Origin of the sequence: Microbacterium yannicii (assembly GCF_024055635.1) — a bacterium.
In the GTDB taxonomy this organism is placed as follows: domain Bacteria; phylum Actinomycetota; class Actinomycetes; order Actinomycetales; family Microbacteriaceae; genus Microbacterium; species Microbacterium yannicii.
On the sequence record NZ_JAMXMB010000037.1, the window covers coordinates 1 to 57,671 of the forward strand.

Below are 57,671 nucleotides of genomic sequence, written 5' to 3' on the forward strand. Positions count from 1 at the left end.
GCTTCGTCTCGCTCGTTCCTCGCTCGCTCAGCGACCGGGGTCGGGGCTGCGCTTCGTCTCGCTCGTTCCTCGCTCGCTCAGCGACCGGGGTCGGGGCCGCGCTTCGTCTCGCTCGTTCCTCGCTCGCTCAGCGACCGGGGGTCGGGGCTCCACGCTGCCGAGACCCGCGCAGCGGGATCGGGTCTCCTGATGCACAATCGTGATCTTGCGTATTTCTGTCAAAGACTTGCAGAACGAGCCGCCCCGCAATACATTCGTCGCATCGAGTCCTTCCCCTTCATCGACGACGAGGAGTCACGTGGACACCGAGGTCCTCACCCGCGCGGAGCGAGCCGTTCCCTCGAGCGACAACCCGCTGTGGTGGCGGTCGGCCGTCATCTACCAGGTCTACGTCCGCAGCTTCGCGGACGGGAACGGCGACGGCACGGGCGACCTCGCCGGCGTGCGGGCGCGCCTCGGCTACCTCAAGGACCTCGGCGTGGACGCCCTCTGGTTCAACCCGTGGTACCCGAGTCCGCTGGCCGATGGCGGCTACGACGTGCAGGACTACCGCGACATCGACCCCCGGTTCGGCACGCTCGAGGAAGCGGAGCTGCTGATCCAGGAGGCGCTGGCCCTCGGCATCCGCACCATCATCGACGTCGTGCCGAACCACATCTCGGATCAGCACCCATGGTTCCAGGCGGCGCTGGCCGCCGGTCCGGGCAGCCCCGAGCGTGAGCGCTTCTGGTTCCACCCGGGCAAGGGCGAGAACGGCGACGAGATCCCGACGCACTGGGTCTCGAGCTTCCAGGGCGAGACCTGGACCCGCACGACGAACCCCGACGGCACGCCGGGGGAGTGGTACCTCCACATGTTCACGCCCGAGCAGCCCGACCTCAACTGGAATCACCCCGACGTGCGCCGGGAGCACGAGGAGATCCTGCGGTTCTGGTTCGACCGCGGCGTCGCGGGAGTGCGGATCGACTCGGCGGCCCTGCTGATCAAGGACCCCGAGCTCCCCGAGGTCGGCGAGAAGCAGGGGCCGGGGCAGCACCCCACCGAGGACCGCGACGAGCTGCACGACGTCTACCGGTCCTGGCGAGAGATCGCCGACTCGTACCCGGGCACGCGCGTGCTCGTCGGCGAGATCTGGGTGCCCGACATCGTGCGGTTCACCAACTACCTGCGTCCCGACGAGATGCACACCGCGTTCAACTTCGACTTCCTCGCGCGGCCGTGGGGCGCGGCATCCTTCCGCGAGTCCATCACGGCGACGCTCGAGGCCCACGCACCCGTCGGCGCACCGAGCACGTGGGTGCTGAGCAATCACGACGTCACGCGTCCGGTCACCCGGTACGGGCGCGAGGACTCCGCGTTCGCCTTCCTCAAGAAGCGTTTCGGCGTGCCCACCGACCCCGAGCTGGGCCTGCGCCGGGCGCGCGCGGCGGCGCTGCTGGTGGCGGCGCTTCCCGGCAGCCTCTACATCTATCAGGGCGATGAGCTGGGTCTGCCGGAGGTCGAAGACCTGCCCCTCGAGCTGATCGAGGACCCGATGCACTTCCGGTCGGGCGGGACCGACCCCGGACGAGACGGATGCCGCGTCCCGCTGCCGTGGACCGGTGACCACGCGCCGTTCGGCTTCAGCCCCGACACCACGTCCACCTGGCTGCCGCAGCCGGAGGGCTGGAGCGACCTCACCGTCGCCGCGCAGGAGGCCGACCCCGCGTCCACGCTGAACCTGTACCGCGACCTGCTGCGCCTGCGACGCGAGCTTCCCGAGCTCGGCGACGGTCCCCTCCAGTGGTGGGACGACGCGGTGTCCGCGGCCGCCGAACCCGGGGCGACCCACGGCGGCTCCGAGGTGCTCGCGTTCCGCCGTGGCGACCGCTTCGCGTGCGTCGTCAACACCGGCGAGGTCCCGGTCGCGCTGCCCCCGGGCGCGGCCGTCCTCCTCTCGAGCTGCCCCCTCGACGCCGGGCTGCTGCCGGGCAACGCCGCCGCGTGGCTGCGGCTCGAGCCCGCGGCATCCCTCTCCGATCCCTCACGCAACACCACCACCAACACGGAGCAGTCCGCGCCGAGAGGCTGACGCGGAACTCCCCCCAGAAAGGAAAGACGATGAAGTCACCAGCAAGGGTCCTGCTCGCCGGTGTCGCCACTCTGGCGACCGTCGGCGCCCTCGTCGGCTGCTCGGCAGCCGGTGGCGGCAGCGACGACAGCAGCGGAAAGACCGAGCTGCGCGTCGCGACGTTCCCACCGGGCGCCGACGAGGCCGCCTACGAGGCGTTCGCCGAGCAGGAGAAGCAGTTCGAAGAGAAGCACCCCGACATCGACATCATCGGTGTCGAGTACGAGTGGGAAGGGCCCACGTTCGCGGTGCAGCTCGCGGGCGGCAGCCTTCCCGACGTGTTCACCGTGCCGTTCACCGACGCCAAGACACTGCTCGAGAACGACCAGCTCATGGACGTCACCGATGAGATGGAGGACCTCGGCTACACCGACAGCTTCAACCCGATCATCCTCGACGCGGTCACGGGCGACGACGGGCACTACTACGGCTTCCCGCGCCAGGCCTACGCCAACGCGCTGTCGTACAACCGTCAGCTGTTCGAAGAGGCGGGCCTCGACCCCGACAGCCCGCCGACCACGTGGGACGAGGTGCGCGAGTACGCCCAGCAGATCACCGACGCGACAGGCAAGGCCGGCTATTCGCAGATGGCGACCAACAACACGGGCGGCTGGCAGCTGACCGTGGGCACCGCCGCGCGCGGCGGCCGCACCCAGATCGACAACGGCGACGGCACGGCGGAGTCCACGATCGACAACGACGCCACGAAGGAGGTGCTGCAGTTCCTCCACGACCTGAAGTGGGAGGACGGCTCGTTCGGGTCGAAGGTCGACCTGGACTGGGGCACGATCAACCAGGAGTTCGCGGCCGGGAACGTGGGCATGTACACCACGGGCTCCGACATCTACACCGCGCTCGTGCGGGACTTCGGCCTCGACCCCGACGTGTACGGCATCACCGTGCTGCCGCTCGATGGCGAGGACGCCGGTCCGCTGGGCGGCGGCGACATCGCCGTCATGAGCCCGACGATCGACGACGAGACCAAGGCCGCCGGCGTCGAGTGGATCGACTGGTACTACATGCAGAAGCTGCTGAACGAGGACGCCGCCGTCGCCGACGCGAAGGCGCTGAGCGAGTCCGACCAGGCGGTCGGCACGCCGCTGCTGCCCGTGCTGAGCCGTGAGCTGTACGACGAGTCGCTGACGTGGATCGAGCCCTATATCAACGTCCCGCGCGACCAGATGACGCCGTTCACCGACAACATCTGGGACCAGACACCGGTGGGTGAGGCGAAGGTCAAGACCCAGGAGGTCTACGCTCTCCTCGACGAGGTCGTCCAGACGGTCCTCACCGACGAGAACGCCGACATCGACGCCCTCCTCGCGCAGGCTCAGACCGACGCCCAGGCGCTGCTCGACGAGTAGCGGCACATTCCGGATGCCGCGGCCCTGCCTCGCCGCCGGGCTGCGGCATCCCTCACCCCATGGCCCCTGAGCTTGTCGAAGGGGCCGACCGTTTCATCGGTCCCTGAGCTTGTCGAAGGGTCCGACGGTTTCATCGGTCCCTGAGCTTGTCGAAGGGTCCGACCGTTTCATCGGTCCCTGAGCTTGTCGAAGGGTCCGACCGTTTCATCGGTCCCTGAGCTTGTCGAAGGGCCGCCCGTTTCATCGGTCCCTGAGCTTGTCGAAGGGCCCGACCGTTTCGTCGGTCCCTGAGCTTGTCGAAGGGCCGCCCGTTTCAACGGTCCCTGAGCTTGTCGAAGGGTCCGACGCCGACGACTCGCGACGCTTCGACAAGCTCAGCGACCGGAGACCACGCTCAGTGACCGGAGATCTCACATGACCGCGACCCTCCCCGAGCGCCCGGCGGCCGCCGCGGCGCCTCCACCCGCCGCGCCGCCGGCCCGGCGCAGGACGCGACGCACCCCGCTCACCTGGTACCGCGGGGGCGGGCTGGCGAACCTGCTCTTCGTGCTGCCGATGGTGTTCGTGTTCTTCTTCTTCTCGTGGTCGCCGATCGTGCAGTCGGTGCTGATGAGCCTGCAGAAGACGAACCTCATCGTCTCGGAGTGGGTCGGGCTCGACAACTACCTCGCGGTGATCACCGACCCGGAGCTCGGGCGAGCGGTCATCAACACCGTCTACTTCGCGGTGCTGGCTCTGCTGTTCGGCTTCCCGCTGCCGCTGTTCATGGCGGTGCTGATGAGCGAGGTGCGCCGGGGCAAGGGGCTGTACTCGGCGCTCGCGTACCTGCCGGTGGTCATCCCCCCGGTGGTCGCGGTGCTGCTCTGGAAGTTCTTCTACAGCGCCGATCCCTCGGGCGTCTTCAACACGGTGCTCGGGTGGTTCGGCATCCCTCCGCAGCCCTGGCTCTCATCGGCGGTGCAGGCGATGCCCTCGCTCGTCCTCGAGGCGACCTGGGCGGCTGCCGGCGGATCGATCATCATCTACCTCGCCGCGCTGCTGTCGGTGCCGCCGGAGCTGTACGACGCGGCCGAGGTGGACGGCGCCGGCATCTGGCGCAAGGTCTGGCACGTCGCGCTGCCGCAGCTGCGCGGCATCCTCTTCATCATGCTGATCCTGCAGGTCATCGCGACCGCGCAGGTGTTCCTCGAGCCGTTCCTCTTCACCGGCGGCGGTCCGGCCGGAGCGACCAAGACGATCCTGCTCTACATCTACGACAAGGCGTTCCGCAACAGCCTGGGCGGCGACTACGGCGAGGCCACCGCGGTGTCGGTGCTGCTGGCCGTCGTGCTCGCGATCCTGTCCTGGCTGTACTTCAAGCTTACGAACCGCTGGAGCACCCGATGAGCGCCCCGATGTCGACCTCACCGCTGCGCGAGGGCATGCGCGGCTTCCTGTCACGCCGCAACCGCTTCGGGCGACGCAAGCGCGAATCGATCGACGATCTCGCCGAGCGCACGATCGTGTCGGCGCCGGAGCGACGCCGGCCCGGCACCCGATTCGGGATGTCGGTGACACACGTCTTCCTCTTCATCACGCTCATGATCGCCGGCCTCGGCCCCATCCTGTGGCTCGCGAAGTCCGCCGTCACCCCCACGCAGGACACCCTGCAGCAGCCCTTCGCCCTGTGGCCGAACGGCATCGACTGGCAGAACCTGTCGACCGCGTGGAACGACATCCATATCGACCAGTACTTCTTCAACACCATCGTCATCGCAGCCGGGGCGTGGTTCGTGCAGCTGTTCATCGCGACCACCGCCGGTTACGCGCTGTCGGTGCTTCGCCCGAGGTACGCGCCGGTGCTCAACGCGCTGGTGCTGGCGACGCTGTTCATCCCCGGCATCGTGCTGCTCGTACCGCTGTATCTCACGATCGTGCGGCCGCCGTTCCTCGGTGAGGACGCGAGCCTGCTCAACAACTACCTCGCGGTATGGCTGCCGATGGCGGCGAACGCCTTCAACATCCTGCTCGTCAAGCGGTTCTTCGACAACCTGCCGCGGGAGGTGTTCGAGGCAGCGAAGACCGACGGAGCCGGACCCTTCCGGCTGTTCTGGTCGATCGTGCTGCCGATGTCGAAGCCGATCCTCGGCGTGGTGTCGGTGTTCGCGATCATCGCGGCCTGGAAGGACTACCTCTGGCCGATGCTGGTGCTTCCCGACCCGGCCGTGCAGCCGCTGTCGGTGCGGCTGCCGGCTGTCCAGTCGCAGACCGAGCTGGATGTGTTCCTGGCGGCGCTCGCCATCTCGACGCTCATCCCGATCGCGATGTTCCTGCTGTTCCAGTCCGTGTTCCTGCGGTCTGCGGGTCTGGGCGGAGCCGTCAAGGGCTGAGCGGCGCGGCGCGGTCCGGCGGCGCCGCGGCGCGGCGCGGTCCGGCGACGCGGTCCGGCCGCTCGGGCGCCGCGCGCGACCGCTGCACTTTCCTGCGACCGCGGCGTCGTGCGACCGCGCGGTCGCAGGAAACTGCCGCGCTCGAGCGCGCGGAGCCTACTCAGAGGCCGTCGGTGCTGTGGCCCTTGGGTACCACCACGAGGAGGGCGGCCGGGGCGACGCGGGTCTTGACCGAGAGGGCCTCGCCGAACTCGTCGCCGTCGAGCTGCACCGGCTGGGCGTCGTGCGTCGCCAGCTCGATGCCGGCACCGCGGGAGTAGACCACCGCGTTGTCCTTGGTGCGCAGCGACAGTACGCGGCGACCGGTGCGGAACCGGCGCAGGAAGCTGTTGTCCCACGCCACCCGGCGCCAGACGAACAGCCAGCCGAAGGGCCCCTTGGGCTGGAAGATCACGATGTCGAGCGCGCCGTCCGCGATCGAGGCCTCGGGAATGAGATCGAGGCCGGCGGGCAGCTTGCCGCAGTTCGCGAACAGCACGCTCTGCACGCGTGACGAGTGCAGCCGGTGCCCGGGCAACTCGTAGACGACGCGGAACGGCTTCGCGTAGGGGAGCGCCCGTGCCGCGCCGTCGACGTACGCGACCCACCCGACGGTCTTCTTCAGCTGCGGGTTGGTGTTGGCGATCATCGCCGCATCCAGTCCGATACCGCCCATGACGACGAACGCGTGCTCGACGGTGGTGCCGTCGGGGCGCGCGAGCTCGGTCCAGCCGACGTCCATCGCGAGGGTCTCGCCGTCGAAGACCGCGCGCACCATGGCGTCCGGCTCCGTCAGCGGCAGCCGCAGGTTGCGGGCGAGGAGGTTGCCCGTCCCGCTGGGAACGATGGCGAGCGGCACACCGCTGCCGCTCATCGCCTCCGACACCGCGCGCACCGTGCCGTCGCCGCCGGCCACGAGGACGGTGTCGACGCCCTCTTCGAGCGCCTGGCGAGTCACGTCGTCGCCGAGGTCGTCGACCGTCGTCTCGTAGAAGAGAGGCTCGGCCCATCCGGCGTCCGCCGAGAGGCGGGTGACGGTGTCGCGCAGGGTGTCGGCGTCGACCTTGATCGGGTTGTAGACGAGGGCGGCCTTGGGGGAGGGGCGCTCGCCCGTCGTCTGCAGGGGGCGTGTCCGCCCGGCCGGGTCCACCCGGCGCGCGTGGCCTGTCTCACCGTCCACCGTATCGGGCTCGATGTCGTCGGGCTCGCGGATCACCTGGTCCGGTTCGGCCGCTTCGGCCGGGTCAGGCGCTCCGGGGGCGGAGGGCCCGGAGGGGGTGGCCGCCTCGGCAGCGGGGGCCGTCTCGTCGATCTCCACCTCAGCGAGGTCGAGCTCAGCCGTACTCGGGCCGTCGGCATAGATCGCGTCGGCGGGATGCGGGATGAGGTCGTCCTCTCGGCGTTCATCCTCGGGGCGTGGGTCCTCGGGGCTCGGGTCCTCGGGTCGTGCGTCGTCGCTCGATCCAGATGCCGCCATGTGGTCCAGAGTAGGACCCGAAACGCCGGTCGGGCGCATCCGGGGCCAACGGGTGTGCCCCGGGTGCCTCGGCGCTGAGGCCCAGGATCTGTCACATCCGCCCTCGGGGAGCCGCCGACTAAGCTTGCAGGGTGATCGATCCCGTGCTGCTTCGCGACAATCCCGAGCTGATCAAGCGCTCGCAGGTGGCGCGTGGCGAGTCGCCCGACACCGTCGACGTCGCCGTCGAGGCGGATCGGGCGCGACGCTCCGCCATCACGGCGTTCGAAGAGCTCCGCGCGGCGCAGAACGCGCACGGCAAGCGGGTCGCGCAGGCGCCGAAAGAGGAGAAGGCCGCGCTCGTCGCCGAGGCGAAGCAGTTGAGCGAGCAGGTCAAGCAGGCCCAGCATGCGGTGACCGCCGCCGAGGAGGCATCCACCGAGGCTTTCGCCGCCCTCGAGAACATCGTCATCGAGGGTGTTCCGGCCGGTGGCGAGGACGACTTCATCACGCTGCGCACCCACGGCGAGGTCCCCGCCTTCAGCTTCGAGCCCCGCGACCACCTCGAGATCGGCGAGCGGCTCGGAGCGATCGACATGGAGCGCGGCACCAAGGTGTCGGGCAGCCGGTTCTACTTCCTCACCGGCATCGGCGCGCGCCTCGAGATCGCGCTGATGAACCTGGGCCTCGATCGCGCCCTGCAGGCGGGCTTCACGCCGATCATCCCGCCGACGCTGGTGCGCCCCGAGGTCATGCGCGGCACCGGCTTCCTCGGCAAGCACGCCGCCGAGGTCTACCACCTCGACGACGAAGACCTGTACCTCGTCGGCACCAGCGAGGTGCCGCTCGCCGGCTACCACATGGACGAGATCCTCGATCTCTCGCGCGGCCCGAAGCGCTACGCCGGGTGGTCGACCTGCTATCGCAGCGAAGCCGGGTCGTACGGCAAGGACACCCGCGGCATCATCCGCGTGCACCAGTTCAACAAGCTCGAGATGTTCGTCTACACGACGCCCGAAGCGGCGGAGGCCGAGCACCTGCGCCTCGTCGAGCTGCAGGAGCGGATGCTGCAGGACCTGGGTCTGTCGTACCGCGTCATCGACGTCGCGGCGGGCGACCTCGGATCGAGCGCCGCCCGCAAGTACGACGTCGAGGCGTGGGTGCCCACTCAGAACGCCTACCGCGAACTCACCTCGACGTCGAACTGCACGACCTACCAGGCCCGTCGGCTCGACATCCGCTACCGGCCCGAGGGTGGCAAGACGCAGCCGGTCGCGACGCTGAACGGCACGCTCGCGACCACCCGCTGGATCGTCGCCCTGCTCGAGACGCATCAGCGCGAGGACGGCTCGGTCACGGTGCCGGAGGTGTTGCGACCGTTCCTCGGCGGGCTCGAGGTCATGGAGCCGATCGCGTGACCGACGCCCACCTGCCCGCGACCGGGTCGATCAAGGTCGTCGCGCCGAAGAAGGCTGCGAAGCTCGTCGAGCGGGTGGCGCGCGACACCGAGAACCCCGCGGTCGCGACCGAGCAGCTGCTGATCGCCCTCGACATCGACGGCACGGTGCTGCTCGAAGACGAGTCGCTGAGCCCGGGCGTGGTCGACGCCGTCGAGCACGCCCACCGCGCCGGCCACGAGGTGATGGTCGCGACCGGTCGCAGCTGGGAGGGCACGCGCGGCATCGTCCGTGTGCTGGGCATCGCGCCGGAGTTCGTGGTGTGCTCCAACGGCGCCGTCGTCCTCAAACGGCTGGAGGCCGACGAACTGCAGTACGAGCGCTGGCATGTCGAGACCTTCGATCCGCGCGCCGTGCTCGAGCAGCTGCGCGAACACCTGCCCGACGCCCGCTACCTCGTCGAGCTGCCTGACGGCCGCCGCCTGTACACCGAGTACCTCGAGGACTGGAACCTCACCAACGCGCGCCGGGTGCCGTTCGAGGAGCTCGGCGCTCAGCCCGTGTGCCGCATCGTCGTCGTCTCGCCCGACAAGCGCGAACAGGACTTCGTGGACCTTGTGGCCCGCATCGGGCTCAACCACGTCACCTACGCCGTCGGCTGGACCGCGTGGCTCGACATCGCGCCGCAGGGCGTCGACAAGAGCACCGGCCTCGAGCTGGTGCGCCACGAGCTCGGCATCGACCCGGCCCACGTGCTCGTCATGGGCGACGGCCGCAACGACGTCGGCATGTTCCGCTGGGCGCTGGACAACGGCGGTCGCGCGGTCGCGATGGCGCAGGGTCCGCAGGAGGTGCGGGATGCCGCGGGCGAGACCACCTCGTCGGTGCACGAGGGCGGCGTGGCCGCGGTGCTCCGCGAGCTCTGACGTTTCGCCCCGCTCCGCTCGCTCAACCCCGATGCTCCGGGCTCCGGTCGCTGAGCTGAACCCACCGGTCGCTGAGCTGAACCCACCGGTCGCTGAGCTGAACCCACCGGTCGCTGAGCTGAACCCACCGGTCGCTGAGCGGACCCACCGGTCGCTGAGCTTGTCGAAGCGCCCTCCCACAGCCTCAGGCAAACGGCATCCGTGGCGTCCTTCAGATGATTGCCAGGCGCCCTTGGAACAATGGGGCGACAGTGCTGTCGGCTAGACTCGACGCCTGTTCGACGGATGCCTCCCCCCGGGGTGGCATCGGTCGGGAGGGTTGTCCGAGCGGCCGATGGACCTGGTCTTGAAAACCAGTGGGCAGCAATGTCCCGTGGGTTCGAATCCCACACCCTCCGCAGACGATGTGACGGGGGCGAACCGTGAGAATGCAGCATCCCTGAGAGGAACCGAGTGAGCTCGACGCACAAGCCCACGAAGCGTGGCCGCCGCACGGTGGCGCGCCACGGTGAGCTGTCGTCTCCGAGTCCGTTCGGATTCATCCTCAAGATCGTGGGGATCGTCGCCGCCGTCGTGCTGGTCTCGGGTGTCGGCGTCGCGGCATATGCCGCCACCGACGTCGTCGCCAGCTTCGCTGACGGCGCCGTCGAGCTCGAGGGGCAGGAAGCTGCTCCGCCCGACATCGGGGCGATCGAGGGCGGCGTCGACATCCTCCTCGTCGGCACCGACGAGTGCGAAGAGGAGTACGCCTACCTCTTCGGCGCGCGGTGCACGGGAGCGGATGCCGGCGGTCAGCTCAACGACGTCAACATGCTCGTGCACATCTCCGACAATCCCCGCCGTGTGACGGTGGTGTCGTTCCCGCGCGACCTGATGATCCCCTTCCCGTCGTGCACGCGCGACGACGGTTCGACGACGTCCGCCACGTCGAAGACGCAGATCAACGAGGCGTGGAGTTACGGCGGCCTGTCGTGCGTCGCCAAGACGGTGAGCGACCTCAGCGGTCAGAACATCCCCTTCGCGGCCAAGGTGAGCTTCGGCAACGTCATCAACATCACGGACGCGATCGGCGGTGTCGACGTCTGCATCGGCAACGGCGGCATCAAGGACAAGTACACCGGCATCAACTGGGGCCCAGGCCAGCGCACGATCCAGGGCGTCGAGGCGCTGCAGTTCCTCCGCACCCGGCACGGGCTCGAGAACGGCAGTGACCTGGCCCGCATCTCCAACCAGCAGCAGTACATGTCGAGCCTCGCCCGCAAGCTGGTGAGCAGCGAGGTGCTGTCGGATCCGGCCACCCTCTACAAGCTCGCCACCACGGCTGTCGACAACATCACGCCGAGCGAGTCGCTCGTCAATCCGATGACGCTCGTGCAGATCGCGCTCGCCCTCAAGAACGTGCCCTTCGAAGACATCAACTTCGTCCAGTTCCCGGTGAACGCCGACCCTGCCGACGCGAACCGCGTCGTACCCAATGAACGCCTGGCCGAGAAGCTCTGGGCCGCGCTGGCAGCCAACGAGCCGATCGTGCTGACCAACGACCAGAACAACACCGGAGGCGTGGTCACGGTCGAGCCGCAGCCGACGGAGCCTCCCGTGGAGACCGCTCCGACGCCCGGCGCCACCGATACCCCCGCACCGACGGAGACCGCTGTGCCCCTGGACGACATCCCCGGTCAGTCCGCTGCCGACCAGACCTGCTCGGCCGGAAACGTCAGGGCCACCGGCTGATGGCGGCTCCGAAGCGGTCCTCGTCCGAGGGCCGGACCCCCGTCGCGCGTCACGGTGCGCTGAAGTCGCGGCATCCGTTCGCCACGATCTTCGCCATGCTGGGCGTCGTGCTCGCCGTCTTCGGAGTGAGCGCGGCCGGCATCGCGGCCTACAACCTGTGGGACGCCACGCAGACGGTCACCGCCAACGCGGTCGTGCTCGACGAGGAGAAGCCGCTGCCTCCGTCGCTCGGGGCGATCGAAGGCGGTGTGAACATCCTGCTCGTGGGCACCGACTCGTGCGAGGGCGAGAACGCCAAGCTGTCGGGCGCCTGCATGAACGGTGACACCGAGGGCGAGCGCAACGACGTCACCATGCTCGTGCACATCTCGGATGAGCCACGGCGCGTCACGGTCGTGTCGTTCCCGCGCGACATGCTCGTGCCGATCCCGGCGTGCGACAAGGCGGACGGCAGCGGCAAGAAGATCTCGGCGATGTCGTCGCAGATGATCAACGCGTCGTACTGGTACGGCGGACTCGGCTGCACCGTCGACACCGTCGAAGCGGTGATCGGCAACGAGCAGATCACGATCGACTTCGCGGCCGCGATCCGCTGGACCGGTGTGATCAACGTCTCCAACGCCATCGGCGGCATCGATGTGTGCGTCTCGGGGGACGTCAACGACAACAACACCGGACTGCATCTCACCGCCGGCACGCACACGCTGCAGGGAGTGCAGGCCCTGCAGTTCCTTCGCATCCGGCACGGCATCGGCGACGGGTCCGACCTCGGTCGCATCTCGAACCAGCAGCAGTTCATGAGCTCCATGGTGCGTAAGCTGCAGTCCGACGCGGTGCTCGCGAACCCCGCGACGCTGTTCAACCTCGCAACGACGGCGATCAGCCAGGTGCAGGAGGGTCAGCTCGTGCTGAGCTCGGGCCTCACGAACCCGACGCTGATGGTGCAGATCGCCATGGCCGTGAAGGACGTGCCGTTCGAGGACATCGTGTTCGTGCAGTACCCGACCGTCTATGCGCCCGGGCTGAATGGGAGCGCCTCCAGCCGTGTGCTTCCGGTGAAGGCAGCCGCCGAAGAGCTCTTCAATGCACTCGCCGCCAACCAGCCGCTGACCCTCACCGGCGAGGCCAGCGGAGGCAACGCGATCGAGGTGACCGGTGAGGCCGAGCAGCCTGCCGTGGCACCGACCCCCGCCGCCACCGATGCGGGTGCGACCCCGGCAGCTGGCGAGGGGACGGATGCTGCGGCCGCCCCCACCGACCAGGCCCGCGTCGAGCTGCCCTCGGCCATCACCGGCCAGACGGCGAAGGAAACCACCTGCACCCGCCCGCAGAAGTGACTTCGGTTCGGTGCAGCCGCGCCGACCGGTTATGATTGCTGGGCGCGTCCGGTTCGCTTTCGAGTGCCGGACGCCTGGAGACGTCGCATAGTCAGGCCTAGTGCACCACCCTGCTAAGGTGGAGTCCTCGTAAGGGGACCGAGGGTTCAAATCCCTCCGTCTCCGCCACGAAAAGCCCTGATCAAGGAGATTCCTCCTCCCGGCGTCGGGCCCATCTGCGAACGATTCGCGAAGAAACTTGTTCGTAAGGTCCGCGGGGTTGCCGTTGTGGATGCAGGTCACGCCCGCCGGATCGGCCGACGAGAACGCAGGAGCACCAGAGCTCAGGCGGCGTCGTCGGTGTGGTCGAGGCCTGTGGAGAGGTCGAGGTGGGCGTCGGCCTGGTCGATGAGGGTCTGACCCTTCTGCTTCACGGCTTGTACCGCGTCGGCGCCGGCGACCCAGCGCGCGGGGGGCTCATCCAGGTCGAGGATCTTGACGAGGCTGGCGGCGAGTTTCGCGGGATCTCCGCTCTGCTTCCCGTTCATGGACTTCCACGCCTCGATCGTGCTCGCCGTGTCGGTGTAGTCGTCGATGGACAGGTCGGGCCACAGGGTGGACGACCCCTCCACGAGCAGTTCGGTGCGGAAGAAGCCGGGTTCGACGGCGGTGATATGGATGCCGAACTGCTCCACCTCTTCCCGCAGCGACTCGGTCCACCCCTCCAACGCGAACTTCGAGGCGCCGTAGGCACTGCCGAATCCTCCGGAGACGACTCCCGCGGTCGACGTGATGGTGACGATGTGCCCGGATCGCTGGCGGCGCATGACGGGCAGCACCGCGCGGGTGACGTTGAGCGGTCCGAAGAAGTTCGTCTCCATCTGTGCTCGGAATCGCTCGGGGCTGATCTCCTCGAAGTATCCGGCCTGGAAGTTCCCCGCGTTGTTGACGAGCACGTCGATGCGATCGAAGCGATCGATCGCCGCGTTCGCGGCCGCGTCGATCGAGGCGGTGTCGGTGATGTCGAGCGAGACTGCCAGCAGGTCGGCGTGCTCGCCCACCGCCGCTTCGACGGTTGCGGCATCCCGTGCCGAACCGACGACGCGGTGGCCGGCAGCGAGCGCCGCCCGCGCGATGTCGACGCCCATGCCGCGGCCCGCGCCGGTGATGAGCCAACCTTGCTGTCGTCCATGCTGTGCCTCCGTGTCATGCCTGCGCGAGGATCGCACCGGCTGAACCCGTGACGGACACTACGCCGACGCCGGATGTCGAGGAATGCTCTGGCAGTACACGTTCCGGTGGTACCTCCCGGCCGCGCGGAGACAGGTGTTCGATGGGTGGGACGGAAGGATCATCATGACGGACACTGCAGGAACGGGCTGGACCGGCGGACAGAGGGCGGTCGGCGATATTGCGCCGGCTCTCGCTCACTACACCGACAAAGTGCTGTTCGACGAGGTGTGGGAGCGGTCGGAGCTCTCCAAACGGGACCGCAGTCTGGTGACCGTGGCCGCGTTGACGGTTATGGGGAACACCGATCAGCTCCGGTTCCACCTGGATTTCGCCCGGCAGAACGGCGCAACCGAGACCGAGCTGATCGAGGCGCTCACGCACCTGGCTTTCTATGCCGGGTGGCCCAGGGCCATGGCTGCCGTGGGCGTGGCCAAAGAGGTCTTCGATCCATCACGGACTGAAAGCTGAGAGGTGTGGCGGCAGCGCCTCTGCGAAGCACCTGCGAACACCGGAGCAGCTCTGAGCCTCCGTCGAAGTTGACCAACGCGAACACGGCTGGGACCCCGCGAACCGGCAATTCCCTCAGTCTCCGCGTTGCATGAGCGGAACGTGGATCACCGCGTTGGGCACCAATGGGGCAATGAGGCGCAAGCATCTCCTCTGCAGGATCTCGTGTCCGGGGCTTTAGCTACATGACCGCCTTGGTGAGGGCTTCCTGGTTCTTCCGCAGCCATTCCTGGCGACGGCGGATGGCGTCACCGACGCCCGCGTCCCACATCCGGCGCCATCCGCCGCCGTCACGTTCTGCCCGGAGCCTCATCGAGTACCAGGTGCGCTCCGCCGTGTTCCGCGCGAGCGGTACGAGCATCGACCGCGAGGCCGCGTCCAAGTCGTAGGCGTCGACCAGCATCGCCGCACGGGCGCACGCATCCGCATCCGCCAGGGCTTCGGGTCGGTCTTCGACCGGCTGCCAGGGCGCCCACCACTGAAGCAGATTGCAGACGTCGTCGATGCGGGAGGAGGGGCGGGCGAGGTCGAAGTCGATCAAAGCGCTAGCGATCCCGTCGCGGAACACGACGTTCTCCAACGTCACATCGCGGTGGCCGATCAGTTCGTTCGGCACGGGGAACGGCTCCGGTGAACCCTCCGGCCGGATCGGGGATGCGTCGTCGAACACCTCTGGCATGCCGAAGGAGCCGACCGCGTCGTGATACGCCCGCAGGAGGGAGGCGACGCTCGCGGCACGGTCGTCCGAGGCGACCCACTCGGGGGCGGGGCGCCGGGCTACCTCTCCGTCGACGAAGGTCAGCACATCCCTGCCGCGGTCATCGACTCCGAGATAGCGCGGCGCGCCGGCGAAGCCCACTCGTTCGAGGTGGATGAGCAACGAACGCACCCGCTCGGACGAGGCGCTGTGCGGACGGCGGACCGTGTCACCGGAACGGACCACCCCTTCTGTGACGTCACCGCCCTGGAGTAGTTCCTCGGGAGACACGGAGTCCCACGCATTGACCTGACCTTCCACGGCCGACATCCTTCCGTACATCACGGTCGAGCTGGTCGCCGCGGGTTCGATCGACAGAGTCTCGGAGAGTATCAGCCGCCGCACGCTGCGACACATTCCTACGGCAGCCGATAACGGGGCGGCGTGAAACGCCGGATGGCGAGGAATGCTCCTCGCCATGCCCGGCTGACAAGCTCGAGTGGGCGATGTCTGCGGGATCGACCTGCGGCGCTCGTGCTCGCTGAACGACCGGCGCCGGTCGCATGCGGTTCGGCTGCAACTGCGCCCGGTCGGCGGGCGCACGTACGATCGAGGGGTGACCGAATCCACCCTTGTCCTCGTGGCCAATGCCGGTGACGGCAGCATCAGTACGTTTCGTCTGTCGGACGGCGCACTCGAACGGCTTGCGGTGACGGAAGGGCTGGACGGATGCTCCTGCTTCGCGGTCGACACCTCGCGCGACCTCGTCTACGCCGGCGTCAAGGGCGAGCCCGCCGGGATCGTGACGCTGCGGCTCGATCGCCGTACCGGTCGCCTGGAGCAGTTCTCTCGGCTGGACCTCCCGGACGGCGGGATGAACTACCTCGCCCTGACCCGCGAAGGCACGGGTCTGCTCGGCGTTTCATACGGCGGCGGGTACGGGATCTCTGCACCGGTAGCCGACGGGGTCGTGGGGCAAGCGGTCTCGCGGATCGCGTTCCCCAACCTCCACTCGGTGCGCCCGAGCGCCGACGGCCGGTTCGCATACTTCGTCTCGCTCGGCGCCGACCTCGTGGCGCAGTACGCCATCGACGACGCCTTGGGTCTTGCACCGCTCGACCCGGAGACCGTTGGCGCACCGGAGGGCAGTGGACCGCGGCACCTGGTACTCAGCGCGGCACAGGACGCGGTGTACGTGCTCACGGAGTTCTCGGGCGAGGTACTGCACTACGCGCGCGACGTGCGGACCGGCTTGCTCGAGCTGAAGGACGCCGCTCCGGTGTTCGACCCGTCCAGAGGGTTGACCCATAGCCGGTTCGGTGCGGATCCGCGGGCCGAGCACCTCATCTGGGGCGCCGACCTGCACTTCGGCGCACAGGAGCGCTGGCTCTGGGCAACGGAGCGCACCGAGAGCACGCTGGCGGCAGCATCCGTTGCCGAAGACGGCTCGGTCTCGGCGCCTACGGAGTTCACCGTCACCGAGACGCAGCCCCGAGGCTTCGCGATCAGCCCGGACGGAGCCTATCTCGTCGCGGCAGGTGAGCAGTCGACCGACGTTGCGCTGTACGCGGTGGATGAGAATCGGCTCGAGCTGCTGCAGCGCGCGGAGACGGGGCACGGCGCGAACTGGGTGCGCTTCGCCTGAACCCGATGGCCCGATCGAGCGTGAGCCGAGGTACCGCGGGCCTGGTGCGGGGACATCAGAGCAGCTGCATCGGCGTGAGGTAATTCGGCTCCACGACTCGGGTGCGCGGCGAGATCCGCTTGATGTCCGCCGTGAGCGCAGCCATGCGGAGACGAGTCTTCTCATCGGTCTTCGGCGCCGTGCCGAGCGGGGATTCGAAGTCGTCCCAGTGCACCAGGATGACCGTGCGGGGCTTGTCGAGCGCGCGGAGCAGTCGGCCGGCGTAGTCCGCGGTGAAGCCGTTGCTCGGCACCGGCAGCGCTACGGTGTCGACACCCAGTCCCTGCAGTTCCTGATCGTCGTAGTCGCTTCCGCCGAGCAGGAGCACGCCCGGCCGGCCGGCCGCTGGTCGGATGACGAACCCGATGGTGTCCCCTTCGAGCAGGTCTGCGATCGTCGCAGGCGGCGGGGGAACCTGTGTGCGCACGCCCGGGAACGTCAGACCTCCGGCGCCGTTACGACTGTGCAACGATCGGACCACCCGTACGACGGCATCCCCGATGTTGAGTTCCTCACCACCTTTGACGACGGCGAGCTGGGCGGAGGGGAGCCCCATGGCGATTCCGAGCTGGTAGCCCGTCAGCGTTGTGTAAACCGTCGACTTCCACCTCGCGGCGATGTGGGGAACGTCCGCGAAATGGTCCCAATGGGTATGTGTGACCAGGATGGCCGACACGCCAGGGCGCCCGTCCCCCGGCGAGCCGAGGGCCGAGGCGATCGCTGTGGGGTCGAGCGTCAGCGGAGTGGTCTCTTTGAACGCTCCCGCAGCCAGGCCGGTGTCGAATCGGCTGAGATACGGGTCCAGCAGGAGGGTCGTCGTCGGGGTGGAGATCCTCCACCCCGCGTTGCCGAGCCATTCGAATGCGGCGAATCCGCCCGCCCCCGTGGGCTGCTGCCCGTCAAGACTTTGTGCGGACGCGAGCTGGGGCACGGCCGTCTGCATGACGACACCCGCGAGTGCCGCGGCGCCGGCGCCGGTGAGCACGGCGCGGCGGCCCATCTGCGGACTGATGGCCTTCTTCTTCATCGACTGTGAGGAATCCATTCCCGCAGTTTTCAAGGTCGACCCGGTGAGAGTCAAAGACTCTCATTGACCCGTCTCGATATTGTTTCGATATCGTGGCCCCATGGATCTGCTTCGTCATCTGCACTTCTTCGCCGCGGTGGCCGATGCCCGGCACTTCGGCGATGCCGCCCGTGACCTCGGCATGACCCAACCGCCCCTGTCCCAGGGCATTCAGCGGCTGGAGATGCGTCTCGGCATCCGTCTCTTCGATCGGGACGCGCGGGGGGTCCGCATCACTCCCGCGGGGCAGTCGCTCCTTCCGCACGCGCGTGAGCTCCTGCGCCTGGAAGGCGAGTTCGACGACCTTGCTGCCGGCTTGGCCGTGTCGACGCAGATCAGGCTCGGGCTGGCGGGCGACATCGACGATCTGATCGACGGTGTGGTCGGCGCTCTCGCATCGACGGGACACGAGACCGCGCCGACGGTGGCCGGAAGCGTGGAGCTGGTAGACCTGCTTCGCGACGGAGCGCTCGACGTCGCGGTGTTGCGCCACCCGGGCATCGTCGACGGCCTCGAGGCGGGACCGGTTCTGGTGGTGCACACCCGATGGGAACCTTCTGGCGCGGACGCCAAGAGTTCGCTTCCCGTCGCTGTCCCGCCCCGTCACCACCAGCCCCCCGCGCACGATCAGCTGATCGATGCGCTGCGCCGGGCGGGCCACCGCGGCAGCGTCGTCGAAGCCCACGACATCGCTCAACGCCGCGCCATGACGGCAGCACGCAATACGGTTCGCCTTGCGCCGGTGGCAGCCGCGGCGTCTGCTGACGTCGACGCGCCCCCGCTGCGGCTGCGGATCGCCACCCCGCTTCCCAAGAATCAGCGGTCCGATATCGATTACCCGGTCGCCGTGGCGGTCTTGACCGCGGCGCTCGCCCGATGACGGCCGATCACGCGAGGCACGAGGCCGATCTCGCCGAGATCGCCCGGGACGCGGGGCTGTCCGCGTGGGTGCACGCGAGCCGGCTGGATGGTCCACCGGGCGAGGTCGGGCTTTCTCAGGGGGAGCCTGTTGCCATCGCCTCGGTGTACAAGCTCCCGCTTGCTGTCGCGTGGGCGTCCCTCGTCGACGACGGACGACTCGATCCGCGCGAGAGCGTGCGTGTGCCGGCAGAAGGACGTGTCGGGGGTCCGACCGGAATCGCAATGCTGTTCGACGACGTGGAGATCAGCCAGCGTGACGCCGTCCGGCTCATGCTGGCAGTGTCCGACAACGCCGCCGGCGATGCGATCCTGTCCCTGATCGGCCTCGACCGTGTTCACCGCCTTCTGCAGGATCTCGGCTTGCCGGCCACCCTGGTCCGCCACGGCTCGGCCGAAGAAACAGCGTCCGTCATGCGAGATACCGGCGCGGACAGCTGGGCTGCCGCGCAGGCGGCCCTGGCGGACCCAGATCGTATGGCCGGCACCTCTCAATACGATCCGGCGTACGCGAGCGCAGGATCGGCCGCCGACCTCACCGCCGCGTTGCGCATCCTCTGGCGGCGAACGGGCGATTCCTTCGTACTCGTCCGCGATGCGATGGCCCATCAGGCGTGGCGGCACCGCGTCGGATCCGGCTTTCCGCACGACGACGTCGCCGTGCACGGCAAGACGGGGTCGCTCGGCAGTCTTCGCCACGAGGCAGCTGTCGTGCGATTTCCCGATGAGTACCCTGTCGCCGTGACGGTGCTCACCCGAGCCGTGCGATCGGAGCGTCACCAGCCACGCGCCGACGCGGCGATCGGCGTACTCGCTCGGCGGGCCGTATCGCCGTTGCGGCTCCCGGTGTCCTGAGCTGCCGGTCCCGAGGGTGCGCAACCTCCACTCGCCACGATGCAGGGAGTGCCTCCAGACCCGTCCCAGGTGACGACGCCCATCCGGTCGTGCCGGCCCTTCGAGAACGCTGCGACGCGCCCGGCAGCGCGCTGGGACCGGGAGATCGACGCCCAAGCTGGTCGGGACTCTGTCCGGCCGATGACTCACGCCACGCGCTCCGATGACCCTCAGGCGAAAGTGGCCGCACTCGAGCTTGTCCCCCATATGGGGGACAAGGTATGGTTGCCATGGGTGTGAGCGGAGATCCTGGGATTTGGTCTCCGCTGCGCACCGCTGGGATTTCTGGGGCTGGGGCCGCTGACTTCCCTCGCGCGCGACCCCCCGTGTGCGAACGGTCCCCTCGGACGCTGCAGCTAAAGCCTGTAGCGTCCGAGGGGACCTGGGCTTCGCCCGCACTGTCACTCGCCTGCTGGGGACAGGCCGGCACTGGGGATGCCGCTGTGACATTCGCGTCAGCGTGGCGAGCTCGGCTTGGTCCCCACCCTAGAGTGTCCTGACCACGCACTCAAAAGCATTCATTACTTGGACTCAGTCCACCCATCACGGGTTCGTTCTATGAACGCGGGTGAGCGCGGTCGACGTCGTGGTCCCGAGGCAAGCGACGGCAGCGCTGTCCGCCAAATGATCCCGGTCGACAGGCCGCTCTTGCTGGCGTCGGTGCTGCAGGGCGCGACTACCGCGAGGGGAGCAGGGGCAGCAGGAGCTCTCGGAGGGCGATCTCGGTCTGAGCGGGGTCGAGTCCACCGTCGAACCGGAGGATGCGCCAGGTCGTGGCATCGCAGATCGCGATGATCTGGCCGGTCCGTCGGGCGGCTTCAGACTCTGCGAGCGACGGGTCGAGGGTGAACGCCCGTCGGCACCAGTCCACATGGAAAACGCGCCCCTGTGCGGCGATCTCGGGAAGGCCCGGCACGAGAGGGGCCTCCGCATACGTCTTCAGGATCAGCGCTCCGTAGCGCTCATAGTGCGTGACCAGGGCGCCGATCGTCTCGCCCGGCGATGCGTGCGCCGCGGCCTCGCGAGCAGCGACGATGCGTGCGAGCTCCCGTTCCACCGTCGCGTTCATGAGAGCGGGCTTACTGCCGAATCGACGCAGCACGGTCTGCCCCGTCACGCCCGCATCGGCGGCGATGTCGTCGATGCGGATGTGCTCGTAGGGGGTCGTCTCGAACCGTCCCAGCATGGCATCGACGATCCGTTCGCCCGTGCGCTCGGCATCCTTCGCCCGTGCGGTCATGCGATACGGCCTTGCATTCATGTTAGTTAAGGTAACATCAATCATGAGCACTCTCACGGAACACACCGAACGGATCGACACCCGCCTCGGCGAACTGCACGCTCGCGTCTACGGCGACGGGCGCCTCACGATCCTCTGGTCGTCCATGTTCGTCGACGGTCATACCTGGGATCGCATCCTTCCCCGCCTGAACGAGGGCGGTGCCATCCGCAGGCGGTTCGTCCTGATCGACCCGCCGGGCCTGGGACTGAGTGCCCCGCTGCGTCGTCGCTCCACGATCGCCGAAGCGGCGGATGCTGCGCGCGATGCCCTCGTGGCGCTGGGCGCGACCGAGCCCGTCGATTGGCTGGGGAACGCCTTCGGTGGTCATGTCGGACTGGACCTCGCGACGGATCCTCACACGCTGCGCAGTCTGGTCGCGGTGAGCTCGCCAACCGAGCCCATTGCGCCCGGCCTGCGGCGCAAGATCGGGATCTTGAAGCCCGTCCTCCGGCTCGCGGGCCCGGTGGGACCTGTTCGGCACGCCATCGTCGACGCCATGCTCACGGAGGAATCCGCCTCCACGCCCGCCACGCGCCAGGTCGTGCTCGACAGTCTGCGGCGCCCGACGAAGGCGAGCATGAGCCTCGCGTTGCGCTCGTTCATCATCGACCGGACCGATGTCACCGACAGCCTCGCCGACATCCGTGTGCCGAGTCTCTTCGTCGCCTCCGACGACCGCGGCGACTGGAGCCCGGCAGACGCGCAGCGCGCGGCATCCCGCGCTCCCGGCGCTCAGGCTGTCACGATCCCCGCCGCACGCACCTTGGTCCCCCTCGAACAACCCGAGCGGCTCGCTGCCGTGATCCTCGAGTTCTGGGCCGGTCTCCCGGAATGAAGCCCGTGCGACTGCGTGAGACAGCGATCCGCTCGAGCGTGCAGGCAACCCTGCCGATTCTGGACGAACGTTGTCGCTTGGGAGATGACCCGCGAGTGTGGTCGTCTTTCCCATTATCGGACTAGTATCCCGATAGTTGGACGAAAGGGAGTTCAGTGTATGTACGCGATCGCCGAGGGTCTCACGTGAGTCGCACTGGCACGGCCACCCTGCCCGTCACCGACCCCGCGTTGCTCCGCGAGCTCGAAGCGGCCGGTGTCGCCGTCGGCGTACGAGCGACCGACCGGCTCGCCGCCGCTCACGACGGCTCGCACTATCTCCTCACTCCACAGGCGGTCGTCACCGCTCGCGACGCGGCAGATGTAGCGGCGACAATGCGCGCCGCCCGGCGATCGGGAGTTCCTGTGACCTTCCGATCCGGGGGTACCAGCCTGTCCGGGCAAGCGGGAACGGGCGGGGTCCTCATCGATACGCGCAAGAACTTCCGTGCGGTGCGGGTGCTGGCGGGCGGCGACGTCGTCCGTACCGGCCCGGGTGCGACAGTCCGAGCCGTCAACACCAGGCTTGTTCGCCACGGACGCAAGCTCGGCCCCGACCCCGCGAGCGAGATCGCCTGCACCATCGGGGGCGTCGTGGCTAACAACTCCAGCGGTATGTGCTGCGGCACCCATTCGAACACGTATCGCACCCTGCTCTCGTCGGTCTTCGTGCTGCCGTCCGGATCGGTGCTCGACACCTCCGACCGCGATGCCGACGACCGCCTTCGAGCGGCAGAACCTCTCATCCACGAGGGGCTCGGGCGGTTGCGGGACCGTGTCCGAGACAATCCCGAGTCGGTTGTCGCCATCGAGAGGCTTTACGCGATCAAGAACACGATGGGGTACGGCCTCAACGCGTTCGTCGACTATGACCGTCCCATCGACATCCTCGAGCGTCTGCTCATCGGAAGCGAGGGCACCCTGGCGTTCGTGGCGGAGGCCACCTTCAGCACCGTCGCGCTCAAGGCGCATGTCTCGACCGGTCTGCTGATCTTCCCGACATTGGATGCCGCCACCGCAGCTCTGCCCGCTCTTGTGGACTGCGGCTTCGCGGCCATCGAACTGCTCGACGCCACGAGCCTGCGCGTCGCCCAGCGCGACCAGGACGCGACTGCTGAGCTGCGGGCACTCGCCGTGGACGGGCACGCGGCCCTGCTGGTCGAGCACCAGGGCGAAAGCGCTGACGAACTCGAGCAGCTCGTGTCGCGATCGACCGCGCTCCTGAGTGCGCTGTCACTGAGCGTGCCGGCTGCATTGAGCGCCGACCCGGTGACGCGTGCGCAGCTCTGGCACATCCGAAAGGGCCTGTTCACCGCCGTCGCCGGCGCCAGGCCTTCCGGGACGACAGCATTGCTCGAGGACATCGCCGTCCCGGTGGACCGGCTGCTTCACACCTGCACCCGTCTCATCGAACTCTTCGAGCTTCACGGTTACGAGGAGAGCGTCATCTTCGGCCATGCGAAGGACGGCAACATCCACTTCCTGCTCAACGAGCGCTTCGACGATCCGCCATCGCTCCTGCGCTACCAGGCGTTCACCGACGACATGGTCGAGCTCGTGCTCTCCCAGGGCGGCACGCTCAAGGCCGAGCACGGCACCGGCCGCATCATGGCCCCCTTCGTCCGGCGTCAGTACGGCGACGAGCTCTACGACGTCATGCGCGAGGTCAAGGCGCTCATCGATCCCGAGGGGCTGCTGAATCCGGGCGTCCTCATCACTGACGACCCGACGGCGCACGTGCGCGACCTCAAGATCGTCCACACGGTCGAGGAAGAGGTCGATCGCTGCGTGGAGTGCGGCTACTGCGAGCCGGTGTGCCCGAGCAAAGACATCACCCTCACCCCGCGCGAGCGCATCGTGCTGCGGCGCGAGATGGCGCGCGCCCAGGCGGCCGGAGACACTTCGCTGGCAGAGCAGCTGCGTGCCGAGTACGACTACGACGGCGTGCAGACCTGCGCCGTCGACGGCATGTGCCAGACCGCCTGCCCCGTCCTCATCAACACCGGCGATCTCGTGCGGCGCCTGCGAACCGAGAACCAGAATGCTGTGGCCGAGGCGGGGTGGAAGCTCGCGGCCACGCAGTGGAAGACGGTCAGTCGCGTGGGCGGCCTGGCCCTGACAGTGGCGGATGCCGTCCCCGCGGCGCTCCCCAGTGCCGCGACGGCTGTCGCACGCGCGGTGATAGGCGACGATGTCGTCCCGCAGTACACGGGCGACCTTCCTGCGGGAGGAGCGCGCCGCCGCGTCTTCGCCGAGCCTGACGCGGTCGCGGTGTACTTCGCGAGCTGCACCACGACCATGTTCGGGCCTGCCGAACCTGGCACCCGCGGCGTCTCCGAGTCGTTCCTCGAGCTGTGCCGGCGAGCGGGATTGCCGCTGGCGACGCCCGACGACCTGCCCTCGCTGTGCTGCGGGACGCCGTGGAAATCCAAGGGACTCGCGGACGGCTACCGCGTCATGAAGGACCGCGTGACGGCATCCCTGCGTCAAGCCACCAGGGATGGCGCGCTGCCCGTCGTCTGCGACGCTTCGTCGTGCACCGAAGGGCTGCACCTGCTGGTCGAGGCCGCGGGTGAGGCGGGCATCCGGGTCGTCGACGCCGTGCGATTCGTCGACGAGGTCGTGCTCGACCGCCTTCCGGTGGGGGAGCGGGTCGCCTCACTCGTGCTGCATCCGACCTGTTCGTCCAACCGCCTGGGCATCGACGACTCGCTGACGCGGGTCGCCGGAGCCGCCGCGCACGACGTGGTCGTTCCCGAGGACTGGGGATGCTGTGCCTTCGCCGGAGACCGAGGGATGCTGCATCCCGAACTCACCGCCTCGGCCACCGGCCGCGAGGCGGCCGGCGTCGCAGCTGCGGGCGCCGCCGAGCACGCATCGCTCAACCGCACCTGCGAGCTCGGGATGGCCCGTGCCACCGGCCGGCCGTACCGGCACGTTCTCGAAGTGCTGGCCGACACCCTCGTGCCGAGCAGCTGAGGAGATCCGTGGCCGAGAACCTGAAGAACGCCGCAACGGTCGCGGGCGGCGCGAGGAACCCGGTGCTGCCGCTGGAGCACCACATTCCCGATGGCGAGGCGCGCGTGATGCCGGACGGGCGCCTCTACGTCTACGGCAGCTATGACATGCTCGCCGACTGGTACTGCTCGGATCGGTACCGGGTCGCGTCCACGGCGGATCTTCGCGAGTGGACGGTGCACGACGTCTCGTTCCAGGGGCGCGACGTGCCCTGGTTTCCGGACCCCCGAGGCTATGCCTCGTCGCTGCCCGCCGATGCACGCAGCGGCGTCGACGAAGAGGGGATGCCGCCGCCTCAGTATGCGTCCGAGCCGCTGCTGTACGCGCCCGACGCCATCGAGCACCGGGGCGAGTACTTCCTGTACTTCTGCATGTCGGACGGCAGTGAGGGTGTCGCGAAGTCCACGTCGCCGTTCGGCCCGTTCTCACAGCCCCGGCAGCTGTCCTGCACGGGGATCGACCCCTCGGTGTTCATCGACGATGACGGCCAGGTCTACTACTACTGGGGTCAGCTCAGTGCGAAAGGCGTCCGCCTGGACCACACCATGACCTCGTTCGATCCCGACGAAGTCGTCGACGGACTGCTCACCGAGAGCACACATGGATTCCACGAGGGGTCGTCGGTGCGCAAGATCGGCGAGACGTACTACTTCGTGTTCGCCGACGGCCACCGCGGTTCGGCCACGTGTCTCGGCTACGCGACGTCGGACTCACCGCTGGGCCCGTTCCGATACCGCGGGGTGATCATCGACAACGCCGGCTGCGACCCTGAGACACTCAACAACCACGGCTCCATCGCTTGCGTCGGTGGTCAGTGGTACGTCTTCTACCACCGCAGCAGCCGGGGGAGCCGCTACTTCCGCCGGTTGTGCATCGAGCCGATCCAGATCCAGGCCGACGGCAGCATCCGTGAGGTGCCGATGACCTCACAGGGCGTGGGCGAGCCTTTCGGCGCCGGTGAGTACGTCGAGGGCTTCCGGGCGTGCGAGCTGCGGGGACGGATCCGCATCGACGTCAGCAGTGCCGGCGACGAACGGCTCTGCGGCGCCGCGGAGGGCGACCAGGCGATCTTCCGCTACGTCAGTTCGTCCCAGGGCTTCTCGTCGATCTCGCTCGACGTCGAGGGTTCCGGCGAGATCGCGGCCTACCTCGGAGGCGAGCTCGTCGGTCACGTCTCCGCCGACGGACACCGCCAGACCATCAGTATGGAGTTCGACCGGCACCCGGCCGAGAACGCCGAGCTCATGCTGCGCCTGGGCCGCGCCGGTGACCTGTCGATCTGGGGGTGGACTCTCGGCGCGGGCTGACGGAGCCGCGCGTCGGCGGGATGCTGTCAGCCCAGCACTCTCGACAACGCCGCAACGACCGACTGGCCGCGCTCCCAATCGCCGATCTGGTTGGTCAGGTATGCGAACCCGATCTTGTGGTGGGGGTCGGCGAACGAGACCTGGCCGTTCGCGCCGTCATGCCCGAACGAGTACTCGGTCAGGTACCACTCCCAGTGCGACGGGATCATCACTCCGGCGCCCCAGGCCTGGTAGGGCGGTGGCCCGGCGAATTGAGGTCGTCCAATTGAGCGCGGCGCGCGCAGCGCGTCGGCGGTCTCTGCAGAGATCAGTCGCGTACCGTCGGTGGGGGTGACCGCCGCCGACCAGATCTTCGCGATCGCCGGTGCCGAGGCGATGCCGTTGACGCCCGGCAGCTCGGCGCGTCGCCCGCGCTCGCTGAACACCAGGCCGACGACGTCGATTCCGGCGCCGAGGTCCATCGCGCGCTGCGGCCACGGGTCGGCTTCGTCCGGCGCGGAGGCGGGAGCCGGGCGCGGGTCGGCAACGAGCGGCGCCACGCGTCCGTCGAACTCGGCAGGCAGTCCGACCCACGCTTCCGCCCCGAGTGGACCGGCGATCTCTTCGGCGAAGACGGTCCCGAGCGATCGCGAACCGGCCAGCGAGACGAGCTTCGAGGTGAGCGCCCCGTGTGTAAACGCGTGGTACTGGTGACTGGCGCCCGCCTTCCACAGGGGCTCCTGCGCAGCGAGCACATCGGCTGTCGCAAGCGAGTCGAGGAACACCTCTTCCGTCAGGGCCTCGCGCGGGGCCGACAGACCGGCTCGATGGGCGAGGAGGTCCCCGATCGACACGTCGCCCTTTCCGTACGCGGCGAACTGGGGCCACACCTCTCCGACAGGCGTGTCGTATGAGGGCAGGTCGCCGCGCTCGATGAGTCTCGCGATCACCAGTGAGGCGAGGCCCTTCGTCACGGACGCGATGGGGATGAGCGTGTCGAGCGCGAACGCGGTGCCGGCCGGCCGGTCGGCGGTGCCCGCCGCGAGCTGAACGACGGGCAGCCCGTCCTTCCAGATCGCCAGGCTCGCCCCCGAGGCGCGGCCGTCCGCGATCGTTGCGAAGAATGCCTCCGCCACCGGCTCGTATCCTGGCGCGACGACCGTGCGGTCGGCCTTCTTCGGCGACTCCTGGGTCATGTCGTCGTCTCTCCATCCATGGGTCATCGAATCCTCGAGCCGTGGGGTCACTGCTCGATGGGCGTTGGCAGAAAGCTGCTTGCCCGCACTACGAGCGAGGGCGTCACGAGTTCGTGCCGGGAATCGTCCCGGCCCGCGATCCGCTCCAGCAGCATCTCGGCGGCGATCGAGCCCATGTCGAGGCCGGACTGATCCACGGTCGTGAGCGAGATGGGGCCGATCGCCGACGTCGGCGAGTTGTCGTAGCCGGCAAGGGCGAAGGAGTTCGGCGGGACGACCGCGCGCTCCCAGATCTCGCTCATCATGCCGAACGCGGCGATGTCGGCGCCGGCGTGGACGGCGGTGGGCTGCGGGGTGAGCGTGGCCAGGTGGCGTGCTGCGGCACGGCCTCCCTCCAGGCTCCAAGCCGCGGGAATGATTGTGGCCGGCAGTCCGTGCGCGGCCATCGCCGAACGGAACCCGTTCATCCGTATGGTCTCGGGAAAAGATGAGTGCTCGGCCTCATTGTGGTGCGTGACGAACGCGATCCGCTCATGGCCGAGTTCGACGAAATGATCGACGACCAGCTTCGCGCCGAGCTCGTCGTCGCCCGAGATCGAGTCGAGTGCCGCGCTGGAACTGTGCCGACCGACCAGCACCATGGGGATCTCGCCGGCGATCCTGTCGAGCTCGTCGTCGCTCGCGCGGGGCGACACGAGGATGACGCCGTCCATCTGGTGATCGATCAGGGCGTTCATCACCGCACGCTGGCTCGAGGAGGTCACCCCTCCCGGGGCGATCAGAATCTCGTAGTTGTGCTGAGCGATGACTTTCGAGATGCCGCGCTGCAACAGGCTGAAGAACGGGTTCTCGATGTCGGAGACGATCATCCCCACCGTGTAGGTGCGTCCGCGCATCCCGCGCGCGGGACGGTGCGGGCGGTACGAGAGCGCCGTCATCGACGCCCGGACGCGCGTGCGCATCGCGTCGCTCACGCCCGGCGCGTTCCGCAGCACCTTTGACGCGGTCGCGACGGAGACGCCCGCGTGGTGCGCGACATCGACGATGGTCACGCGGCCGGCACGTCTTCCCGCCCTGGCGGAGGATTCGACACTCTCGGCCATCACCGTGCACCCCGTTGTCTCGCGCGATCGTTGAGGTCGGCGGATTGCTTCGAACGGCAGTCGGCTCCGACTGTCCGAATATAACGTTCTCTTCCTCGCCGCGACGCAGCAGTGATGAACGATCGAGTGCGTTGCGCAAAAGGAACAGACGAGATTGCGGGATGCGCTGGCTCGGCCATAGCGTGTGCTGCGGATGGAGAACGTTCTCTTTCCGGCGGACCACACCATGCGAAGGAGCACGGGGCTGACAGATGTCGACCTTCAGAACAACAACGGCAGCGACCTTCGGCAGCACCACAGCGGCGCCCGGTCTGGAACGCGTTCGTGCGACGCGGGGACGCCGCCCGCGCAGCCATTCCGTCGGCCGGAGCCTGTGGTGGTTCGTGCTTCCCGCGCTGGCCGTGTACCTCTACGTCGTGCTGGTCCCCACCGTGCAGGGCGCTGCGTACTCCTTCACGGACTGGTCCTCGTCGTCACTCGACAAGACCTTCATCGGGTGGGAGAACTACATCGAGATCTTCAAAGGCGATGCCGGGCCCGCCACGATCCGCACGCTCTTCATCGCGTTCGTGACCGTCGTCGCGCAGAACGTCATCGGGTTGGGCCTCGCGCTGCTCCTGAACGGCGCCATCCGGGGTCGCAACGTGCTGCGGACCATCATCTTCGCGCCGCTCGTCGTCTCTGCGCTGGTGGTCGGCTACCTGTTCAAGTACATCTTCGGGCCGCCCGACATCGGCGGGATCAACACGGTCCTGGCTGCTCTCGGCATGGAGCAGGTCGACTTCCTGGGCAACCCGACAATCGCGCTCTGGATCATCATCGTGACGATCATCTGGCAGTTCACCGGCTCGACGATGGTCATCTATCTCGCAGGTCTCCAGGGCGTGCCTGCCGAGCTCCTCGAGGCCGCGTCGCTCGACGGCGCCGGCTTCTGGCAGCGGTTCTGGTTCATCATGCGGCCGCTGCTCGCTCCGGCGATCACGATCAACCTCATGCTCGGCCTCATCGGCGGGCTGAAGATCTTCGACCAGATCTTCTCGCTGACCGGCGGCGGGCCGGCCGGTCAGACCCAGACGATCTCCACGCTGATCTATCAGCTGTTCTCGCAGTTCGGTCAGTACGGCAAATCTGCCGCTCTGGCGATGGTGCTCGCCGTCGCGGTGGCCATCCTCGCGTTCGTCCAGTTCTCGGTCCTTCGTCGGCAGGAGCAGTACTCATGAAGCCGTCCCGCGGGGTGAGCGTCGCCACCCACACCATCTCGTACGGAACGACACTGGTATTCCTCATCCCGGTGTACATCCTCATCAACCTGTCGATCCGTCCCGCCGATGATCTGACACCTGCGCTGATCCCGAGTTCGCGGGCGACGCTCGACAACTTCGTGAACGCCTGGACGCAGTCGTCGCTGCCGAGCGCGATCGTCACGAGTGTCATCGTCACCGGCGTCTCGTGCCTGACGGTCGTGATCCTCGCCACGATGGCCGCGTATCCGCTGGCACGCTCGACCTCGCGGCTGTCGAACCGGACCTTCTTCGTCTTCTTGACGGGCCTGCTCCTCCCCTTCCAGCTCGCGTTGCTGCCTCTCTATATGCAGATGCGCGACATCGGCCTGCTCGGAAGCATCTGGTCGCTCGTGATCGTCTACACCGGCGTGCAGATGCCGTTCTCGATCTTCCTCATCACGACCTTCCTGCGTTCCAGCGTGCCCCTGGACTTCGAAGAAGCGGCCCGCATCGATGGATGCGGCAACATCCGGGTCTGGTGGCACGTGGTCGTCCCGATGCTGCGCCCGGTGCTCGGCACCTGCATCATCCTCAACGGTGTCGGGATCTGGAACGACTTCTTCACCCCGCTGATCTACCTCGCCGGCAGCAACCAGAAGACCATCCCGATGGCGATCTTCGAGTTCGTCGGGCAGTACACCGCCAACTGGCCGCTGATCTTCGCCGGCCTCATCATCTCGATGGTTCCGATCCTCGTGCTCTACCTCGTCTTCCAGCGCTACGTCATCCAGGGCTTCGCGGGGGGATTGAAGGGCTGACCGCAACGGGCAGCAGCCCGTCCCAACACGTCCCGGCACGCACCCTCGTCGGGCCTACCAAGATGCAATCACTCACACAGAATGGACAAGGATCGATGAAGATCAGATACGGCCTCGGCGTCGCGACGGTGCTCGTCGCCACGATCGCCCTCGCGGGCTGCTCCGGTTCCCCGGCCCCCGCCGCCTCGGACGGCTCGGTCAGCGGAACGCTGACCGGCGTCTTCGACGTCAACTTCAAGGACACGATGGAAGAGATCGTCGCGAACTTCGAGAAGAAGTATCCCGACGTCAAGGTCGAGTTCAATTACCAGGGCGGTGATGTCGGCGGGCTCATCTCCACCCAGCTGCAGGCGAACACGGCCCCGGACATCCTGCTGACCTTTCCCGGCGGCGACGCCGGTTCGGGTGCGAACGTGAACGTCGTGACGCTCGCTTCGCAGGGCAAGCTCATGGACCTCTCCGACCAGGCGTGGACCAACGAGGTGCCCGAGATCTGGCAGTCGGAGGTCGCGTACAAAGACAAGACGTATGCGTACCCGGGCGCAGCTCAGCCGCTCGCGGCGATCTACAACCAGGACGCTCTCGACGACGCCGGCCTCACCGTCCCCGAGACCCTCAGCGACGTCTACGAGCTCTGCGAAGCCGCGGCGGCGGACGGCATGTACGCCTACGCACAGGGGCTCGGCGAGACGCTCGCGGGGCCGCAGATGCTTTCGTTCGGGCAGACGGCATCCCTCGTCTACGGACCCGACCCCGACTTCAAGTCGAAGCTCGACGACGGCAGCGCGACCTACCAGGACTCGGCGTGGGTCGATCAGTTCGAGATCTACCAGAAGATGTTCGACGAGGGCTGCTTCGGCGAAGGCGCGCTCGGCCGCGACCGCAAACAGGGTGGCGACGCGGTCGCTGCAGGCAAGGCCTTCGGGATCGTCGACGTGGGTGCCGCCAAGTCCGCCATGGTTGCGACCAGCCCCGACACGCAGTACGTCGTGGCCGGCATCCCCGCGTCCGATGACGGCGATCTCTACGTGACCGCGCTGCCGGGGTACACGGTTGCGGCCAACGCCGCGGCCAAGAACCCGACCGCCGCCGCCGCGTTCATGGAGTTCCTCGCCGAGCCCGCCCAGTCCGTCATCTACGCGAACGGATTCTCGTCCGTGCCGATCATCCCGAACGACGAGTACACCGCTCCGGCCGACCTCGAGCCGTTCGCCGCACTGCTCGCGTCCGGCCAGTACGCGAAGCTGCCCAACCTCGGTGCTCCCGAAGTGCAGGTGGCTCTGAACGAAGGCGTACAGTCCCTGCTGCTCGGCGACGACACACCCGAGAGCGTGGCCGAGAAGATGCAGGACGCGTTCGACGCCGCCAACAAGTAGGGCCCGAACAGCGAGGGGATGTCGTCGTGTGATCGGCGGCATCCCCTCTGCTCTCCACATCGACAATGACGTTGAAGGAAATCTCTTGAGAATCAGCACATCACTGCGCCGCGGCGCGCCCGCCGCCATCCTTGCGCTGGCCCTGGTCGCCACCATGGCGACCGGATCGCCCGCCTCCGCCGCCCCGCCCGTCGACTGTGTGACCGCTCCCGGTGGCGCCGTCCTGGTCACGCCCGACTGCAACGATCCCCTGTACGCCGCGCCCGTCATCGACAGCGAGTCCGACGAGACGGAGCCGGTCGCCCATCACAAGGTGTCAGGGCACTTCGAGGGAACGCAGATGCAGTTCAACATCTACCTTCCGCCGGCCGACACGTTCCAGGGGCGGTTCTTCCAATACACCTACCCGCTGACGGATGCGAACGCTACAGCGCGCGCAATCGGCTTCGGCGCCGAGAACGGCGGCTATACCGTCCAGGCCGGATCCTCCACCGGCAACTCGCTCGGCTACCGGCACGACGCGGCCGCGGCGAAGTTCGCCGAGACTGTGGCGTCCGCCTACTACGGTGTTCCGCCCACCGGCATCAACGGCTACCTCTACGGCGCGAGCGGAGGCTCGTTCCAGACGATCGGTGCGGCCGAGAGTACCACCGGGGTGTGGCAAGGATTCGTCCCGATGGTCATGGGCACCCCGATGTCGACGCCCTATACATTCTTCATCCGGGCGATGGCACGCCTGGTGCTGGCCGACAAGGCCCAGCAGATCTCCGACGCCGTCCTGCCCGGTGGCAGCGGTGATCCATATGCGGGCCTGGATGCCGCCGAGAGCGCCATGCTGCGGGAGCTGACCGCCTTCGGGGTTCCGCTGCGAGGCTGGGAGGATCCGGACTACCTGCTCGGGCTGTCGGCGCCCGACGGCCTGCTCGGCTTCGGTTCGGTCGTCCAGGCGATCGACCCGAGCTACGCCGACGACTTCTGGTCGAAGCCGGGCTACCTCGGCACCGAGCAGTCCCCGCTCGGCGACGAAGTGCGCGCTGCGCTCGCCGCCGGCGGCGACCGCTGGGACATCGCGCTGCGGTCGTACTACCGGCACCAGCTGCCGCCCGCCGACAGTGGGTACTACGGGTTCGACCAGTTCAGAGACGCGGCCGGCTCTCCCCTCTATCCGCAACGCAGTCTGGTCGTGGGTCCGCTCGTACTCCGGGGCAGCAGCGGCAACGCGTCCTACTCCGGTCAGATCCACGGCAAGATGATCGTCGTCGACAACCTCCTCGATGTCGATGCGATGCCCTGGCACGCCGACTGGTACGCGAAGCGCGTCGCAGCCTCGCTCGGTCAGTCGGAGTTCCGCAACAACTTCCGGCTGTACTACAACGACAACGCGGATCACCTCGGCGGCGACGGCGACGAGGGCCACGGCGCCAACCGGCTCATCAGCTACTGGGGTGTCCCCGAGCAGGCGCTGCGAGATCTGAGCGCATGGGTAGAAAAGGGCACACCGGCGCCCGCCTCGACGAAGTACACCGCGACGAACGCGCAGATCGAGGTGCCGAGGCTCGCCCTGGCGCGCAAGGGTGTCCAGCCCGTGGTGGATGTCACCGCCAACCTCCACAGCGACGTCGTGCACACCCGTGTGGGAAGGACTGTCGCGTTTGCCGCTGTGATCCAGCTGCCCGGCACCGCTGGGCGGGTCGTGACCACGGAGTGGGACTTCCCCGGCACGGGAGACTTCGTCGAGCGCCGGTTCGTCGGATCCAAGCTCGGCGCGGTGGGAGCGACCTCGTACACGTTCACACAGCCGGGCACATACTATGTGGGCGTCCGAGTCACGGCGCAGCGGGGCAATCCGTCGAGCGCCTTCGGCCGCGTGCAGAACATCGACCGCATACGCATCGTCGTCGAGTAGACGATCCGGGTGAGGCCATGGCGCATGGCCTCACCCGGAGGTCCAGCCCCGGGAGGCTCCGCGGGGCTTCGCGTCGTCGCGTCTTTTCAGGCTCGCGCGTCGTCATGAGTGTCAGAATTCGCTCTCGGCGCTTCCGATCGCACGCTGCAACGTCATCCAGCTCTCGCCGCTGAGGCGGCGGACCGCGTCAGCCAGCAGCTTTCCGCCGTCGGCCTCGGGATCGTTGGCGAAGACGGTGACGAGCCCCTCCCACAGCGCGATGGTCTGCCGGGCGAGATCGACCGAGTCGACATCGGGATGCGCGAGCCCATCGTGCTTGCGCTGGTCGAACATGCGCGCGAAGATCTCGACCTGACGGGTGGTGCGACGGCCGACGTAGTCCGCTGCGGATGTGCCGGGCGTGGCCGCAAGGCCACGCACGAGCCCGGCCAGGCGGAACCGCGGATCGTCAGGGGAGCCTGCGCGGTACTGGCGTGCCAGCTCATCGGGATCCAGCCGGAGCTCGGGATCGTCGACGTGACCCGCCGCAGCGCCCTGCTCGTCGGCGAGTTCGAGGGCGGCCACGAGCAGATCGTCCCTGGTCGGGAAGTGATAGAGCACAGTCGTCTCAGGCGTATTCGATCGCTCGGCGACCTGACTCGTCGTTAGCGACTCGGGGCCGACCTCATCCACCAACTGCAGCACGACGGCTGCGATGTGCCGGCGGCGCACCAAAGTGCGCGCGTACGGTCCTCGCTTCTGGGTCACGGTCTCGGCTCTCGCCATCGTCTGCTCCCACCCCGTGCGGACGAAATGACCGCTTGGCCCAAGTTTAGATGCGCCCTGTTTTTGCGCAACCTATTACTCCGAGTAGAAGCGCCTTGAATGCTGTGGTTTACTCGGGATTGACTTAGGGAAGCACCTTTGCCACTACTCAGAGAAGAGCAGCTGATGGCATCATCACTCGACGAGGCTCCGCCCATGGCGGACTCCGGCAAGCACGAGAGCTCGCGCGAGCGGGCCGAGGCCCGGAAGGACCGCGTCTCCATCTGGCGGATCATCCCGTGGTCGACACACTCGTTCTCGATGAACGCGCTGATCGTCATGGTGGGCTACTTCACGATCTACGCCACGGACACGCTCCGCCTGAATCCCGCGATCGTGGGTGGACTGCTCGTCGCTGCCAAGATCGTCGACGCCATAGGCGCGCTCGTGGCCGGATACCTCGTCGATATCGCACCGGAGACCCGGCTCGGCAAGGCGCGTCCTTTCGACCTGGTGATCATCCTCTGCTGGGCTGCCACAGCGTGCCTGTTCTCGACGCCGGGCGGGCTGGGCGACGTTGCCAAGTACGCGTGGATCTTCACGTCCTATGTGCTGCTCACGGCGATCTTCATGCCGTTGTACAACGCGAACAATCCGCTGTACACGGCGCGGGTGTTCCCCAAGCGCGAGCACTACAGCGACGTGGCGGCCAAGACGGGAGTGGTGACCATTCTCGCTGCCATCGTCATCACGATCGTGATGCCGATCGCGGTCGGCAACGCGGGCAAGGATCCGGGTGCCTGGTCGCTGGTCGCCGTCTCTGCCGCCGTCGTCTTCACCTTGATCGGCCTCGTGCGCTTCTGGGTCTTCCGCGAGTCTCCTGAGGCCGCCGCGATCGAAGCCGAGCGCGTGCGCATGAAGGACATCCTGTTGGTCCTGCGCACCAACCCGCACATGTGGATCCTGTCGATCATGTCGCTGGTCGTCGGCATCTACGCGAGTTTCACGGCGGGCGCCTACTACTTCCGCTACATCGTGGGCGACCTCGCCCTGCAGGGAGTGGTCTCGATCTCGTTCGTCGCGCTGATCCCGCTGATGTTCTTCTTCCCCGCCCTCATCCGCAAGCTGTCGGTCTCACGCATGATCGCCTTCTCGAGCTTCATCGGAGCGATCGGCTATCTCGTGATGACGCTGGCCGGGGGGAACATCGCCATCATCATGGTCGCCTCCGTGCTCACCGCGCTCGCCGCGCTGCCGGTCAGCTTTCTCGCGCCCATCCTCATCATCGACAACTCGACGTACAACGAGTGGAAGGGCCACCGACGCCTCGAGAGCGTCGGCGGAGCGCTGTTCTCCTTCGCAGGCACCGTCGGACAAGCAATCGCCGCCGGTCTCACGGGTGTGGTGCTCGTGATGACCGGCTATGTCGGTGCAGCCGACACTCAGTCCCCGAGCGCGATCGCGGGCATCGTCGCGGTGAACAGCTGGATCCCCGCCATCTTCGCGGTGATCGTGGGCTTTATCGCGCTCTCCTACCACCGCCTGGAGAAGCGCATCAAGGTGATCAGCGCCGAAGTGCTGGCCCGCCGGGAGATCTCGGCCGAAGCGGAGATCATCCCCGGTGCGCCGCACAGCGGAACGGAGGCGCTGCGCGTCGTGCGCGAGGAAGGGCGGGCACCCCTGCTGCGCCGCGGATCGGCGGCCCCCCACGACGACGCCCCGGGCCGCGTCAGCCCCCAGCGAGAGGAAAGCGAATGAACAGCCCCGACACCGTGCTCGACCTCGTGACCGGATTCACGGCAGATGACGCGCTCTATACCCGCCCATACATCGACATCGACGAGGAGCGTGACGGCCCGTCGACGCATCGCTACATCCATGGCGGCTTCGCCGGCACCGACAACCGCTTCTCGATGTATCTGCCTCCGGCGAACGAGTACGAAGGACGCTTCTTCCAGCACATCACTCCGGTGCCGGAAAGCGAGCACCTGGCGACTGGACTGACGGGAGCCGACGACAAGATCGGCTTCGCGTTCGCGTCAGGAGCCTTCTTCGTGGAGACGAACGGCGGCGGAGCGGTCGATCTGTCGAAGCCGCAGACCGACATCGACCCGACGATCGGTGCCTACCGCGCCGGCGCCGCCGTCGCGGGGCTCGCCAAGGTGATCGCACAGGGCGTCTACGGGTCGCACCGTACCTACGGGTACGCCTACGGCGGCTCGGGCGGCGGCTTCCGGACCATCGCCTGCGCAGAGAACACCCGCGGGGTCTGGGACGGTTTCGTGCCGCACGTCATCGGCAGCCCCGTCGCGATCCCCAACGTCTTCACGGTCCGGATGCATGCGATGAGAGTCCTTCGCGACGTGCTCGACGACATCGTCGACCAGATCGAGCCGGGGTCCGAGCAACGCCTGGGCGAGGGGCTCAGCGAGGAGGAGACGGCGGCGTTCAACGAGGTGACCCGCATGGGCTTCCCTCCGGCCGCATGGGTCGGCCACCGCACCATGGGCACCCAGGCATTCGGCGTGCTTTACAGAACGCTGAAGGCAATCGATCCCACGTACTTCGATGACTTCTGGACGCAGCCCGGATACCTCGGCGCGGAGCCGAGCTCGTCGATCCACCGTGACCGTGTGCGCTTCTCCACGACGGTCGCAGCCGTCATCACGCGGCGGGAGGCCGTCGCATCCGGGCTCATCGCGCTTCCCGCGGGACCGTCGGGCGGCGTGGATGAGGCGTTCAAAGGCCCAGAGCAAGGGGGAGATGTCGTGGTCGCCCTGCGCCTCGGTGAGTCCTCAGCCACCGAGCCGATGAACGCCGAGCTCCACATCGCGTCCGGTTCTACGCAGGGTGCGGTCGCCCTGCTTCAGAACGTCGTCGGCGATCTCGCTCTCGTCGACTTCCCCGAGCTGAGCCCCTTCCTGCAGCAGGTGCGGCCGGGCGACCGGGTAGACGTCGACAACAGCAACTTCCTGGCGGCTCAGACCTATCACCGGCACCAGGTTCCGGCACCGGAGTTCACGGTCTGGGATCAATTCCGCGACGAGTCCGGCGATCCGCTGTACCCGCAGCGGGACCTCCTGCTGGGTCCGCTCATGGCGCGAGGGGCCTCGGGCGCCCTGCAGTCGGGCGACATCGGGGGCAAGATGATCGTCGTCGAGGCGCGGTACGACCGCGAGGCGTTCGCGTGGCAGGCCGACTGGTATGCCGGCAAGGTGCGCGAGCACCTGGGCGATGCTGCCGATCAGCACCTCCGCATCTGGATGGTGGACCGTGCGCTGCACGCTGACATCTCGGATCAGGAGCTGCCGTTGCACACCGTCTCATACCTCGGCGTGGTGCACCAGGCGCTCCGCCAGGTGGCTGCCTGGGCCGAAGACGGCATCGAGCCGTCGCCCTCGACGCGGTACGAGGTGGTCGACGGTCAGATCCGGCTCACCGACCCGAGCAACCCCGGCGGGGTTCAGCCCGTTGTCGCACTGACCGTCTCGGGAGGCGCACGCGCGGCGGTCGCCATCGGTGAGGAGGTCGAGTTGCCTGTGACGGGTTCTGCCGTGGACCCCCGATCTCGCGTCGTGGAGGTTCGTTGGGACCTCGACGGCAGCGGCGAGTATGCCGTCGGTGGTGTTGTGCCCCCGGCATCCGTCGTTGATCAGTCGATCCGGCATGCCTTCCAGGAGGCTGGCACCTACTTCGTCACCGCGAAGGTCACGGCTCAGCAGCACGGCGACCCAGAGACCCCCTTCGCGCGCGTCGACAACCTCGCCCGCGTCCGCATCGTGGTCGCATGAGACGTGACGCCGCACGTTCCATGTTCCCGCCCCGGGAGGTTTCATGAACGACCCGCACCGCAGATTCGTCGATGGCCGATTCGTGCTGCGCGGACGCCCCTACCTGATCGTCGGAGGCGAACTCCACAACTCCGGATCCAGCACGCCGCGCGCGATCGAACAGTCCTTGGACGTCGCCGCCGAGATCGGCGTCAACACGGTCTTGGCGCCTGTGGCCTGGGAACTGATCGAACCGCAAGAGGGTGTCTTCGACTTCCACACGGTGGACGCGCTCATCGAAGGCGCGCGCACTCGCGGGCTTCACATCGTCCCGTTGTGGTTCGGCACCTGGAAGAACGGGATGTCGACGTACGTGCCGGGCTGGGTCAAGCAGGACCCCGAGCGGTTCCCGCGCATCCGGAACGCGTCAGGCGAATCGATCGAGGCGATCTCGCCGTTCTGCCGGGCCGCGCGAGACGCGGATGCGCTCGCCTTCGCCGCACTCATGCGCCATCTCGCTGCGCACGACGACGGTGAGACGGTGCTGATGGTGCAGGTCGAGAACGAGGTCGGGGTGCTCGGCGATTCCCGGGATCGCAGCCCGCTCGCCGAAGAGCGATGGGGGGATGCTGTCCCGGCCGCCGTGCGTGAGGCCGTGGGTCGATCCCGCCCCGGCCGTCTGCGCAGTACCATGCAGCGGTCGGGTGGCGGCGAGAACGCCGACTGGCAGACCCTCTTCGGCGACGAGGCGGACGAGGCGTTCATGGCGTCGGCGTACGCGTCGTACATCGACGCCGTTGCTCGCGCGGGGCGCGAGGCGTTCGACGTTCCGCTGTATGTGAACGCCTGGGTCGACGCCAATCTCGAGAGCGACGGCGGCGACTCGGAGTTCGCCCTCGGCGGCGGGACTTCGCCGGGCGTGTACCCGAGCGGTGGGCCGCTGCGGCATACGTCCAGCATCTGGCGTGCGCTCGCGCCGACCCTCGACTTTCTCGCGCCGGATCTGTACTTCGGGTCGTTCGACCTGATCGCCGGCGAGTACGCAGCGATCGACGGCATCCTCTTCATTCCAGAGATGCAATGCAATCGCGTCGGAGTAGAGCAGATGTTCCGTGCCGTCGGTCAGCTCGGAGCATCCGGGGTCGCGCCGTTCGCCTTCGACCTGATGACGAAAGACGATCCTCACTACGCGGATGTGAAGGATGCGTTCGCCCTGCTGTCTGCGATCGGCCGTGTGGTCGAACAGCACCCCGGCGCTGAACTCACCGGCTTCACACTGACCGACACCGATCCCACGCGGCGGCTGTTCCCGGACGGCGCACTGGAAGTGACGCGCAGCCACATGGCCGAGATCTTTCCGACACCCCGAAACGGGGTAGGTGTCGTCGCCAGACTGGACGACGACGCATATGTGATCGTCGGGCGGGGGTTCGCGGTGAGGGCCCTGAGAGCCGATGGCGCGAGGGCCGGGTGGCTCAGTGTCGAAGAACTCGAGCACGAGGACGATCAGTGGGTGGTTCGTCGGCGTCTGAACGGCGATGAGATCGGCGGCGGGGAGTGGATACGCCTGCCGGCGATCGAGCAAGTTCAATCCGAGCTGTTCCCGATCCGCCAGAGCACGGTGTCCTCAGGGGCGCTGCGAGTGAGAACGTACTCCTACTGACTCGGTGCCCCCGGTGCGGACTCGACGTCGTCGCCGGTTCCGAAGCCGGTGGAGCCTCGCGCCACGAGTGCCGAGGGAAGCTCGACGCGCTCGAAATGGTCCGCATCCCGGTGACGCAGGTCTCTGACCAGCTCGACGGCTCGAGCAGCCATCTCGCGCAGCGGCTGCTGCACGGAGGTCAGCGGCGGGCTGGCGGTCGCGGCTCGCGGCTCGTCGTTGAACCCCACGACGCGGATGTCGTCGGGAATGCGGCGACCCAAACGGCCGGCAGCGCGGTACACCGCGAAGGCCATCTCGTCGTTGCAGGCGAAGACGGCGGTCGGCGTGGGGGCCGACACGAGCGTCTTCAGCAGCTCTTCGGTGACGACCGCGTCGGTCCAGCGCCCGTTCACGTGGTGAACCGGCGACTCCGGGCGGTGATCGGCGATCGCCTGGCGGAAGCCCTCCTCGCGGGCCCGCCCGAAGCGATAGGGCGGCGTTCCCGTCACCACGACGAACCCTGCGGCACCCGACTCGATCAGATGGATGCCGGCGTCATAGCCTCCCTGCCAGTCGGTCGTGCCGACGCTGGCGAGCTCGCCCTGGGGGTCGGATCGAGGCTCGAGAAGCACGATCGGGATCCGCAGTCCTCGGAGCTGGTCGAGTTGGCGCTGAGTGGGCCGGATGATGCCGATGATGACACCGGACGGCCGTCGCGTCGCGACGCGTGTCGGCCAGTCATCGGCAGGATCGTCGCGCTCGAGCGTCAGGACGAGATCGAACCCCAGCCGGAACGCCGCCTCGCGAGCTCCCGTCGTGACGGCGTCCGTCCACGCGTCGTCGAAGCTGCCCAGCACGAGCTCGATAAGGCGCGGGTCCAGCACGGTCGGGCGACCCCGATGAGGCCCCGAGGCGTCGTACTCGAGCGCGCGCGCGGCTTCGAGAACCCTCTCCCGCGTCTCGCGCTTGAGGTCGCCTCGCCCCGAGAGCACGCGGGACACGGACGACACCGACACCCCTGCCGCCGCTGCGATCGTGCGCAGCGTGACGGTGCGATCAGGGGAGCCGTCCATGGAGGCCCTTCCTCTCCGCTTATTTGCGCAACGACCGTGGGGCGGATCCAATGTACTGCGAGGATCGCCTGGCGGAGGACCGACGAGGTTCCGTTCGAGAGGAGAACCGGTGATCGAGGCTGCAGTCAGTGAGCCCACGCGCGCGATGAGCGCGGAGGTCCAGCCGATCATCCCCGGGTTCTTCCCCGACCCCACGGTCTGCCGTGTGGGCGGGGACTACTACATCGCGAACTCCAGCTTCGAGTACTTTCCGGGTGCGCCGATCTTCCACAGCCGCGACCTCGTGAGCTGGACCCAGATCGGCAACATCCTGACGCGTCGGTCGCAGTTCCGAGTCGGCATCCCGGGTCCCTCGACCGGCATCTATGGTTCGACGCTGCGTCACCACGACGGACGCTTCTGGTTCATCACGACGAACATCAGCGACTTCGAGTCCGGGCAGCTCATCGTTCATGCGACCGATCCGGCGGGTCCGTGGAGTGACCCCGTCTTCGTGCCCGAGGCGATCGGCATCGATCCGGACCTGTGCTGGGACGATGACGGCACCTGCTACCTCACCTGGCACGTGCTCGACTTCACCGTCGGTGGCCAGGGCATCCGCCAGGCGCCGATCGACCTCGCCACGGGCCGCCTCCGCGAGCCGCATTATCCGGTCTGGCAGGGGAGCGGGATGCCGATGGCCGAGGGTCCCCACCTCTACCGCATCGGCGAAAGCTGGTACATCGTGCTCGCCGAGGGCGGCACCGAGCGCGGGCATTGCGTGACAGTCGCGCGCGGACCGAGCCCCCGTGGCCCCTTCGAATCATGCCCTCACAACCCCGTCTTCACTCACCGCAGCAGTTCGCACCCCGTGCAGAACGTCGGCCATGCCGACCTCGTCCAGACGCCGGACGGCGCCTGGGCCGCCGTCTATCTCGGTGCTCGCCCGCGCGGGTCGACACCCGGCTTTCACGTGCTCGGCCGCGAGTCGTTCCTCGCCGGCGTGGACTGGGTCGACGGGTGGCCCGTGTTCGACGAGGCGCGCTTCGAGATCCTGCGGGGCGGTTCCGGCTTCGTGGAGGACTTCACGGGTGCGGTACTCGATCCGCGTTGGGTCACCGCGGGCAGTGAGCCCGACGCCGTGGTCGAACGGGCGCTGGAGGGCGGCATCCGGTTCCGTGCGTGGGGGTCGGCCGGTGACGTGCTCTGCACGCGGGTGACGGAGTTCGCGTGGCAGGCCGATGCCGTCGTGGATCGGTCCGGCGTCCTCGGACTGCGCCTCGACGACCGGCACTGGTGCGGCGTCGTCTTCGAGCACGGCCACGCGTACGCGATCGTGCAGATCGGCGATATCCGTCAGCGGATCGGCGCGGTCGACATCGCCGGCGAGACTGCGACCCTGCGCATCTCGACGACCCCTCCACAGACGCCCCCGGTGCCGTTCGGCTACGCCGGCCCCGACGATGTGGTGCTCTCGGTCGTCCGTGGCGGTGAAGCGACCGAGCTCGCCCGCCTCGACGGCCGCTACTTCTCCACCGAGGTCGCCGCCGGCTTCACCGGCCGGATGCTCGCTCTCGGTGCTCCGTCCCGCGATGGGCGTGTCCTCTCGGTCGCCTATCGACCGCTTCCTGACTGAATCCCCGAGGACACCATGCGCTGCATCGACCGACAGACTCCGGCATCCGCAGTTCTTCAGCACCCTGATGCGAGCAAGGCGATCGCCGCCATCGCGCCTGATCTGCTGGCATCGCCGATGCTCGCGCAACTCGGCGACTTCCCGTTCGGCTCGCTGCTGGGCTTGTCCTCGGCGAGGCGGATCCCCGTCGGGCGGAGGTGCTCGATGCCGTGTCGGTGTTCGAGGACCTCAGCCCGCTTCCGCCGCAGGACCCACCGATCACCACTTCGCTCGACTACGAAGGCGATGACGTCGCACCGGGCTCTGCGAGTGCGGAGATCCCGGATGCCGCAGCCTGCCGCGAACGGACCGATGTAATTCTGCGGGGCCCGTCGCACGGCAATCCGTTCGTCGACGTCGAGCTCACCGCGACGTTCACGCTCGGCGACACGACGATCCGCGTCGGCGGCTTCTACGACGGCGGCGGTGTGTACCGGCTGCGCTTCCTTCCCCCGACGACCGGCCGCTGGGCCTTCACGACGGCATCCACCGCGCGTTCGCTCGACGGCGTGCGGGGCGCCGTCGATGTCGGCGAGTCCGACGCGCCGGGACCGGTGCGGGTGGACGGGCGCGGCTTCGTGCGCAGCGACGGTACCCCGTTCGTTCCACTCGGCACCACGTCGTACGCCTGGACCCATCAGCCCGAGGAGTTGCAGCAGGAGACCCTCCGTTCGCTCGCCGGTGCGCCGTTCAACAAGCTGCGGATGGCGCTTTTCCCCAAGTCCTTCCTCTTCAATTCGACCGAGCCCGAGCGGTTCGTCTTCGAGCGCGACGCGGAGGGCGCGTGGGACACTACGCGTTTCGACGTGGAGTACTTCGCCCGGCTCGAGCGTCGCATCGACGATCTTGCCGCGTCGGGCATCGAGGCGGATGTGATCCTGTTCCACCCGTATGACCGGTGGGGGTTCGGCGCGCTCGGCGCGGCCGCCGACGACCGCTACGTCTCTTATGTGGTGCGTCGCCTGTCAGCGTTTCCGAATGTGTGGTGGTCGATGGCGAACGAATACGACCTCCTCACCTCCAAGCGCCGCGAGGATTGGGACCGGCTCGCCGGCCTGGTGGTCGCGAACGATCCGGTGCGGCATCCGCTGTCGATCCACAACTGGGTGGAGATCTTCGACTACTCGGCGGACTGGGCCACGCACGCGAGCATCCAAGGCGGCGGGCGCGAGATGGCGCAGTCGGTCGCGAAATGGCGAACGCGGTGGAACAAGCCGATCGTGGTCGACGAATTCGGCTACGAGGGCGACATCGATCAGGGCTGGGGCAATCTGACGGCGGAGGAGGTCGTCCGACGCTTCTGGGAGGGGACTCTGCAGGGCGCCTTCCTGACGCACGGCGAGACGTTCTGGCGCGACGACGAGGTGATCTTCTGGGCGAAGGGCGGCACCCTGCGTGGCGAGAGCCTGCCGCGGCTCGCGTTCCTGCGCGAGCTCGTCGAGGGCGTTCCGGGCGGCCGGATCGAGCCTCTGCCCAGCGACTGGGACTTCGTGACAGGCGGACGAGACGGCTACGCGCTCACGTACTTCAGGGACGCCCGCCCGAGGTTCCGCACCGTTCGGGTGCCCCAGAACATGCGGGCCAAGATCGACATGATCGACACCTGGGCGATGACCGTCGAGGAGCTGCCCGGCATCCACGAAGGCGACGTGCGGGTGGATCTGCCCGCTCGTCCCTACATCGCGGTGCGGGTGCGCGCAGTCGACTGAGCGGTCACACGCCTTGCGCGGTGACGACGGCCTGCGCATCGGCCATGCCCGCCGAACGCACCGTGATGGTGATCCTGCCTTCGCCGGTCGGCCGCACGAACGCCAGTGCGCGCCCATCGAAGGTGGTGCAGCTGGTCGAATCGAAACGCGCCTCCGTCGCCGGCCGCGCCGAGCCGAGCGCGACGAGGTCGTCCGGGCCGCCGGCGCCCGACTCCACACGCCTCGGTTTCAAGGGATGGAGGCGTTGATCCAAATGAGTGATCAGGAGTTCAAGATGGGGTAGCCGGCGGCGCTTGCGTGGTTCCTCCGGAAGCCTCGCAATCGATGAGCAGCAGGCGACGCAGCTCTCCGTTGAACCACGCGGTGGCATCCCGCGCGCGGGATACCGTCTGCAAGGGATAGAAGCCGTGGGCGAGTCCGGGGAAGTTGCGATACACGGTAGGCGTGCCCGCGAGCGCGAGTGCGCGCGCGTATGCGGCGCCCTGGTCGCGGAGCGGATCGCAGTCGGCGGTGGCGATCACCGCGGGGCACAGGTGGGACAGAGATTGTGCTGTGAGCGGGTTCAGACCGGGATCGCAAAGAAGCGGTGCTGCAGCGGCGTCGTCGATCGCGACACCGGTGTAGTGAGCGAAGAACCACTCGATGTCGCGGCGTGTGAGAAACGGGGCGGTGGCGTGTTCGCGCATTGAGCCGTCCCGAGCACTGAAGTCAACGTTCGGATACATGAGTGCCTGCGCCGCCAGTCCCCAGCCCTCGGCGACGCCTCGCTGGGCCACTACGGCTGCCAGATTGCCACCCGCGCTATCGCCTGCAACTGCGACGCTGGGTGTCTCCGCTCCTAGACGTGCCACATTGGCGATGATCCATTCGACCGCGGTTGCGGCGTCGTCACTCGCTGCCGGATAGCGATGTTCTGGGGCCCGGCGGTAATCGACGCTGATCACGACCGCGCCCACCTCGACACAGAGCAGTCGGGCAGACAGGTCATGTGTATCCAAGTCTCCGACCACGTAGCCGCCGCCATGGAAGTACGCTACGACCCCCACCGCGGCTGATTCGGGTCGATAGATGCGGGCGGGGATACCGCGGATCACGATGTCCCTGATATCCACTGGCTGCGGGGACCCGGCTGTGCTCTCCCGCGAGGTTGCGATGCAGCGGTACGCGGCGCGAGCGTCCTCGGGACTGCCCGCGGAAAAGCCGCGGAATCCGTTCGCGATCAGAGCCGCCCACACCTGCGCGACTTGAGGATCTACCGTCATGTCGTTCAGTGTCGGCGATCAGGTCCGGTCGGAGAGCGCGTTACGCGCCTCGTCGACGATGGGGGAGCAGTTTGCAGCGGTGATGAGCCTCACCGGTGTACGCCAGCACCGCCGCCAGGCAGCAGGGCCGGGTCCGTTCGCAACGCCAGAGCCGCCAGGTACACGGGCATCAACGACTCGAGGTCACCGAGATCCGATCCGCAAAGCTCGCGGATGCGACGCGCCCGCTTCACGACTGTGTTGCGGTGGCAGAACAGTCGCTCGGCCGCACTTCGGGCAGATCCCCCGCATTCGACGATCGCCAAGATCGTCTCCAAGAAGATATCCCGATCCCTCGGGCGTAGGTCCAGGATGCCGCCGAGCCGGCTGGTGATCAACAATCGCGAGACCTCGGGACTGCCAACCAGGAGCGACTCCAAGGCACGATCCCGTGCACGGGCTACGCCTGGCCGATCCGTTGGCAGCGTGCGCAGCGCAAGAGTTGCTTGGCGGTACGCGTCAGCAACGAGGTTGAGATCATCAAACTCTTCAGAGATGGCGACCGCAGCGTCCGGCAGGGAATTTCGAAGGATCTCGATGATCTCCTCCAGTCCTCCTGAAGTCTGCAGGTCGATGAGCCCGGTCAACCGTGTGCCCTGCGTCGTCCAGGCGGACTTCACGCGTGCATCGGCCAGTCTTTCCTCAGGGTGTGGCATCGTGCCGCGTAGCGCGTCGAGAGCCACTGTCACCGCCACCACGTGGCGACCATGCACGGCCAGTCCAAGCGCCTCGGCAGAGTCGGCGATCCCTGTCGCACTCCTGGTCCGCCCGTCGATCAAAGCTGAGAGGACGGCCTCGCGGCGGTGCTGCCCGCGGCGCAGAATCCGAGCCTGTTCGTCGCGATAGCCGCGCGCAACCGCGGTCGATGTCGCATCCGTCAGTTCCCAGACCACGACCGCCTCTTCGAGCAGGCGTTGACGCTCTCGGTGATCCCCATTCTGGTTCACTTCTCGCACCAAGGATTGCCAGAGCACCCTGCCGCCGATGCGAAAGCTGTACAACACCGATTCGAGCGGCACCCTTTGCTGGGCTCGGCGGACCCCTGTGTCGTAGAAGCTGGGGGATAGCTCGTCGTTGGAAGCATCGTCTTCAGCCAGCAGTCGTGTCAGGACGTGCTCGAGGTTGCGGATGGAGTTCTCCAGCAGCATTGCTGGTGTGAGTGAACCATCGACGAGGTAGTCCGGCATGAGTTCCAGCACCATTGCGACGGTGTCCTCGCCCATGCGGACGAGTTCACGCTCTCGCAAGTGATTGACGTGCGCTCGAAGGTCTCCCCTCATCGCATGCCTGCTCACGGATTGATCTTAGGCGGGAGTGTGCAGAATGCTCCCTTCGCTCGGTAAGAGCGCGCCGCGGCGACCCCGATTCCGTCGTGCACGACCGATCTCTTGCAGCTGCGCTTGCCTCGGGGAGCGGCCCTCGTGAAGATCGGAGCGGTGGGCCGATCACAACGGCCACGGCCGGTGACAGAGCAGCTATCGCAGAGCACCCGAAGGCGGCATTATGAATCCGACATTCACCGACACCGACTCGACAGCCGCAGCGGGGGTGGCGGGTTACGCTGATCCGCGCTTCGAGCCTGTTCGCGCCCGCTTCACCGATTTTCTCAACACCGGCGACGAAATCGGCGCGTCGATCGCTGTAGACATCGACGGCGAGATGGTGGTCGACCTGTGGGGCGGGCATCTCGACCGGACCCACCAGGATCCCTGGCGGGAGGACACCATCGTCAACGTCTGGTCGAGCACCAAGACGGTCAGCTCGCTTGCCATTCTGCTCTTGCACGAACGAGGTCTGCTGGATGTGTTCGCGCCGGTAGCCCGGTACTGGCCGGAGTTCGCCGAGAACGGCAAGGAACTCATCGAGGTCCGCCATGTTCTCGCGCACACTTCTGGGATCCCCGGTTGGGATCAGCCGGTGAGTATCGAGGACCTCTACGACACAGGGGAGGCGGCGCGGCGCCTCGCCGCACAGGCACCCTGGTGGGAACCCGGCACGGCTTCCGGCTACCACGTGCTGAGCCACGGCGCGCTGATAGGCGAACTCGTGCGCAGAGTCACAGGAATCTCCCTCACCGAGTTTGTGCGAACCGAACTTTCCGAGCCGCTGGACGCGGACTTTCAGATCGGAGTTCGGCAGCAGGACGATCCGCGTGTAGCGGAGATAATCCCGGCGCCTCCTTACGATTTCGAACTCGGCGATCCCGACATGTCCAGCATCATGATGCGAGCGCTCACCGGGCCGGCGACGGACGCCGAAATGGCAAACACGCAGGCGTGGAGGCGCGCCGAGCTCGGTGCGGCCAATGGCCACGGGAACGCACGCGCGCTGACCCGGATCATGTCTCCCATCGCCCGAGGAGGAACAGTCGCCGGACGCTCCTATCTGAGCGGCGAGACCATCGACCTCATCTTCCGTGAACAGGCCAATGGCATGGATCTCGTCTTGCCGCTACCTCTTCGCTTCGGGATCGGGTTCGCTCTGCCGCATCCGGAGTCGACCCCGTATCTGCCAACTGACGGCGTCTGCTTCTGGGGAGGCAAAGGGGGATCGCTGGTTGTCATGGATGTCAAGCGGCGGACCACGATCTCGTACGTGATGAACGCACTCGACAATGACATCATCGGTTCTCCCCGCGCTGCGGCGTACCTCTCGGCAATCTACGAGGCTCTCGCGTGACTGTCGTCGGGGTCGTCGGGCTGGGCACGATGGGCCGTGCGTTGGCCGAGCTGTTCGCATCCCGCGGATGTGAAGTGCGCGGCTTCGACGTGCGTCAATACGAGGTGTCCTATGAAGAGCACACAGAGGTCGGCAGGGAGGGCGTTGCGATCACTTCGAGCATCGCCGAGTGTGTGGCAGAGGTGGACTTCGCGATAGAAGCGGTTGCCGAAGACATCGACGTGAAGCGAGCCGTACTGGCTGAAATCTCGGCCCACACCGCCGGCGTCGTCGCCTCCAACACTTCCACTTTCGTACCGAGTGTGCTCGCCGACGCAGTCTCAACGCCAGAGCGGTTCCTTGTTGCACACTTCTTCAACCCGCCCCACGTCGTCCCCTTGGTCGAGATTGTGCCTGGCCCCCGCACCGCACCCACGGCGACTGCGGGCATCGTGGACCTGCTCAACCGCATGGGCCGACACCCAGTCCTCCTAGCGTCAGAATGCCCGGGCTTCGTTGCGAACAGGCTTCAAGCGGCGATTCTTCGCGAGGCCCTGGCACTGATAGAGGCCGGCATCGCTTCACCATCCACTGTCGATCAGATCGTCGTGAACGGCCTCGCACCGCGTTGGGCTGCCGCCGGTCCGATCGGTATCGCGGACCTGGGCGGACTCGATATCTGGGAAAGAGTCTCCGTCGAACTCTTCCCGCTCTTGAGCGCCGCCAGCCAGCCAAGCCCGCTACTCACAGCATTGGTGGAAACCGGCCACCTCGGCGCGAAGAGCGGCCGGGGCTTCTACGAGCATGTCGCCGAGATCGACGCACGCACATTCGACACCATGAAGCGTCACTTCGAACTCGGGGCACCTCGATCCGGCGAGGCGCTGAACGCGACGCAGTGAGACGCGCCAGCTGATGGCGTTCGTGCGGGTGGATCTGCCTGCTCGTCCCTCCATCGCGGTGCGGGTGTGGGCAGCCGACCGAGCGGTCACACGCCTCGCGCAGTGACCACTGCCTGCGCATCTGTCATGCCGGTCGAGCGCACGGTGACGGTGATCCTGCCTTCGCCGGTCGGCCGCACGATCGCCAGCGCCCGGCCATCGAACGTGGTGCAGTGGGTCGAGTCGAAGCGCTCCGTCGTCGCCGGTCGTCCGGAGCCGAGGGCCGCGAGCTCGCCCGGGCCGTCCACCGACACGTGGACGACGGCATCCTCAATGCTGTTCAACGCCCCGCTCGCATCTTGGAATTCGATGCTGAGGTAGGCGAGGTCGCCGTCATCGGCACGGATGTCGGACCGGTCCGCAGTAACCACGAGGAGTCGGTCGGATGCCGTCACCAGTGATGTGCGCTCGCTCGGGATGCCGTCACGGTAGGCGATCGCGACGAGCGCGCCCGGTTCGTACGAGACATCGAAGCGGGCGCGGAACTCCGCCGCCGGCCCCGCAGCGGCCCGTCCGAGGGAACGGCCGTTCAACAGGAGCTCGACCTCATCCGCGTCGCTGTACACCTCGACCTCCGTGCGCGCCCCGTCCGGAAGATCCCAGGTCCAACTGGCCACAGCATCGCTCCATGCCCATTGCATCTCGAGCCTCCGGCGGCCGTAGTGCTGTGGTCTCAGCACCGCGAGGTAAGGCTCGCGGCGCAGCCCGTAGACGATCTCGCGGTAGTAGGACTGGGGGCGCCGGTGGCCCGTGATGTCGAGATCACCGGCCCAGGCGGTGAGCCAGGGGAAGTCCGGGTCGCCGCCACCGCGAACCTCGGGGTCGTCGGTGTAGTCCGTGCGCCCGAGCCCGACCTCGCCGAGGTAGTCCCACCCCGTCCAGGTGAACCCGCCGATGACGTGATCGTTCGCCATCGTCTCGGCCCACGACTGCGCGGTGACGCGCGGGTTGGTCTCCGTGCCCAGCACCACTCGGTTCGGAAAGACCTGGGCATCCGCCGCGTAGCGCGTCTCCGCGTAGTTCAGCCCGGCGATGTCTGCCGCGGCGTGGGCTTCAGCGGTTCGCACGGTGACGACATCCGACACCGTGACTTCGTCGAAGAACTCCGTCATCTCGTTCATGACGTCGTTGACGCCGCGGGCCGTCGCGTCCGCGAGGCGGTTCTTCAGGTCGTCGATGACCTCACCGGCCACAGCCCAGAAGCTGCTCACGGCGGTGGTGATGAAGCGGGTCTCATCGCTGCGGCGGATCCGCTCGGCGATGTCGCGCGCGAGCGAGCCTCCGAAACCGGACCCGTACTCGTGGATCTCATTGCCGATGCAGTACAGGATGACGCTGGGGTGGTTGAAGTCCTTCTTGATCATCGCGTCGACGTCGCGTTCCCACCACTCGGGGAAATCGAGTGTGTAGTCGTAGGGCTTGTTCATCTCGGTCCACGCATCGAACGTCTCGTCGAACACGAGGATGCCGAGCCGGTCGCACGCCTCGAGCATCGCTGGACTCGCGGGGCAGTGCGAGCTGCGGACGGCGTTGAAACCGGCCGCCTTCAGCAGTTCGATACGACGCTCCTCGGCCCGCCGGATGGTGGCGGCGCCCAGCGGGCCGTTGTCGTGATGGATGCACGCGCCGCGGAGCTTGATCGGCTCATCGTTGATCCGGAGTCCATGGCGCGGGTCGATACGGATCGTGCGGATGCCGAACGACGTGTTCACGTCCTGCGCGTCGTCGCTTTCTTCATCTCGCAGCCGCGCGCGGAAGTCGTAGAGGTGCGGATGATCGACGCCCCACCGCTGGGGCGCGTCGATATAGAGCCGACTGCGAATCGTCGTCGTCGCGTGCGGGCGGATGGTGACAGGTCCGCGGTCATGCGCCACGATCGACCCGGTGTCGTCGCGCACCTCGACCTCGAGCGACAGTCGGCGCGTCACCACGCTCTCGTTGCGCACCAGGATGGCGGATTCGACGACGGCACGCTCTTCGTCGACATCCGGCGTGGTGATGCGGATCTCGTCATCGACGATGTGGGCCAGCGGCGTGACCACGAGATGGACGTCGCGGTAGATGCCGAGACCGGTGTACCACCGGGAGTCCTGGTTCGCTCGCGCCTCGACCCGCACAACGTTCTCCTGCCCATAGCGGAGGTGGGCGTCGAGGGAGACTCGGAAGACGCTGTACCCGTACTTCCATTGGCCCGCGAACTCGTCGTTCACGTAGACCATGGCATCGCGGTACACGCCTTCGAATTCGATGGCCACGCGTCGCTCGCGCCACTCGACCGGAACGTCAAAGCGCTTTGCGTATTCGACCTCGCCGCCGGGAAAGAACGCCGACGAGGTGCCGCCGGAGACATCGGAAGACCGGGTGAGTCCGATCATGGCGTCGTGGGGGAGTGTGACCCTCTCAGAAGCGGCACCGCCCATGAGGTCTACGAAGCCGCTCACCTTCCGACGGACCGACCAGTCGTTGTTGAACAGGTACTTGTTCATGCTGCTCCGTTCGCGCGTCACGTGCGGGAGCGACCGCTGCCGCACGCTACAACTGCCAGGATCGGCGGCAGACGCGGCCGTGCGTCTGCATCGATCGTCACGTCCTGCCTACTGCGTGCCCGCCGGACCGGCAACATCAGCGCCGCCAGGTTGCGCAATAGTCGCCACGAGCACGGTGTGGTCGATCGTCACCTCGTAGGCTCGAGATCCCCACCGTTCGCGGCGTTGGTGCGCCTGGGACATCCGGCAGCGCGCAAGGGTCTGAGAAGGCATCAGCCATGTCGCACGACAGTCGTGTCACGAGACGTGCTTCGAGCCGCCGATTTCGCCGTCACCCCGCACCCCGCGCGACACACAGAACTCCTGGCTCGCCGTTTCCGCGGCTCGGGCTCCTGGTTCTCGCCGCCGCGATCTTCGTCTCGATGTCGACCGAGTTCCTGCCTGGCGGACTTCTGCCGAACATCGCCGAGACGTTCGATCGTCCCATCACAGCTGTCGGGCAGCTGGTGACCGTGTTCGCCGGTGCCGTGATCCTCACGACGACCCCGCTCGCGGTCCTCACCCGCCGGATGCCGCGCAAGGCGCTCGCGATCGTCGCCCTCGTCGGAATCGCGGCGGCGACGACACTCACGGCCATCGCGCCCACGTTCGAAGTGCTGCTCATCGCCCGTGCCGCAGGCGGCGTCGCGCACGGGGTGTTCTGGGCGGTCGCCGCGGCATACGCAGCCGACCTCGTCCCCGCCTCTCAGCTCGGCCGCGCGACGGCGATCACTGCGGCGGGCGGGTCGCTCGCCGGAGTGCTCGGAGTGCCGCTCGGCAATGCACTGGGCCAGGCATTCGGGTGGCGGATGGCCTTCGGAACCCTTGCAGCGGTCGCGGTGGTCGTCGTGCTCCTCGTCGTGCTGCTGCTTCCGGCCGTCACGCCGATCCCACCTGCGCCGCGCGAACCGGCACCCCGTCGCGTCGCGACGCCGTCCGCACTCGGCGGCATCCTGCTCGTGTGCGCGATCATCCTGCTCGTCGTGATCGGGCAGACCGCCTACGGCACCTACTCGGTCGTGTGGCTGGGCGAGGTCGCGACGATCCCGTCGGCCGCGATCCCCGCGTTGCTCTTCGGCACCGGCCTTGCCGCGTTGGTGGCGGCTGCCACTGTCGGGCGCATCGCCGACCGCTTCCCGACCCTCACGCTGTCTGCGGCGGTCGGCCTCGTCGCCATTCTCAGCGGCTTGTTCCCCCTGGCTGCGGCGTGGGGGATCGGCGCCCTCGTCATCGCCGCGCTCCTGCAGGCGATGGCGTTCGCTGTCGTCCCGATCATGCTGCAGGCACGGATGATGCGCATCGCTGCGCCTCACCAGCGTTCAACAGCGGCCGCATTGCAGACCACCGCGTTCAACATCGCGATCGGTGGCGGCGCCGTGATCGGCGCGCTCGTGGTCGGTGCCTGGGGGCTTGGAGCCCTGCCCTGCGTGGCAGCTCTGCTCCCGACCGCCGGACTGATCGTGCTGCTCGTCACTTCCCGCGCCGCGACAGCGCGCGCGGGCACCGACCTCGTCCCGTCCCCGACCCCTGCGGAGGTTCACCGTGTCCCCTGAGTCCGTCCACCTCGACACCGCACTCGGCGCCCCGGAGCGCGCCGACCTCCTGCTCGCGCAGATGACGGTGCGTGAGAAGGCGCATCAGCTCGTCTCGGTGCCGCCGTGGTACTTGGTGCTCGCTGACGGGTCTGCCCCAGTGGTCCGCGACGAGTGGCTCGAGAAGGCGCCGGGCCACATCTGCAACTTCGGCGTCGATGACCCCGCGACGATGGCTCGGATCGTCGGCGACTTGCAGCGGACGGCCATCGAGGGCACGCGGCTCGGCATCCCGTTGCTCGTGCACATCGAAGCTCTCAACGGTGTGCTTGCCGGCGGGCATATGGTTTTCCCTACCTCGATCGGTCTCGCGGCGACGTGGAGTCCCGAACTCGTCCAGGAGATGGCCGACACGATCAGGCGACAGCTCACACGCGTCGGGGTTCGGCAGGCGCTGTCGCCCAACATGGACATCGCGCTGGATCCGCGGTGGGGACGGGTGCACGAGACCTACGGCGAGGATCCGTACCTCGTGGCAGCACTGAGCGTCGCGTACACCCGTGGCCTGCAAGGCGTCGACCTTCGTGAGGGCGCGATCGCCACGGCGAAGCACTTCATCGGCTACGGCTTGCCGACCGGCGGAATGAACCTGTCGTCGTACGAGGGCGGCCCGCGGCGCACGCGTGACCTGTTCGCGTTCCCGTTCGAAGCGGCGATCCAGCTGGCCGGTCTCGGATCGGTGATGAACTCCTACTCCGACGTGGACGGTGTCCCGGCCGCGGCGAACCCCTACGTGCTGACGACGTTGTTGCGTGACACGCTCGGTTTCGACGGCTTCGTCTCGAGCGACTACATGACGCTCGAACACATCCACACTCGCCAGCGCGCGGCAGCCTCGCCTGCCGAAGCCGGTCGACTGACGATCGCTGCGGGACTCGACACCGAGTTCCCCGTCCCCTATGGGTACGGTGACGCTCTGGTCGACGAGGTGGAGGCCGGGCGCGTCGACATCGCCCACGTGGACCGGTCGGTTCGACGCATCCTCACCGCGAAATTCCGCCTCGGGCTCTTCGAGAATCCGTACCCGGCGGAACGCATCGAGATCGCGGAGGTGGCCCTCGAAGGACGGGAGCTCTCGCGCGAACTCGCCCGCCGCTCCGTCGTGCTCGTCAAGAACGATGGGCTGCTTCCACTGGCACCCGGTACGAGCAGCGTGGCAGTGATCGGGCCTCACGCCGACGCCGTGAAGCTGCAGTTCCCCACCTACAGCTACCCCGCCTTCCGCGACATGACCACCTTCATGTCGGGCGGCGGCATGGGCAACATGGTCGGGATAGATCCCGGTATGGCCGCGTGGAACAACAGCCTCTTCCCGTCGATGCCCATCGAGGATTTCCTGCGCGACAGGCTCGACGCGACCTCGCTCGCCGACGAGATCGACAGGCATGCGCGCGCCACACATGTCGCGGCCGGCAGCACGCTGACGACGGACCTCGGCGAGGATGCGATCGCCGATGCCGTGGCCGCTGCAACGGCATCCGATGTGGTGGTGCTCACGCTCGGCGGTGCGAGTCTGTGGTTCAACGGCGAGCGCACCGAGGGCGAGGCGAGCGACTCCGCCGACATCGCGCTGCCTGCGGCACAGGTGCGCCTCGCCGAAGCAGTCGCCGCAACGGGAAAGCCCATCCTGGTCGTCCTCGTGCAAGGTCGCGCCTACACGCTGCCTCCGGTGATCCAAGATGCCGCCGCGATCGTGGTGTCGTCGTACGGAGGCCCTTTCGGGCCGGCCGCTGTCGCCGACGTCCTGTTCGGAGAGGTGAACCCGAGCGGAAAGCTGCCGTACAGCATTCCTCGCCATACCGGTCAGATCCCTGTCTATCACCACCAGCGCGCCGGCACCGGCTACCGCAACCCGCTCCCGCCCGATGTCGACCGCCACTACCTCGATCTGCCGGCAACGCCGCTCTACACGTTCGGGCACGGGCTCAGCTACACCGAGTTCGTGTTGTCGGACCTCGAAGCGGATTCCGAGATGACGACGGACGGATCCGTGCGGATCGCGGCGACCGTGCGCAACGCGGGCGAGCGTGCCGGCGACACCGTCGTGCAGCTCTACGTACGGGTCGATACGAGCGGAGCCACCCGCCCGGCCCAGCAGCTCGCCGGCTTCTCACGCGTCTCGCTCGAGCCGGGGGAGTCGTGTCGTGTCGCGTTCACCCTCGCTGCTGCCCAGCTGGGCTACACCGACATCGCAGGAGAATTCGTCGTCGAGCCCTCCTCGGTCGACGCATGGGTCAGCCTGGACGCTGAATCGCGTCCGCTCGAGACCAGGATCGCCGTCACCGGAGAGAGGCGACCTCTGAAGAGTTCCGCGAGGGTGTTCCTCTCCGGATCGACGATCACCGCTGCGTGAACACAACGAGGCCGCGTGTATGCGGGGGCGGGTCCGGGGAGCCCGTCCCCGCGCCATGACCGCCAGACTGTGAACATGGCGGTGATCGATGATGTCCGCGCACTGGGAACGGAACTGGAGCGCTCCTACCCGGTGTACGTCCGCGGGCGGTTGAAATTCCGTGTCGGACAGATCGTGTACGTCGCGTTCTCGCTCGACGAGCGCGTGATGGGGTTCGCCTTCCCGAAGGAGGAGCGGGCAGCGCTCGTGGGCGGTGATCCTCTCAAATTCCGGATGCCGGCGGCATCTGATCTGCGCTTCAACTGGGTCGACGCGGATCTCGGGTCACTGGAGCCCGCCGAGGCTCGTGAGCTCGTCGTCGACGCGTGGCGCATGGTCGTCCCCCAGAAGCTCTCGCGCGCCTACGATCTCGCGCACCCCGGCGGCCCCGGCTAGTCAGCCGCTCCGTGGTTGCGGAACATGCGCCGGGCCGGGCGGCGAATTCCGGTGGGCGCTGTCCGATTGCGTCCGTCGTGTTCGTAGTAGGGGTGAGGCTGCGTGCAAGGCGCCACCAGAGAGGATCTTCATGCAGTACCTGATCTCCGTCATAGACGACAAGAGCAATCCGGGCAGCACCGACCGGCGGTCCGCCATCAGCACGTTCAACGAACGACTGGTGGCCGAGGGCTATTGGGTCTTCGCGGGCGGACTCGCCGACCCCGACTCGGCGACAGTCGTCGACAACAGGGGCCAGGAGGCGATCTTCAGCGACGGCCCCTTCATCGAGTCGAAGGAGCACCTCGCCGGCGTCTGGGTGTGGGAAGCCCCCGACCTGGACGTGGCGCTCACGCTCGCCGCCGAGGCGTCGAAGGTCTGCGACCGGAAGATCGAGGTGCGGCCCTTCGCGTGACGGGCGTCGAGGGCGCGACCACCCATGCGCGCTCCGAGGAGCGGGCATGGGTGGTCGCGCTTCGCGCTCACCGCATCACCAGGTCCGCCCGCCGCACGCGAACCTCTGAAACCAGATCCCGCGTGATCGGCAGGTCGGTCACCCCACCAGCTGGTCGCGGCGGCGGGTGAGGTACGCCCGCTCGGCCGGGTTGCCGGCGAGCTCGATCGCTCTGCCGTACGCGGTCCGCGCCTCGGCGCTCCGCCCGACCCGCCGTAGGAGGTCGGCTCGCACCGCGTGATACGCGTGGTACCCATCGAGGGCATCACCGAGTCGGTCTATGTCGGCGAGGGCGACCGCGGGACCATCCAGTTCGGCCACCGCGATGGCGCGGTTGAGGCGCACGATCGGCGAAGGATCCAGCCGCATCAGGCGGTCATAGAGCACGACGATCTGCGACCAGTCGGTGTCACGTGAGGACGGGGCATCCGTATGCACCGCGTTGATCGCGGCCAGGAGCTGGTAGCGGCCCGGCGGCTCGGCGCCTGCCGCGACGGCTGCGATCCGTTCGCGGACGAGGGTGTGGCCCTCGTCGATCAGGTTCCGGTTCCACGCGCTGCGGTCCTGCTCGTCGAGGGTCACCAGTTCACCGGCGTGCGAGACGCGCGCCGTGCGTCGCGCATCCGCGAGAAGCATGAGGGCGAGGAGACCGATCACCTCGCCGTCATCGGGAAGGAGCACGCGCAGCAAGCGGCCCAGGCGTATCGCCTCGTCGGTCAGATCGGCCCGCACGGGGTCGTCGCCGGCGGTGGCCAGGTAGCCCTCGTTGAAGATGAGGTAGATCACCGCGAGAACACCGGCGACCCGTTGGCGGATGTCGGTCGTCGACGGCACCCGGTACGGAATGCGGGCTGCCGCGATCTTCGCCTTCGCGCGGGTGATCCGTCGCGCCATGGTGGTCTCCGGCACCAGGAAGGCGCGGGCGATCTCTGCGACGGTGAGCCCCCCGAGCAGGCGCAGGGTCAGGGCGATCCTGGCCTCCATCGCAAGGGC

44 protein-coding genes and 2 tRNA genes (1 of these 46 running past the window's edge) are annotated in these 57,671 nt (G+C 67.7%); 32 read left to right on the forward strand and 14 right to left on the reverse strand.

Annotation, left to right across the window (positions count from 1 at the left end; translation table 11 throughout):
- Positions 1 to 298 precede the first annotated feature (298 nt).
- The 4 genes from NCG93_RS16285 to NCG93_RS16300 all read left to right on the forward strand — a co-directional run bounded on the left by NCG93_RS16285 (position 299) and on the right by NCG93_RS16300 (position 5,843).
- Positions 299 to 2,071 (forward strand): glycoside hydrolase family 13 protein, encoded by a 1,773-nt coding sequence (locus NCG93_RS16285; RefSeq protein WP_194412805.1) that lies wholly within the window; start codon positions 299 to 301, stop codon positions 2,069 to 2,071.
- Positions 2,072 to 2,100: 29 nt separating this feature from the next.
- Positions 2,101 to 3,474, forward strand: coding sequence for an ABC transporter substrate-binding protein (locus NCG93_RS16290; RefSeq protein ID WP_194412806.1), 1,374 nt, complete (start codon positions 2,101 to 2,103; stop codon positions 3,472 to 3,474).
- Positions 3,475 to 3,888: 414 nt separating this feature from the next.
- Positions 3,889 to 4,860, forward strand: a complete 972-nt coding sequence (locus NCG93_RS16295; RefSeq protein WP_194412807.1) for a carbohydrate ABC transporter permease — start codon at positions 3,889 to 3,891, stop codon at positions 4,858 to 4,860.
- 8 nt (positions 4,861 to 4,868) lie between these two features.
- Positions 4,869 to 5,843, forward strand: a complete 975-nt coding sequence (locus NCG93_RS16300; RefSeq protein WP_241741579.1) for a carbohydrate ABC transporter permease — start codon at positions 4,869 to 4,871, stop codon at positions 5,841 to 5,843.
- 160 nt (positions 5,844 to 6,003) lie between these two features.
- On the opposite strand, the gene NCG93_RS16305 is transcribed toward NCG93_RS16300, so the two are convergent.
- Positions 6,004 to 7,359 (reverse strand): diacylglycerol/lipid kinase family protein, encoded by a 1,356-nt coding sequence (locus tag NCG93_RS16305; RefSeq protein WP_194412809.1) that lies wholly within the window; start codon positions 7,357 to 7,359, stop codon positions 6,004 to 6,006.
- 131 nt (positions 7,360 to 7,490) lie between these two features.
- On the opposite strand from NCG93_RS16305, the gene serS reads away from it, so the two are divergent.
- The 6 genes from serS to NCG93_RS16335 all read left to right on the forward strand — a co-directional run bounded on the left by serS (position 7,491) and on the right by NCG93_RS16335 (position 12,897).
- A complete protein-coding gene (gene serS / locus NCG93_RS16310) occupies positions 7,491 to 8,756 on the forward strand; it encodes a serine--tRNA ligase (RefSeq protein WP_194412810.1) in 1,266 nt (421 codons plus the stop codon).
- On the forward strand, positions 8,753 to 9,661 hold the full coding sequence (locus tag NCG93_RS16315) for an HAD family hydrolase (RefSeq protein WP_194412811.1): 909 nt from the start codon (positions 8,753 to 8,755) through the stop codon (positions 9,659 to 9,661). Before serS ends, NCG93_RS16315 begins: the two co-directional genes overlap by 4 nt.
- Positions 9,662 to 9,974: 313 nt before the next feature.
- Positions 9,975 to 10,059, forward strand: a tRNA-Ser gene (locus tag NCG93_RS16320).
- Between the two features lie 55 nt (positions 10,060 to 10,114).
- Positions 10,115 to 11,392: an LCP family protein gene (locus NCG93_RS16325; RefSeq protein WP_194412812.1), complete on the forward strand. Its 1,278-nt coding sequence runs from the start codon at positions 10,115 to 10,117 to the stop codon at positions 11,390 to 11,392.
- Positions 11,392 to 12,729 (forward strand): LCP family protein, encoded by a 1,338-nt coding sequence (locus NCG93_RS16330; protein ID WP_194412813.1) that lies wholly within the window; start codon positions 11,392 to 11,394, stop codon positions 12,727 to 12,729. Before NCG93_RS16325 ends, NCG93_RS16330 begins: the two co-directional genes overlap by 1 nt.
- A gap of 76 nt (positions 12,730 to 12,805) precedes the next feature.
- A tRNA-Ser gene (locus NCG93_RS16335) sits at positions 12,806 to 12,897 on the forward strand.
- 155 nt (positions 12,898 to 13,052) lie between these two features.
- Here the strand turns inward: NCG93_RS16335 and NCG93_RS16340 are convergent.
- Positions 13,053 to 13,937: an SDR family oxidoreductase gene (locus NCG93_RS16340; RefSeq protein WP_308212189.1), complete on the reverse strand. Its 885-nt coding sequence runs from the start codon at positions 13,935 to 13,937 to the stop codon at positions 13,053 to 13,055.
- A gap of 127 nt (positions 13,938 to 14,064) precedes the next feature.
- Between NCG93_RS16340 and NCG93_RS16345 the strand changes: the two genes are divergently transcribed.
- A complete protein-coding gene (locus tag NCG93_RS16345) occupies positions 14,065 to 14,409 on the forward strand; it encodes a carboxymuconolactone decarboxylase family protein (protein ID WP_194412815.1) in 345 nt (114 codons plus the stop codon).
- A 220-nt stretch (positions 14,410 to 14,629) separates the two neighbouring features.
- Here the strand turns inward: NCG93_RS16345 and NCG93_RS20400 are convergent, their stop codons facing one another.
- Positions 14,630 to 15,466: a phosphotransferase gene (locus NCG93_RS20400; RefSeq protein ID WP_194412816.1), complete on the reverse strand. Its 837-nt coding sequence runs from the start codon at positions 15,464 to 15,466 to the stop codon at positions 14,630 to 14,632.
- 295 nt (positions 15,467 to 15,761) lie between these two features.
- Here NCG93_RS20400 and NCG93_RS16355 point away from each other — a divergent pair, with 295 nt between their 5' ends.
- The gene (locus NCG93_RS16355; RefSeq protein WP_194412817.1) at positions 15,762 to 16,790 is read left to right on the forward strand and encodes a lactonase family protein; all 1,029 of its coding nucleotides are present in this window, start codon (positions 15,762 to 15,764) and stop codon (positions 16,788 to 16,790) included.
- Positions 16,791 to 16,845: 55 nt separating this feature from the next.
- On the opposite strand, the gene NCG93_RS16360 is transcribed toward NCG93_RS16355, so the two are convergent.
- Positions 16,846 to 17,874: an MBL fold metallo-hydrolase gene (locus tag NCG93_RS16360; protein WP_241741580.1), complete on the reverse strand. Its 1,029-nt coding sequence runs from the start codon at positions 17,872 to 17,874 to the stop codon at positions 16,846 to 16,848.
- An 82-nt stretch (positions 17,875 to 17,956) separates the two neighbouring features.
- Between NCG93_RS16360 and NCG93_RS16365 the strand changes: the two genes are divergently transcribed.
- Positions 17,957 to 18,775, forward strand: coding sequence for a LysR family transcriptional regulator (locus NCG93_RS16365; RefSeq protein ID WP_194412818.1), 819 nt, complete (start codon positions 17,957 to 17,959; stop codon positions 18,773 to 18,775).
- On the forward strand, positions 18,772 to 19,668 hold the full coding sequence (locus NCG93_RS16370; RefSeq protein WP_194412819.1) for a serine hydrolase: 897 nt from the start codon (positions 18,772 to 18,774) through the stop codon (positions 19,666 to 19,668). Before NCG93_RS16365 ends, NCG93_RS16370 begins: the two co-directional genes overlap by 4 nt.
- A 715-nt stretch (positions 19,669 to 20,383) precedes the next feature.
- Here the strand turns inward: NCG93_RS16370 and NCG93_RS16375 are convergent.
- Positions 20,384 to 20,947 carry a TetR/AcrR family transcriptional regulator gene (locus NCG93_RS16375; protein WP_194412820.1) on the reverse strand — a complete coding sequence of 188 codons (564 nt, stop codon included), beginning with the start codon at positions 20,945 to 20,947 and terminating at the stop codon, positions 20,384 to 20,386.
- 43 nt (positions 20,948 to 20,990) lie between these two features.
- Here NCG93_RS16375 and NCG93_RS16380 point away from each other — a divergent pair, with 43 nt between their 5' ends.
- The 3 genes from NCG93_RS16380 to NCG93_RS16390 all read left to right on the forward strand — a co-directional run bounded on the left by NCG93_RS16380 (position 20,991) and on the right by NCG93_RS16390 (position 26,187).
- Positions 20,991 to 21,824, forward strand: a complete 834-nt coding sequence (locus NCG93_RS16380; protein WP_194412821.1) for an alpha/beta fold hydrolase — start codon at positions 20,991 to 20,993, stop codon at positions 21,822 to 21,824.
- A 185-nt stretch (positions 21,825 to 22,009) separates the two neighbouring features.
- Complete coding sequence (locus tag NCG93_RS16385) at positions 22,010 to 24,841, forward strand: FAD-binding and (Fe-S)-binding domain-containing protein (RefSeq protein ID WP_194412822.1); 2,832 nt, start codon at positions 22,010 to 22,012, stop codon at positions 24,839 to 24,841.
- A gap of 8 nt (positions 24,842 to 24,849) precedes the next feature.
- The gene (locus NCG93_RS16390; protein ID WP_194412823.1) at positions 24,850 to 26,187 is read left to right on the forward strand and encodes a family 43 glycosylhydrolase; all 1,338 of its coding nucleotides are present in this window, start codon (positions 24,850 to 24,852) and stop codon (positions 26,185 to 26,187) included.
- A gap of 26 nt (positions 26,188 to 26,213) precedes the next feature.
- On the opposite strand, the gene NCG93_RS16395 is transcribed toward NCG93_RS16390, so the two are convergent.
- Positions 26,214 to 27,362, reverse strand: a complete 1,149-nt coding sequence (locus NCG93_RS16395; RefSeq protein ID WP_194412824.1) for a serine hydrolase domain-containing protein — start codon at positions 27,360 to 27,362, stop codon at positions 26,214 to 26,216.
- A gap of 47 nt (positions 27,363 to 27,409) precedes the next feature.
- Entirely contained in the window at positions 27,410 to 28,693 is a 1,284-nt protein-coding gene (locus NCG93_RS16400; protein WP_252787583.1) for a LacI family DNA-binding transcriptional regulator, read from the reverse strand.
- A 23-nt stretch (positions 28,694 to 28,716) separates the two neighbouring features.
- Between NCG93_RS16400 and NCG93_RS16405 the strand changes: the two genes are divergently transcribed.
- The 4 genes from NCG93_RS16405 to NCG93_RS16420 all read left to right on the forward strand — a co-directional run bounded on the left by NCG93_RS16405 (position 28,717) and on the right by NCG93_RS16420 (position 33,788).
- On the forward strand, positions 28,717 to 29,685 hold the full coding sequence (locus NCG93_RS16405) for a carbohydrate ABC transporter permease (protein WP_194412826.1): 969 nt from the start codon (positions 28,717 to 28,719) through the stop codon (positions 29,683 to 29,685).
- Positions 29,682 to 30,506 carry a carbohydrate ABC transporter permease gene (locus NCG93_RS16410; protein WP_194412827.1) on the forward strand — a complete coding sequence of 275 codons (825 nt, stop codon included), beginning with the start codon at positions 29,682 to 29,684 and terminating at the stop codon, positions 30,504 to 30,506. The genes NCG93_RS16405 and NCG93_RS16410 overlap by 4 nt, the downstream gene beginning before the upstream one ends.
- Before the next feature lie 95 nt (positions 30,507 to 30,601).
- On the forward strand, positions 30,602 to 31,882 hold the full coding sequence (locus NCG93_RS16415) for an ABC transporter substrate-binding protein (RefSeq protein ID WP_194412828.1): 1,281 nt from the start codon (positions 30,602 to 30,604) through the stop codon (positions 31,880 to 31,882).
- Positions 31,883 to 31,967: 85 nt separating this feature from the next.
- Positions 31,968 to 33,788: a PKD domain-containing protein gene (locus NCG93_RS16420; RefSeq protein WP_194412829.1), complete on the forward strand. Its 1,821-nt coding sequence runs from the start codon at positions 31,968 to 31,970 to the stop codon at positions 33,786 to 33,788.
- A gap of 111 nt (positions 33,789 to 33,899) precedes the next feature.
- Here the strand turns inward: NCG93_RS16420 and NCG93_RS16425 are convergent, their stop codons facing one another.
- Positions 33,900 to 34,553 (reverse strand): TetR/AcrR family transcriptional regulator, encoded by a 654-nt coding sequence (locus NCG93_RS16425; protein WP_194412830.1) that lies wholly within the window; start codon positions 34,551 to 34,553, stop codon positions 33,900 to 33,902.
- 165 nt (positions 34,554 to 34,718) lie between these two features.
- Between NCG93_RS16425 and NCG93_RS16430 the strand changes: the two genes are divergently transcribed.
- The 3 genes from NCG93_RS16430 to NCG93_RS16440 are packed head-to-tail and all read left to right on the forward strand — an operon-like array spanning position 34,719 to position 39,965.
- On the forward strand, positions 34,719 to 36,290 hold the full coding sequence (locus NCG93_RS16430; protein ID WP_194412831.1) for an MFS transporter: 1,572 nt from the start codon (positions 34,719 to 34,721) through the stop codon (positions 36,288 to 36,290).
- A complete protein-coding gene (locus tag NCG93_RS16435) occupies positions 36,287 to 38,323 on the forward strand; it encodes a hypothetical protein (protein WP_206687295.1) in 2,037 nt (678 codons plus the stop codon). The genes NCG93_RS16430 and NCG93_RS16435 overlap by 4 nt, the downstream gene beginning before the upstream one ends.
- Positions 38,324 to 38,366: 43 nt before the next feature.
- Positions 38,367 to 39,965, forward strand: a complete 1,599-nt coding sequence (locus NCG93_RS16440; RefSeq protein WP_194412832.1) for a DUF5597 domain-containing protein — start codon at positions 38,367 to 38,369, stop codon at positions 39,963 to 39,965.
- Here the strand turns inward: NCG93_RS16440 and NCG93_RS16445 are convergent.
- The gene (locus tag NCG93_RS16445; RefSeq protein ID WP_194412833.1) at positions 39,959 to 41,017 is read right to left on the reverse strand and encodes a substrate-binding domain-containing protein; all 1,059 of its coding nucleotides are present in this window, start codon (positions 41,015 to 41,017) and stop codon (positions 39,959 to 39,961) included. The genes NCG93_RS16440 and NCG93_RS16445 overlap by 7 nt on opposite strands.
- Positions 41,018 to 41,126: 109 nt before the next feature.
- Here NCG93_RS16445 and NCG93_RS16450 point away from each other — a divergent pair, with 109 nt between their 5' ends.
- Entirely contained in the window at positions 41,127 to 42,632 is a 1,506-nt protein-coding gene (locus NCG93_RS16450; RefSeq protein ID WP_252787584.1) for a glycoside hydrolase family 43 protein, read from the forward strand.
- A gap of 209 nt (positions 42,633 to 42,841) precedes the next feature.
- Positions 42,842 to 44,380 carry a DUF5605 domain-containing protein gene (locus tag NCG93_RS16455; protein WP_252787585.1) on the forward strand — a complete coding sequence of 513 codons (1,539 nt, stop codon included), beginning with the start codon at positions 42,842 to 42,844 and terminating at the stop codon, positions 44,378 to 44,380.
- Between the two features lie 4 nt (positions 44,381 to 44,384).
- Here the strand turns inward: NCG93_RS16455 and NCG93_RS20210 are convergent, their stop codons facing one another.
- From NCG93_RS20210 to NCG93_RS16470, 3 genes are all read right to left on the reverse strand, one after another.
- Positions 44,385 to 44,750: a hypothetical protein gene (locus tag NCG93_RS20210; protein WP_194412834.1), complete on the reverse strand. Its 366-nt coding sequence runs from the start codon at positions 44,748 to 44,750 to the stop codon at positions 44,385 to 44,387.
- Positions 44,650 to 45,642 carry an alpha/beta hydrolase gene (locus NCG93_RS16465; protein ID WP_194412835.1) on the reverse strand — a complete coding sequence of 331 codons (993 nt, stop codon included), beginning with the start codon at positions 45,640 to 45,642 and terminating at the stop codon, positions 44,650 to 44,652. The genes NCG93_RS20210 and NCG93_RS16465 overlap by 101 nt, the downstream gene beginning before the upstream one ends.
- Positions 45,643 to 45,731: 89 nt before the next feature.
- A complete protein-coding gene (locus NCG93_RS16470; RefSeq protein WP_486348269.1) occupies positions 45,732 to 46,961 on the reverse strand; it encodes a PucR family transcriptional regulator in 1,230 nt (409 codons plus the stop codon).
- Between the two features lie 223 nt (positions 46,962 to 47,184).
- On the opposite strand from NCG93_RS16470, the gene NCG93_RS16475 reads away from it, so the two are divergent.
- Positions 47,185 to 48,360: a serine hydrolase domain-containing protein gene (locus tag NCG93_RS16475; RefSeq protein WP_194412837.1), complete on the forward strand. Its 1,176-nt coding sequence runs from the start codon at positions 47,185 to 47,187 to the stop codon at positions 48,358 to 48,360.
- The gene (locus NCG93_RS20405; RefSeq protein WP_194412838.1) at positions 48,357 to 49,241 is read left to right on the forward strand and encodes a 3-hydroxyacyl-CoA dehydrogenase family protein; all 885 of its coding nucleotides are present in this window, start codon (positions 48,357 to 48,359) and stop codon (positions 49,239 to 49,241) included. The genes NCG93_RS16475 and NCG93_RS20405 overlap by 4 nt, the downstream gene beginning before the upstream one ends.
- An 86-nt stretch (positions 49,242 to 49,327) precedes the next feature.
- On the opposite strand, the gene NCG93_RS16485 is transcribed toward NCG93_RS20405, so the two are convergent.
- Positions 49,328 to 51,766, reverse strand: a complete 2,439-nt coding sequence (locus NCG93_RS16485; RefSeq protein WP_194412839.1) for a glycoside hydrolase family 2 TIM barrel-domain containing protein — start codon at positions 51,764 to 51,766, stop codon at positions 49,328 to 49,330.
- Positions 51,767 to 52,044: 278 nt separating this feature from the next.
- Between NCG93_RS16485 and NCG93_RS16490 the strand changes: the two genes are divergently transcribed.
- From NCG93_RS16490 to NCG93_RS16505, 4 genes are all read left to right on the forward strand, one after another.
- The gene (locus tag NCG93_RS16490) at positions 52,045 to 53,358 is read left to right on the forward strand and encodes an MFS transporter (protein WP_284444964.1); all 1,314 of its coding nucleotides are present in this window, start codon (positions 52,045 to 52,047) and stop codon (positions 53,356 to 53,358) included.
- Complete coding sequence (locus tag NCG93_RS16495; protein ID WP_194412841.1) at positions 53,348 to 55,750, forward strand: glycoside hydrolase family 3 N-terminal domain-containing protein; 2,403 nt, start codon at positions 53,348 to 53,350, stop codon at positions 55,748 to 55,750. The genes NCG93_RS16490 and NCG93_RS16495 overlap by 11 nt, the downstream gene beginning before the upstream one ends.
- Before the next feature lie 75 nt (positions 55,751 to 55,825).
- Positions 55,826 to 56,185 carry an MmcQ/YjbR family DNA-binding protein gene (locus NCG93_RS16500; protein WP_194412842.1) on the forward strand — a complete coding sequence of 120 codons (360 nt, stop codon included), beginning with the start codon at positions 55,826 to 55,828 and terminating at the stop codon, positions 56,183 to 56,185.
- A 130-nt stretch (positions 56,186 to 56,315) separates the two neighbouring features.
- Complete coding sequence (locus tag NCG93_RS16505; protein WP_194412843.1) at positions 56,316 to 56,639, forward strand: YciI family protein; 324 nt, start codon at positions 56,316 to 56,318, stop codon at positions 56,637 to 56,639.
- 138 nt (positions 56,640 to 56,777) lie between these two features.
- Here the strand turns inward: NCG93_RS16505 and NCG93_RS16510 are convergent, their stop codons facing one another.
- A protein-coding gene (locus NCG93_RS16510; protein WP_194412844.1) for an RNA polymerase sigma factor crosses the window boundary here: on the reverse strand, positions 56,778 to 57,671 show its 3' portion. It continues 351 nt past the right edge of the window; only the last 894 of its 1,245 coding nucleotides appear in the window; its start codon lies beyond the right edge, outside the window — the gene reads right to left on this strand; its stop codon occupies positions 56,778 to 56,780.

Coding starts and splice junctions, on each gene's coding strand:
- NCG93_RS16290 (WP_194412806.1), top strand. CDS start 2,101: ATGAAGTCACCAGCAAGGGTCCTGCTCGCCGGTGTCGCCACTCTGGCG.
- NCG93_RS16295 (WP_194412807.1), top strand. CDS start 3,889: ATGACCGCGACCCTCCCCGAGCGCCCGGCGGCCGCCGCGGCGCCTCCA.
- NCG93_RS16300 (WP_241741579.1), top strand. CDS start 4,869: ATGTCGACCTCACCGCTGCGCGAGGGCATGCGCGGCTTCCTGTCACGC.
- NCG93_RS16305 (WP_194412809.1), bottom strand. CDS start 7,359: ATGGCGGCATCTGGATCGAGCGACGACGCACGACCCGAGGACCCGAGC.
- NCG93_RS16330 (WP_194412813.1), top strand. CDS start 11,392: ATGGCGGCTCCGAAGCGGTCCTCGTCCGAGGGCCGGACCCCCGTCGCG.
- NCG93_RS16345 (WP_194412815.1), top strand. CDS start 14,065: ATGACGGACACTGCAGGAACGGGCTGGACCGGCGGACAGAGGGCGGTC.
- NCG93_RS16360 (WP_241741580.1), bottom strand. CDS start 17,874: ATGGATTCCTCACAGTCGATGAAGAAGAAGGCCATCAGTCCGCAGATG.
- NCG93_RS16365 (WP_194412818.1), top strand. CDS start 17,957: ATGGATCTGCTTCGTCATCTGCACTTCTTCGCCGCGGTGGCCGATGCC.
- NCG93_RS16370 (WP_194412819.1), top strand. CDS start 18,772: ATGACGGCCGATCACGCGAGGCACGAGGCCGATCTCGCCGAGATCGCC.
- NCG93_RS16375 (WP_194412820.1), bottom strand. CDS start 20,947: ATGACCGCACGGGCGAAGGATGCCGAGCGCACGGGCGAACGGATCGTC.
- NCG93_RS16380 (WP_194412821.1), top strand. CDS start 20,991: ATGAGCACTCTCACGGAACACACCGAACGGATCGACACCCGCCTCGGC.
- NCG93_RS16395 (WP_194412824.1), bottom strand. CDS start 27,362: ATGACCCAGGAGTCGCCGAAGAAGGCCGACCGCACGGTCGTCGCGCCA.
- NCG93_RS16400 (WP_252787583.1), bottom strand. CDS start 28,693: ATGGTGTGGTCCGCCGGAAAGAGAACGTTCTCCATCCGCAGCACACGC.
- NCG93_RS16405 (WP_194412826.1), top strand. CDS start 28,717: ATGTCGACCTTCAGAACAACAACGGCAGCGACCTTCGGCAGCACCACA.
- NCG93_RS16410 (WP_194412827.1), top strand. CDS start 29,682: ATGAAGCCGTCCCGCGGGGTGAGCGTCGCCACCCACACCATCTCGTAC.
- NCG93_RS16415 (WP_194412828.1), top strand. CDS start 30,602: ATGAAGATCAGATACGGCCTCGGCGTCGCGACGGTGCTCGTCGCCACG.
- NCG93_RS16425 (WP_194412830.1), bottom strand. CDS start 34,553: ATGGCGAGAGCCGAGACCGTGACCCAGAAGCGAGGACCGTACGCGCGC.
- NCG93_RS16430 (WP_194412831.1), top strand. CDS start 34,719: ATGGCATCATCACTCGACGAGGCTCCGCCCATGGCGGACTCCGGCAAG.
- NCG93_RS16435 (WP_206687295.1), top strand. CDS start 36,287: ATGAACAGCCCCGACACCGTGCTCGACCTCGTGACCGGATTCACGGCA.
- NCG93_RS16440 (WP_194412832.1), top strand. CDS start 38,367: ATGAACGACCCGCACCGCAGATTCGTCGATGGCCGATTCGTGCTGCGC.
- NCG93_RS16445 (WP_194412833.1), bottom strand. CDS start 41,017: ATGGACGGCTCCCCTGATCGCACCGTCACGCTGCGCACGATCGCAGCG.
- NCG93_RS20210 (WP_194412834.1), bottom strand. CDS start 44,750: ATGCCACCGCGTGGTTCAACGGAGAGCTGCGTCGCCTGCTGCTCATCG.
- NCG93_RS16465 (WP_194412835.1), bottom strand. CDS start 45,642: ATGACGGTAGATCCTCAAGTCGCGCAGGTGTGGGCGGCTCTGATCGCG.
- NCG93_RS16470 (WP_486348269.1), bottom strand. CDS start 46,961: ATGAGGGGAGACCTTCGAGCGCACGTCAATCACTTGCGAGAGCGTGAA.
- NCG93_RS16475 (WP_194412837.1), top strand. CDS start 47,185: ATGAATCCGACATTCACCGACACCGACTCGACAGCCGCAGCGGGGGTG.
- NCG93_RS16485 (WP_194412839.1), bottom strand. CDS start 51,766: ATGAACAAGTACCTGTTCAACAACGACTGGTCGGTCCGTCGGAAGGTG.
- NCG93_RS16490 (WP_284444964.1), top strand. CDS start 52,045: ATGTCGCACGACAGTCGTGTCACGAGACGTGCTTCGAGCCGCCGATTT.
- NCG93_RS16500 (WP_194412842.1), top strand. CDS start 55,826: ATGGCGGTGATCGATGATGTCCGCGCACTGGGAACGGAACTGGAGCGC.
- NCG93_RS16505 (WP_194412843.1), top strand. CDS start 56,316: ATGCAGTACCTGATCTCCGTCATAGACGACAAGAGCAATCCGGGCAGC.